At 72.4% G+C, this 57,149-nt stretch carries 49 protein-coding genes, 1 tRNA gene and 1 pseudogene (1 of these 51 running past the window's edge); 23 read left to right on the top strand and 28 right to left on the bottom strand.

Annotation, left to right across the window (positions count from 1 at the left end; genetic code table 11):
- From ADK67_RS22150 to ADK67_RS22125, 6 genes are all read left to right on the top strand, one after another.
- On the top strand, window positions 1–486 hold the final stretch of the coding sequence (locus ADK67_RS22150) for an MFS transporter (protein WP_053718388.1). 837 nt of this gene lie to the left of the window's left edge; 486 of the gene's 1,323 nt are visible here — the last part of the coding sequence; the start codon falls outside the window, past its left edge; it ends in the stop codon at window positions 484–486.
- Complete coding sequence (locus ADK67_RS22145) at window positions 483–4,901, top strand: non-ribosomal peptide synthetase family protein (RefSeq protein WP_053718387.1); 4,419 nt, start codon at window positions 483–485, stop codon at window positions 4,899–4,901. Before ADK67_RS22150 ends, ADK67_RS22145 begins: the two co-directional genes overlap by 4 nt.
- Before the next feature lie 2 nt (window positions 4,902–4,903).
- A complete protein-coding gene (locus tag ADK67_RS22140) occupies window positions 4,904–5,902 on the top strand; it encodes a class I SAM-dependent methyltransferase (protein ID WP_053718386.1) in 999 nt (332 codons plus the stop codon).
- Between the two features lie 105 nt (window positions 5,903–6,007).
- On the top strand, window positions 6,008–6,886 hold the full coding sequence (locus ADK67_RS22135; protein ID WP_053718418.1) for a bile acid:sodium symporter family protein: 879 nt from the start codon (window positions 6,008–6,010) through the stop codon (window positions 6,884–6,886).
- A 183-nt stretch (window positions 6,887–7,069) separates the two neighbouring features.
- Complete coding sequence (locus ADK67_RS22130; protein ID WP_082403687.1) at window positions 7,070–9,358, top strand: PQQ-dependent sugar dehydrogenase; 2,289 nt, start codon at window positions 7,070–7,072, stop codon at window positions 9,356–9,358.
- Between the two features lie 132 nt (window positions 9,359–9,490).
- Window positions 9,491–10,180: a response regulator transcription factor gene (locus tag ADK67_RS22125; protein ID WP_053718385.1), complete on the top strand. Its 690-nt coding sequence runs from the start codon at window positions 9,491–9,493 to the stop codon at window positions 10,178–10,180.
- 3 nt (window positions 10,181–10,183) lie between these two features.
- Here the strand turns inward: ADK67_RS22125 and ADK67_RS22120 are convergent, their stop codons facing one another.
- Both ADK67_RS22120 and ADK67_RS22115 read right to left on the bottom strand, forming a co-directional pair.
- Window positions 10,184–12,454: a catalase gene (locus ADK67_RS22120; protein ID WP_053718384.1), complete on the bottom strand. Its 2,271-nt coding sequence runs from the start codon at window positions 12,452–12,454 to the stop codon at window positions 10,184–10,186.
- Window positions 12,455–12,527: 73 nt separating this feature from the next.
- Entirely contained in the window at window positions 12,528–12,920 is a 393-nt protein-coding gene (locus ADK67_RS22115; RefSeq protein WP_053718383.1) for a GNAT family N-acetyltransferase, read from the bottom strand.
- Window positions 12,921–13,029: 109 nt separating this feature from the next.
- Here ADK67_RS22115 and ADK67_RS22110 point away from each other — a divergent pair, with 109 nt between their 5' ends.
- From ADK67_RS22110 to ADK67_RS49220, 4 genes and pseudogenes are all read left to right on the top strand, one after another.
- A complete protein-coding gene (locus ADK67_RS22110) occupies window positions 13,030–13,797 on the top strand; it encodes an ATP-grasp domain-containing protein (RefSeq protein WP_053718382.1) in 768 nt (255 codons plus the stop codon).
- 60 nt (window positions 13,798–13,857) lie between these two features.
- Window positions 13,858–14,559, top strand: a complete 702-nt coding sequence (locus ADK67_RS22105; RefSeq protein WP_053718381.1) for a hypothetical protein — start codon at window positions 13,858–13,860, stop codon at window positions 14,557–14,559.
- A gap of 418 nt (window positions 14,560–14,977) precedes the next feature.
- Window positions 14,978–15,824 (top strand): annotated as a pseudogene (locus ADK67_RS49225) (helix-turn-helix domain-containing protein).
- Between the two features lie 164 nt (window positions 15,825–15,988).
- A complete protein-coding gene (locus ADK67_RS49220; RefSeq protein ID WP_157620739.1) occupies window positions 15,989–16,234 on the top strand; it encodes a hypothetical protein in 246 nt (81 codons plus the stop codon).
- Window positions 16,235–16,443: 209 nt separating this feature from the next.
- On the opposite strand, the gene ADK67_RS22095 is transcribed toward ADK67_RS49220, so the two are convergent.
- Both ADK67_RS22095 and ADK67_RS22090 read right to left on the bottom strand, forming a co-directional pair.
- Complete coding sequence (locus tag ADK67_RS22095; protein ID WP_053718379.1) at window positions 16,444–16,848, bottom strand: STAS domain-containing protein; 405 nt, start codon at window positions 16,846–16,848, stop codon at window positions 16,444–16,446.
- Between the two features lie 209 nt (window positions 16,849–17,057).
- On the bottom strand, window positions 17,058–17,621 hold the full coding sequence (locus ADK67_RS22090) for a class I SAM-dependent methyltransferase (RefSeq protein ID WP_053718378.1): 564 nt from the start codon (window positions 17,619–17,621) through the stop codon (window positions 17,058–17,060).
- Window positions 17,622–17,688: 67 nt separating this feature from the next.
- On the opposite strand from ADK67_RS22090, the gene ADK67_RS22085 reads away from it, so the two are divergent.
- Window positions 17,689–18,060 carry a MerR family transcriptional regulator gene (locus ADK67_RS22085; RefSeq protein ID WP_053718377.1) on the top strand — a complete coding sequence of 124 codons (372 nt, stop codon included), beginning with the start codon at window positions 17,689–17,691 and terminating at the stop codon, window positions 18,058–18,060.
- A 65-nt stretch (window positions 18,061–18,125) separates the two neighbouring features.
- Here ADK67_RS22085 and ADK67_RS22080 read toward each other — a convergent pair whose 3' ends face one another.
- From ADK67_RS22080 to ADK67_RS22065, 4 genes are read right to left on the bottom strand one after another with little or no spacing between them, the layout of a single operon-like run.
- A complete protein-coding gene (locus ADK67_RS22080) occupies window positions 18,126–18,626 on the bottom strand; it encodes an SRPBCC family protein (protein WP_053718376.1) in 501 nt (166 codons plus the stop codon).
- On the bottom strand, window positions 18,623–19,243 hold the full coding sequence (locus tag ADK67_RS49215; protein WP_082403683.1) for a metalloregulator ArsR/SmtB family transcription factor: 621 nt from the start codon (window positions 19,241–19,243) through the stop codon (window positions 18,623–18,625). Before ADK67_RS49215 ends, ADK67_RS22080 begins: the two co-directional genes overlap by 4 nt.
- Window positions 19,244–19,271: 28 nt before the next feature.
- On the bottom strand, window positions 19,272–20,357 hold the full coding sequence (locus ADK67_RS22070) for a M20 family metallopeptidase (protein ID WP_053718375.1): 1,086 nt from the start codon (window positions 20,355–20,357) through the stop codon (window positions 19,272–19,274).
- A gap of 37 nt (window positions 20,358–20,394) precedes the next feature.
- Window positions 20,395–21,852, bottom strand: a complete 1,458-nt coding sequence (locus ADK67_RS22065; protein WP_053718374.1) for an MFS transporter — start codon at window positions 21,850–21,852, stop codon at window positions 20,395–20,397.
- Window positions 21,853–21,930: 78 nt separating this feature from the next.
- Between ADK67_RS22065 and ADK67_RS22060 the strand changes: the two genes are divergently transcribed.
- Both ADK67_RS22060 and ADK67_RS22055 read left to right on the top strand, forming a co-directional pair.
- Window positions 21,931–22,272, top strand: a complete 342-nt coding sequence (locus tag ADK67_RS22060; protein WP_053718373.1) for a hypothetical protein — start codon at window positions 21,931–21,933, stop codon at window positions 22,270–22,272.
- Window positions 22,269–22,505 (top strand): DUF6343 family protein, encoded by a 237-nt coding sequence (locus ADK67_RS22055; RefSeq protein ID WP_197289568.1) that lies wholly within the window; start codon window positions 22,269–22,271, stop codon window positions 22,503–22,505. Before ADK67_RS22060 ends, ADK67_RS22055 begins: the two co-directional genes overlap by 4 nt.
- A 7-nt stretch (window positions 22,506–22,512) precedes the next feature.
- Here the strand turns inward: ADK67_RS22055 and ADK67_RS22050 are convergent, their stop codons facing one another.
- The 4 genes from ADK67_RS22050 to ADK67_RS22035 form a co-directional block, all read right to left on the bottom strand.
- Window positions 22,513–23,382: an isocitrate lyase/PEP mutase family protein gene (locus ADK67_RS22050; protein WP_053718371.1), complete on the bottom strand. Its 870-nt coding sequence runs from the start codon at window positions 23,380–23,382 to the stop codon at window positions 22,513–22,515.
- Window positions 23,383–23,464: 82 nt separating this feature from the next.
- Complete coding sequence (locus tag ADK67_RS22045) at window positions 23,465–24,928, bottom strand: flavin-containing monooxygenase (protein ID WP_082403682.1); 1,464 nt, start codon at window positions 24,926–24,928, stop codon at window positions 23,465–23,467.
- Window positions 24,929–25,009: 81 nt separating this feature from the next.
- Entirely contained in the window at window positions 25,010–25,624 is a 615-nt protein-coding gene (locus ADK67_RS22040; RefSeq protein WP_053718369.1) for a cysteine hydrolase family protein, read from the bottom strand.
- 76 nt (window positions 25,625–25,700) lie between these two features.
- The gene (locus ADK67_RS22035; protein WP_157620735.1) at window positions 25,701–28,976 is read right to left on the bottom strand and encodes a HEAT repeat domain-containing protein; all 3,276 of its coding nucleotides are present in this window, start codon (window positions 28,974–28,976) and stop codon (window positions 25,701–25,703) included.
- A 312-nt stretch (window positions 28,977–29,288) separates the two neighbouring features.
- Between ADK67_RS22035 and ADK67_RS22030 the strand changes: the two genes are divergently transcribed.
- The 6 genes from ADK67_RS22030 to ADK67_RS22005 all read left to right on the top strand — a co-directional run bounded on the left by ADK67_RS22030 (window position 29,289) and on the right by ADK67_RS22005 (window position 35,382).
- Window positions 29,289–29,362, top strand: a tRNA-Arg gene (locus ADK67_RS22030).
- A 310-nt stretch (window positions 29,363–29,672) separates the two neighbouring features.
- The gene (locus tag ADK67_RS22025; RefSeq protein WP_053718367.1) at window positions 29,673–30,701 is read left to right on the top strand and encodes a pectate lyase family protein; all 1,029 of its coding nucleotides are present in this window, start codon (window positions 29,673–29,675) and stop codon (window positions 30,699–30,701) included.
- Between the two features lie 14 nt (window positions 30,702–30,715).
- Window positions 30,716–31,705, top strand: coding sequence for a pectate lyase family protein (locus ADK67_RS22020; protein WP_063797684.1), 990 nt, complete (start codon window positions 30,716–30,718; stop codon window positions 31,703–31,705).
- A 15-nt stretch (window positions 31,706–31,720) separates the two neighbouring features.
- The gene (locus tag ADK67_RS22015; protein WP_053718366.1) at window positions 31,721–32,713 is read left to right on the top strand and encodes a pectate lyase family protein; all 993 of its coding nucleotides are present in this window, start codon (window positions 31,721–31,723) and stop codon (window positions 32,711–32,713) included.
- Window positions 32,713–33,705 carry a pectate lyase family protein gene (locus ADK67_RS22010; protein ID WP_053718365.1) on the top strand — a complete coding sequence of 331 codons (993 nt, stop codon included), beginning with the start codon at window positions 32,713–32,715 and terminating at the stop codon, window positions 33,703–33,705. Before ADK67_RS22015 ends, ADK67_RS22010 begins: the two co-directional genes overlap by 1 nt.
- 105 nt (window positions 33,706–33,810) lie before the next feature.
- Window positions 33,811–35,382 (top strand): hypothetical protein, encoded by a 1,572-nt coding sequence (locus ADK67_RS22005; RefSeq protein ID WP_157620733.1) that lies wholly within the window; start codon window positions 33,811–33,813, stop codon window positions 35,380–35,382.
- 54 nt (window positions 35,383–35,436) lie between these two features.
- Here ADK67_RS22005 and ADK67_RS22000 read toward each other — a convergent pair whose 3' ends face one another.
- Together ADK67_RS22000 and ADK67_RS21995 are read right to left on the bottom strand one after the other, a co-directional pair.
- Window positions 35,437–36,030, bottom strand: a complete 594-nt coding sequence (locus tag ADK67_RS22000) for a lytic polysaccharide monooxygenase auxiliary activity family 9 protein (protein WP_053718415.1) — start codon at window positions 36,028–36,030, stop codon at window positions 35,437–35,439.
- A 283-nt stretch (window positions 36,031–36,313) separates the two neighbouring features.
- Complete coding sequence (locus ADK67_RS21995) at window positions 36,314–37,546, bottom strand: SGNH/GDSL hydrolase family protein (RefSeq protein ID WP_053718363.1); 1,233 nt, start codon at window positions 37,544–37,546, stop codon at window positions 36,314–36,316.
- A gap of 221 nt (window positions 37,547–37,767) precedes the next feature.
- Here ADK67_RS21995 and ADK67_RS21990 point away from each other — a divergent pair, with 221 nt between their 5' ends.
- The gene (locus ADK67_RS21990; protein ID WP_053718362.1) at window positions 37,768–38,934 is read left to right on the top strand and encodes an endo-1,4-beta-xylanase; all 1,167 of its coding nucleotides are present in this window, start codon (window positions 37,768–37,770) and stop codon (window positions 38,932–38,934) included.
- A 90-nt stretch (window positions 38,935–39,024) separates the two neighbouring features.
- Here the strand turns inward: ADK67_RS21990 and ADK67_RS21985 are convergent, their stop codons facing one another.
- From ADK67_RS21985 to ADK67_RS21975, 3 genes are all read right to left on the bottom strand, one after another.
- Window positions 39,025–39,441, bottom strand: a complete 417-nt coding sequence (locus tag ADK67_RS21985; protein ID WP_053718361.1) for a DUF3995 domain-containing protein — start codon at window positions 39,439–39,441, stop codon at window positions 39,025–39,027.
- Between the two features lie 232 nt (window positions 39,442–39,673).
- Window positions 39,674–40,252, bottom strand: a complete 579-nt coding sequence (locus tag ADK67_RS21980) for an NAD(P)H oxidoreductase (protein WP_053718360.1) — start codon at window positions 40,250–40,252, stop codon at window positions 39,674–39,676.
- Entirely contained in the window at window positions 40,249–41,265 is a 1,017-nt protein-coding gene (locus ADK67_RS21975; protein WP_053718359.1) for an NADP-dependent oxidoreductase, read from the bottom strand. The genes ADK67_RS21980 and ADK67_RS21975 overlap by 4 nt, the downstream gene beginning before the upstream one ends.
- Before the next feature lie 104 nt (window positions 41,266–41,369).
- Between ADK67_RS21975 and ADK67_RS21970 the strand changes: the two genes are divergently transcribed.
- A complete protein-coding gene (locus ADK67_RS21970; RefSeq protein WP_053718358.1) occupies window positions 41,370–44,462 on the top strand; it encodes a BTAD domain-containing putative transcriptional regulator in 3,093 nt (1,030 codons plus the stop codon).
- A 65-nt stretch (window positions 44,463–44,527) separates the two neighbouring features.
- Here ADK67_RS21970 and ADK67_RS21965 read toward each other — a convergent pair whose 3' ends face one another.
- From ADK67_RS21965 to ADK67_RS21945, 5 genes are all read right to left on the bottom strand, one after another.
- Entirely contained in the window at window positions 44,528–45,130 is a 603-nt protein-coding gene (locus ADK67_RS21965) for a hypothetical protein (protein WP_053718357.1), read from the bottom strand.
- Window positions 45,127–46,746: a substrate-binding domain-containing protein gene (locus tag ADK67_RS21960; protein WP_053718356.1), complete on the bottom strand. Its 1,620-nt coding sequence runs from the start codon at window positions 46,744–46,746 to the stop codon at window positions 45,127–45,129. The genes ADK67_RS21965 and ADK67_RS21960 overlap by 4 nt, the downstream gene beginning before the upstream one ends.
- Complete coding sequence (locus ADK67_RS21955) at window positions 46,743–47,894, bottom strand: toxic anion resistance protein (RefSeq protein ID WP_053718355.1); 1,152 nt, start codon at window positions 47,892–47,894, stop codon at window positions 46,743–46,745. Before ADK67_RS21955 ends, ADK67_RS21960 begins: the two co-directional genes overlap by 4 nt.
- Entirely contained in the window at window positions 47,894–48,970 is a 1,077-nt protein-coding gene (locus ADK67_RS21950; protein WP_053718354.1) for a hypothetical protein, read from the bottom strand. Before ADK67_RS21950 ends, ADK67_RS21955 begins: the two co-directional genes overlap by 1 nt.
- A 73-nt stretch (window positions 48,971–49,043) precedes the next feature.
- Complete coding sequence (locus tag ADK67_RS21945) at window positions 49,044–50,231, bottom strand: MFS transporter (protein ID WP_082403680.1); 1,188 nt, start codon at window positions 50,229–50,231, stop codon at window positions 49,044–49,046.
- A 61-nt stretch (window positions 50,232–50,292) separates the two neighbouring features.
- Here ADK67_RS21945 and ADK67_RS21940 point away from each other — a divergent pair, with 61 nt between their 5' ends.
- Window positions 50,293–50,754 (top strand): helix-turn-helix domain-containing protein, encoded by a 462-nt coding sequence (locus tag ADK67_RS21940; protein WP_053718353.1) that lies wholly within the window; start codon window positions 50,293–50,295, stop codon window positions 50,752–50,754.
- Here ADK67_RS21940 and ADK67_RS48280 read toward each other — a convergent pair.
- The 3 genes from ADK67_RS48280 to wrbA are packed head-to-tail and all read right to left on the bottom strand — an operon-like array spanning window position 50,748 to window position 52,686.
- Window positions 50,748–50,894, bottom strand: coding sequence for a DUF1059 domain-containing protein (locus ADK67_RS48280; protein WP_063797683.1), 147 nt, complete (start codon window positions 50,892–50,894; stop codon window positions 50,748–50,750). The two genes, ADK67_RS21940 and ADK67_RS48280, sit on opposite strands and share 7 nt — an antisense overlap.
- Before the next feature lie 35 nt (window positions 50,895–50,929).
- Complete coding sequence (locus tag ADK67_RS21935) at window positions 50,930–52,051, bottom strand: serine hydrolase domain-containing protein (protein WP_053718352.1); 1,122 nt, start codon at window positions 52,049–52,051, stop codon at window positions 50,930–50,932.
- Entirely contained in the window at window positions 52,051–52,686 is a 636-nt protein-coding gene (gene wrbA, locus ADK67_RS21930) for an NAD(P)H:quinone oxidoreductase (protein WP_053718351.1), read from the bottom strand. Before wrbA ends, ADK67_RS21935 begins: the two co-directional genes overlap by 1 nt.
- A gap of 74 nt (window positions 52,687–52,760) precedes the next feature.
- On the opposite strand from wrbA, the gene ADK67_RS21925 reads away from it, so the two are divergent.
- Window positions 52,761–53,219: a MarR family winged helix-turn-helix transcriptional regulator gene (locus ADK67_RS21925; protein WP_053718350.1), complete on the top strand. Its 459-nt coding sequence runs from the start codon at window positions 52,761–52,763 to the stop codon at window positions 53,217–53,219.
- 1 nt (window position 53,220) lies between these two features.
- On the opposite strand, the gene ADK67_RS21920 is transcribed toward ADK67_RS21925, so the two are convergent.
- The 3 genes from ADK67_RS21920 to ADK67_RS21910 all read right to left on the bottom strand — a co-directional run bounded on the left by ADK67_RS21920 (window position 53,221) and on the right by ADK67_RS21910 (window position 57,118).
- Entirely contained in the window at window positions 53,221–54,414 is a 1,194-nt protein-coding gene (locus tag ADK67_RS21920; RefSeq protein WP_053718349.1) for an esterase-like activity of phytase family protein, read from the bottom strand.
- Between the two features lie 142 nt (window positions 54,415–54,556).
- The gene (locus tag ADK67_RS53805) at window positions 54,557–55,900 is read right to left on the bottom strand and encodes a discoidin domain-containing protein (RefSeq protein ID WP_053718348.1); all 1,344 of its coding nucleotides are present in this window, start codon (window positions 55,898–55,900) and stop codon (window positions 54,557–54,559) included.
- 4 nt (window positions 55,901–55,904) lie between these two features.
- Window positions 55,905–57,118 (bottom strand): IS3 family transposase gene (locus ADK67_RS21910; protein ID WP_157620743.1). Its coding sequence is split into 2 segments (ribosomal slippage): window positions 55,905–56,821 and window positions 56,821–57,118, totalling 1,215 coding nucleotides; the frame shifts between segments, so codons are not numbered across the junction.
- Window positions 57,119–57,149: the final 31 nt, after the last annotated feature.

The raw sequence follows: 57,149 nt of genomic DNA, 5'->3' as shown, positions 1-57,149 counted from the left end.
CGGGTGCACGGCATCTACGCCGGGTTGGCGCTGGGCGGGGTGTTCCTGGTGCTGCACTCGCTCGCGCCGTCGCCGTGGCTGATCGGCGTGGCCGCGCCCGCGTTCCTGTTCACCCTGCCGTTGATCAACACGTGTTGCGTGACGTTGTTGCAGACCAAGGTCGACCCCGCGGTGCTGGGCCGGGTGCTGGCCGTGGTGCGGATGCTCAGCACCGCCGCGATGCCCGTCGCGTTCCTCATGATCGGCCCGCTGACGGACGGCGTGGCCGAACCCCTGATGGCGGCCGACGGTCCGCTGGCCGGTGGCGTCGGCGCGCTCATCGGCACCGGCGAGGGCCGCGGCATCGCCCTGATCTTCCTGGTCGTCGGCGTGCTGATGCTCGCGCTGGCGGCCTACGCCTGGACGCGGCCCCGGCTGCGGACCGTGGACGACCTGCCCGACGCGGTGGCCGACGAGACGCCGTCACCTGAGAGGACCCTGGGATGACCGAGCTCTCCGACCACCGCGAACGCCTGCTGGCCAAGCTGCTCGCCGAACGCGGCCTGGCCGCCGCACCGCGCCAGGCGGTGCCGCGCCGTCCCGACGGCGCGGTCGTGCCGCTGTCCGGCAACCAGCGCGGGCTGTGGCTGACCGGGCGGCTCGGCCTGGACGCGGGCGCGTACGTCATGTTCGCCGCGCACCGAGTTGCCAGCGAGATCGACGAGGACCGGTTGCGCGCCGCCGTGCGGACCGTCATGGCGCGGCACGAGGCGTTGCGCACCCGGATCGTGGACACCGACGGCGTGCCCGAGCAGCAGGTGCTGGACGACGTGCCCGCCGACGTGGCGTTCTCGTCGGTCGACGGCGAGGACGAGCTGGACGCCTTCCTGGTGTCCGAAGTGGACACACCGTTCGACCTGGCCGTCGCGCCGTTGCTGCGCGTCCGGGTGGTGCGGGTCGGTCCGGGCGACACGGCGGTCGTGTTCAGCGCGCACCACATCGTGTGCGACGACCTGTCGCTCGGCGTGGTGGCGGGCGAGGTCGGCGACGTCTACGCGGGCGTGACCCCGGAGCCGGTCGGCGCGCAGTTCCCCGACTACGTGCACTGGCAGGCCGACCGGCTCACCGACGGTGAGCGGCAGCGGCAGCTGGACCACTGGCACGACCGGCTGAACGGCGCGCCGGACGTGCTGGACCTGGCGCTGGACCGGCCGCGCACGCCGAACCGCACGACGGCCGGTGGCAGCCACCGGTTCACCGTGCCCGCCGCGTTGGCCGGGAAGCTGGCCGAGGTGACCCGCGCGCACGGCTGCACCACGTTCGCCGGTCTGCTGGCCGCGTTCGGCGTGCTGCTGTCGCGCCGGTCGGGCGCGGACGACCTGGTGATCGGCTCGCCGACCACGCACCGGCCGTTCCCCGAGTTGGAGCGCTCGGTCGGCATGTTCGTCACCACCACCGCGCTGCGGCTGGACCTGTCCGGCGACCCGACCGTGGCCGACCTGCTCGGCCGGGCCCGCGCCACCGCGATCGACGCGCTGGACCACGCCGAGGTGAGCTTCGACGAGGTCGCCGCCCGGGTGGCGCCGCGCCGCGACCTCGCGCACCACCCGCTGTTCCAGGTGATGCTGGTGCTCAACCGGGGCGGCGGCGCGAGCGAGTGGGCCGGGATGGACGCGGCGGAGCTGCCGATCGACCGCGAGACCAGCCGGTTCGACCTCACCCTGCACGTGCGGGAGAACGACGGCGACTGGCCCGCGAACCTCGACTACAGCACCGACGTGTTCGACGCGGACAGCGTGGCACGGCTGGCCGACCACCTGCTCGCGGTGCTGACCGCCCTGGTGGCCGACCCGTCCGCCCGGCTGTCCGCGGTGGACACGACGACGAAGGCCGACCGCCTGGCCGCCGGCCGGTTGAACGGCGAACCGCAGGACGCCCTGGACCCGGCGTTGTCGCTGCGCCACCCCGGCGTGCTCGCCCGGATCGCCGAGCAGGTCGCCGCCCACCCCGGCACCACCGCCGTGCTCGACCTGGCCGACGGCACGGAGGTGACGTTCGCGCAGCTCGACCGGCGGGCCAACCGGGTGGCGCACGTGCTCGCCGGGTGGGGCGTCGGCCGCGAGACGCCCGTCGGGCTGGCGGTGAAGGCCGGGCCGGACGCGCTGGTGGCGCTGCTGGCCGTGCTCAAGGCCGGTGGCGCGTACGTGCCGCTCGACCCGGCGCACCCGCCCGCCCGGCTCGCCGGGCTGCTCACCGACTGCGGCGCGCCCGTGGTGATCACCGCGCCGGCCAACCGCGACCGGTTCGGCGAGTTCCACGGCGTGCTGCTGGACACCGCCGACGACGCGTTCACCGGCGAGGCCGACGCGCCGCCTGCGGTGGACCTGCCCGACGACGGGTTGGCGTACGTCGTCTACACGTCCGGGTCGACCGGGGTGCCCAAGGGCGTGCAGGTGCAGCACGACACGCTCGCGAACCTGACCGGCGCGTTCATCGACCTGCACGGGTTCGCGCCCGGCCAGCGGATCCTGATGATCCCGCCGTTGAGCTTCGACGCGTCGGTGGGCGACGTGTTCCCGGCGTGGTGCGCGGGCGCGGCGGTCGTCGTGCACCCCGAACCGGCCGCGATCGGCGGCGCGGACCTGCTCAAGCTGTGCGCCGACCACGCCGTCACCGCCGTCGACTCCCCCGCCGCGCTGTTCAAGCGCTGGGTGTCGGACCTGGCCGGCCTCGACGTCGACCCCGGTCCGCTGACCGTGATGATGATCGGCGGCGAAGCGGTGCCGACCACTACGGTCGCCGAGTGGGCCGCGCTGACCGGCGGCAAGGTCGCGCTGGTCAACCACTACGGGCCGACCGAGACCACGGTCTGCGCCACGGCCCACCGCACGGTCGACGCGTCCGAGGTCGACCCGCGCGCGGCGACGTTGCCGATCGGGCGTCCGCTGCCCGGCGTGCGCGCCTACGTGCTGGACGCGGACCTGCGCACGGCTCCCGTCGGCGTGCCCGGCCAGTTGCACATCGGCGGTCTCGCACCCGCGCGCGGCTACCGCAACGACCCGGAGCGCACCGCCGCCGCGTACCTGCCGGACCCGACCGTCCTGGGCGGCCGGATGTACGCCACCGGCGACCTGGTGCGGCTGCTGCCCGACGGCGCGCTGGAGTTCCTCGGCCGGGTGGACGACCAGGTCAAGCTCCGCGGACACCGGATCGAGCCGGGCGAGGTGCGGTCCGCGCTGCTGGCACACCCGGCGATCGCCGAGGCCGCGGTGGCGGTGCGCGGCGACACCCTCGTCGCCTACGTCGTGCCGCGGTCGCGGACCGTCGCGCCGGAACTGGACGAGGTGCGGGCGTTCTGCGCCGGACGGCTGCCGGACGCCATGCTGCCCGGCGCGGTCGTGGTGCTGGACGAGCTGCCGCTCACCCGGCACGGCAAGGTCGACGTGGCGGCGCTGCCCGAGCCCGACCCGACGGCCAGGCTGACGCCGTACGAGCCGCCGCGCACACCGGTCGAGCGGACGTTGGCCGAGGTCTGGTCCGAGGTGCTGGACGTGCCGCTGGTCGGCCGCCGGGACAGCTTCTTCGGCCTGGGCGGCCACTCCCTGATCGCCGCCGCCGTGCTGGCCAAGGTGCGCACGCTGCTGGGCGTGACCGTGCCGCTGCGCGCGTTGTTCGCCACCGCCGACCTCGCCGAGCTGGCCGAGGTGGTGGAGCAGGCCGCCGCGTCGGACCACACGTTCGCCAAGCGCTACAAGTCCGGCCTGCCGTCCGTGCCGGAGATGCGGGTGGACGCGATACCGCCGGACGACGTCGAGGTGCGGCACCCGGTGCGCACCGGCGCCCCGGAACGGGTGCTGCTGACCGGCGCGACCGGGTTCCTCGGCGCGCACCTGCTGAGCGAGTTGCTGGCCCGCACGGACGCCGAGGTGCACTGCCTGGTCCGGGCGGAGACGCCGGCCGTCGCCCTGGCCCGCGTCCGCGCCAACCTGCGGCGCGCGCACCTCGACGTGCCCGAGGAGCGGTTCGCCCGGGTGGTGCCGGTGATCGGCGACATGTCCCGGCCGCTGCTCGGCTTGGCGGAGCGGGACTTCGACGCGCTGGCCGAGAGCATGGACGCGATCTACCACAACGGCGCGGTGATGAACTTCGTCCTGACCTACCAGTGGATGATGCCGCCGCACGTGGGCAGCACGGTGGACGTGCTGCGGCTGGCCACCCGGTACGCGACCAAGCCGTTGCACCTGATGTCGACGCTCGGCGTGTTCCTCGGCGCGAACTACGACCGGAAGCTGATCACCGAGGCGGACCGGCCCGAGGACCCGACCGGCCTGGACACCGGCTACCACACCACGAAGTGGGTGGCCGACATGATGGGCGTGCTCGCGCGGGACCGGGGCGTGCCGGTGTCGATCCACCGCATCGCCGCGATCGTGGGCGACGTGCGCACCGGCACGGCGAAGACCGAGTCGTACCTGAGCAGGCAGATCGCGACCTGCGCGCACGCGGGCGCCGTGCCGCGCACACCGGACGTGATCGACATGCTGCCGGTGGACCGGCTCGCGGGCGCGATCGCGGGCATCTCGACCCGACCGTCGCTGCACGGCCGCGACTTCCACTACTACCGGGCCGACGGGTTCAGCTACGCCGACCTGGGCGAGGTGCTCACCGCGAAGGGCTACCCGACCCGCCTGCTGGAGTACGCGGACTGGCGGTCGTTGATGCTGGAGAGCCCGGACAGCGCGTTCGGCCCGCTGGCGTTCGGCCTGACCACCACGCACCGGGCGCACCCGGTGTTCGACTGCTCGACCACGTGGGCCGCCGCGGCGTCGTGCGGGGTGGAGTTCCCGCCCGCGGACGCCGAGATGATCGCCCGGCACGTGGACTACCTCGCCGCCGCGGGCGTGCTGCCGGAAAGGGGCTGACCATGCCACTGCACCTGGGACCGGACGACGGTCCGCCGTCGTTCCACGACCTGCTCGCCACCGCGGGCTACCGGGCCGTCGCGGCGGGGCTGCGGCTCGGCGTGTTCGACGCGCTGGCCGACGGTCCGCGTCCGGTGGGCTCGCTGGCGTCCGCGCTCGGCGCCGACCCGCGCGGCACCGGGCTGCTGGCCGAGGCGCTGGTGTCGTTCGGGTACCTGACCCGCGGGCCGGACGGGTACGCCAACACCGACGAGACCGCGAAGTGGTTGGCCGGCGGCGGGTACTCCGAGGTGGACAAGTTCTGGTCGGTGGTGCTGTTCGAGTCGTGGGAGGGCTTGGAGGAGTCGGTGCGCACCGGCAAGCCCGCGATCGACTTCTACGCGTGGCTCGCCGAACGGCCGGAGGTGCTGCGCCGGTTCCAGGGCATGCTGTCCGGGCACGCCGACGCGATCGCGCCCGAGGTGGCGTCGATCGTGCCGGTCGGCTCGACGTTGCTGGACGTGGGCGGCGGGCACGCGAAGCACGCGATCCGGCTGTGCGCGACGCACCCCTCGCTCCGCGCGACGGTCGTCGACCTGCCGGACGCGCTGGCGGTGGGCGCGGGCGCCGTCACCGACGCGGGCCTGTCCCAGCGGATCACCTTGCGCGCCGGTGACTACGACACGCTCGACCTCGGCGCGGACTACGACACCGTGCTGCTGTTCAACGTCGTCCACGGACGGCCGGCGGCGGCGAACGAGGAGTTGTTGGCGCGCGTCGCGTCGGCGCTCCGACCGGGCGGCGCGGTGGTGCTGCTGGAGCACGACGAGCACTCGCCCGACCGCGCGTCGGACGCCTTCGCCCGGGTCTTCAGCCTCAACCTGTTCCACGGCCAAGGCGGTCAGGTCTACGGCACGGCCGAGATCACCGCCTGGCTCACCGCGGCGGGCTTCGGCGCCCCCGTCCGCCACCCTCTGACCACGTCACCGGGCCAGTCGCTCCTGGTCGCCCGCAAGTCCTGACCCGGGAGTCGTGAAGCAGCAAGATTCGGTCTCCCGATTTGCGCCGTCGTGGGGCAGGATTCGCCTTCCGACTCCGGGTTGGACGCAGAGAGGCAGGTGATCGCCGTGGATTCCGCCCTGACGAGCGTCGGGCTACCGGTCGCGCTGGCCGTGGTCATGTTCGGGCTCGGGCTGTCGCTGACGGTCGCCGACTTCGCCCGGGTCGCGCGGACGCCGCGCGCGGTGGCGATCGCGTTGGCCACCCAACTGGTCCTGCTGCCGGCGGCGTGCTTCGGGTTGGTGCTGGCGTTCGGCCTGGACCCACTGCTGGCGGTCGGGATGATGCTGCTCGCCGCGTCACCTGGCGGGACCACGGCGAACCTGTTCAGCCACCTCTTCCGCGGCGACGTCGCCCTGAACATCACGCTGACCGCGGTGAACTCCGTGGTCGCGGCGATCACGCTGCCGCTGGTCGTGAACTTCGCCCTCGACTACTTCGAGCCGACGGCGGACGGCGTGGTCGGGCTGGAGTTCGGCAAGGTCGTGCAGGTCTTCGCGATCGTGCTCGTGCCGGTCGTGCTCGGCATGCTGGTGCGCCGCTGGTCCGCGGCGTTCGCCGACCGCGCGGACCGGCCGGTGCGCATCGTCTCGGGCGTGGTGCTGGTGGTCGTGATCGTCGGCACGATCCTCGCCGAGATCGAGCACACCGCCGAGTACATGGCCGCCGTCGGGCTGGTGAGCGCGGTGTTCTGCGCGTTCAGCCTCGGCGTGGGCTACCTGCTGCCCCGGCTGGCGAAGGTCGACCACCGGCAGGCGATCGCGTCGGCGTTCGAGGTCGGCGTGCACAACAGCACCCTGGCGATCACGGTGGCGGTGAGCGTGCTCGGCAGCGAGCGGCTGGCCGTGCCCGCCGCCGTGTACGCGGTGGTGATGTTCCCGCTCGCCGCGGTGGCCGGGTTCCTCCTGACCCGCGGGAACAAGGAGCGCGACGCCGTACTGGACTGAACGCCGAGCGCACGCCCGCCGGACAGACCAGCGCTGAGCCGATTTATCGGGGCAACCGATAGTCCTCTCGGATGAGACCACGCGGTAGCCCGATACCGGCCCGCCAAAGCAGTGCGTAACCACAGCTTGCGTGTCACCCTTCCGTGCTCACTCACAAGTGTCACGAAGGGAACGAATCGGACCATGCTGTTACTACGCCGCGCACAACTTCCGTCGCGTTCGAGACGCGTGACCGCCGTGGCCGTCGCGGCCCTCGTGGTCGCCGCCGCCACGGTGGCACTCCCGCCGACGGCCTCCGCCGCCGTGCCGACCGGCTTCACCGACACCCTCGCCATCGGTGGCCTCGCCAGCCCCACCGCCGTCTCGTTCGCGCCCGACGGCCGCGTGTTCATCGCCGAGAAGAGCGGCCTGGTCAAGGTCTTCGACTCGCTCGCCGACACCACCGCGACCGTGTTCGCCGACCTCCGCCCGCAGACGCAGGACTTCTGGGACCGCGGCCTGCTCGGCCTCACCGTCGACCCCCAGTTCCCCACCCGCCCGTACGTCTACGTCGCCTACAGCTACGACGCCGTGCCCGGCGGCACGCACCCGCGCTGGGGCGACCAGTGCCCGACCCCGCCCGGCGCCACCGACCAGGGCTGCGTGGTCACCGGCCGGGTGTCCAAGCTGACCATGGGCGCCGGCGGCACGATGACCGCCGAGCAACCGCTGGTCACCGACTGGTGCCAGCAGTACCCGAGCCACTCCCTCGGCACGGTCGTCTTCGGCCCCGACGGCGGCCTGTACGTCGGCGGCGGTGACGGCGCGAGCTTCAACTTCACCGACTACGGCCAGGTCGGCAACCCGTGCGCCGACCCGCCGTCGCCCGCGGGCACGAACCTCACCGCGCCGACCGCACGGGGCGGCGCCCTGCGCGCCCAGTCGATCCGCCGCCCGGCGGGCGAGCCGGTGAGCCTCGACGGCACGATCGTCCGCATCGACCCCGACACGGGCGCGGGCCTGGCCGGCAACCCGTTCGCGGGCAACGCCGACGCCAACGCCAGGCGCGTCATCGCCCACGGCCTGCGCAACCAGTTCCGCTTCGCCTTCCGGCCCGGCACCGACGAGCTGTGGGCCGGCGACGTCGGCTGGAACACCTGGGAGGAGGTCAACCGGATCGCCGACGTGAACGACGCGACGGCGGAGAACTTCGGCTGGCCGTGCTACGAGGGTTCCGCCCGCCAAGGCGGGTACGACGGCGCGAACCTGACCCTGTGCGAGTCGCTGTACACGGGAGCGGGCCAGACCACGCCGTACTACGCCTACAACCACTCGGCGAAGGTCGTGGCGACCGACCCGTGCCCGACCGGCGGCTCGTCGATCTCCGGCATCGCGTTCGAGTCCACGAGCAACTACCCGCCCGCCTACGACGGCGCGCTGTTCTTCGCCGACAGCTCGCGCGGCTGCATCTGGGCCATGCAGACCACCGCGGGCCAGCCGGACCCGGCCAAGCTGGTGCCGTTCGTGACCGGGGTGAACGTCCCGGTGCAGATCACCACCGGCCCCGGCGGCGACCTGTTCTACCTCGCGTTGGGCGCGGGCCAGCTGCGCCGGGTCGGCTACCCGACCGGCAACCGGGCGCCGACCGCCGTCGCCACGGCCACCCCGCAGTCCGGGCCCGCGCCGCTGGCCGTGCAGTTCAGCGGCGCGGGCTCGACCGACCCGGATGCCGGTGACACGCTGAGCCACGCGTGGGACCTCGACGGCGACGGCCAGTACGACGACTCCACCTCCGTCACGCCGACGCGCACCTACACCGCCCAAGGCACGGTCACCGTCGGTCTCAGGGTGACCGACCAGTCCGGCGCGTCGGGCACCACCTCGATCACCGTCACGGTCGGCACCGCGAACGCGGAGGACCCCGTGCCGGTGATCGACACGCCGACCGCGCCGTTGACCTGGTCGGTGGGGCAGAACGTGCCGTTCTCCGGGCACGCCACCGACCCGCAGGACGGCGCGCTGGCCGCGTCCGCGTTGAGCTGGAAGCTGAGCATCCAGCACTGCGCGACCGGCGGCTCGTGCCACGAGCACGTGGTGCAGCGCTGGGCGGGCGTGGCGTCGGGCTCGTTCATCGCGCCCGACCACGAGTACCCGTCGTACCTCGACCTGACGCTGACCGCCACGGACTCGTCGGGGCGCGGCAAGAGCACCACGACGAGGCTCGACCCGCGGACGGTCGCGCTGACGTTCACGTCGAGCCCGAGCGGTTTGCGGTTGAGCGTCGGCGGCACGGCGTCGACCACGCCGTTCACCCGGACAGTGATCGCCGGGTCGAACAACTCGCTCAGCGCGCCGAGCCCGCAGAGCGGACCGCTCGGTCTGCGCTACCGGTACGGCAGCTGGTCCGACGGTGGCGCGCAGACGCACAACATCATCGCGCCGGCGAACGCCTCGACGTACCACGCGACGTACTCGTTGTGCCTGATCTGCTGACGCACGGCCGGTTCACGCGCTGAGCCGCGCCTGATCCGCACCGACCGGCCGCGGTGCCGTCCGCGGCCGGTCGGCGTCCTGCGGACCCCGTTCCGGACGGGGTGGCGGCTGGTTGGGAGGATCGCCGGCGCCATGGACTTCTCTGTGCTGCTGGTCGAAGACGACGAACGCGTCAGGCAGACCCTCGGCTTCGCGCTCGGCGACGAGGGTTTCGCCGTCACCGGCGCCGCGTCCGGGGAGGACGCGTTGGACCTCCTGTCGACGGGCCGGTTCGACGTGGTGCTGCTGGACCTGGTCCTGCCCGGTGTCAACGGGCTGGACGTCTGCCGCACCCTCAGAGCGCGCGGCGACCTGCCGATCATCATCGTGACCGCGCGTGCCGACGCGGCCGACGTGATCGCCGGGTTGGAGGCGGGCGCGGACGACTACGTGACCAAGCCGCTGGTCGCCGGTGTGCTCGCGGCCCGCATCCGGGCGCTGCTCAGACGTGCCGGTCGGGGCGGCGAGGCACTGCGGGGCGGCGAGGTGCTGCGCTGCGGCGACCTCGACATCCGCACCGACACCGGCACCGTCCACCGCGACGGCGTGCGCATCCACCTCACCGGCACCGAGTTCCGGCTCCTCGTCGAGCTCGCCGGCGCGGCCGGGCGGATCGTCACCCGCGAACAGCTCGTGCGCCGGGTCTGGGCCTCCGACTACTTCGGCGACACGCGCCTGCTCGACGTCCACATCCGCCGGCTGCGCCGCAAGGTCGAGCGCGATCCGGACGACCCGGCGCTGATCGTCACCGTCCGCGGCGCCGGCTACCGGATCGGGACGTGACCGTCAGGCGACCGTCGCGGGGAACCGGTCCCACACCCGGTGCGTGCCGAGCAGCTCCACGACCTGCCCGACCACGCCCGCCGGGTCGTCGCCGACGACGACGCCGAGGTCGTCGGCCTCGCACCCGGCCTCCAGCAGCGCGGTCCGGCCCGCGCCCCACGCGCCGATCGCCTTGGCGTGCCGGTAGCACTCCTGGACCAGCAGCACCACGCGCGGGTCCACGGTCGCGGCCGGCGCGCCCGCCTTGGCGTCACGGCTCGGCACCGCGTCCGGTGCGGGCGGCGGCGCGGCGGCCAGCAGCACCGCGTCGAACTCGACCGAGCGGGCGGTGAGGAACGTCCGCTGCGCCACCAGTCCGTCCGCCAACTCGCCGCCGCGTGCGGCGACGACCAGCGGGACCATGCCGCCCGCGCTGATCGTCTGGCGCAGGGCGTGCAGCCCGTCGAGGCTCGCCGGGTCGTCCGCGTCCACGACGATGCCGATCAGCCGACCGTCCGCCGGCCACACCTGTCCGACCTGCGACAACGCCGGGCTCGGCGCGACCTCGGCGGCGGGCTTCACGGCCTCCGGCGCGGGCAGCCCGAGGCCGGCGGCCACCAGGGCGCACAGCTCGGCGTCCACGTTGGCGAGCACGCGCAGCTCGCGTTCCCGGATGGCCTGCTCGTAGCACTTGCCCAGCTCGAACGTGAACGCCCGGACCAGGTGCTCCCGCTCCACCGGGCTCAGGCTCCGGTAGAACAGCCGCGGCTGGGTGAAGTGGTCGGCGAACGACGCGGGCGCGCGGCGCTCCTTGACCGCGTCCACCACCGGCTGCGGGACCTCCACGTACGCGCCGGTGTCCACGCCCGCCATGAACGGGCAGGCGCCGTCCAGCGTGTTCGGCTTGTACGGCGCCGCGCCGCTGTGCACGGCGTGCTGGTGGAACCCGTCGCGCAGCATGTCGTTGACCGGCGCGTGCGGCCGGTTGATCGGGAGCTGGTTGAAGTTGGGCCCGCCGAGCCTGCTGAGCTGCGTGTCGATGTAGGAGAACAGGCGCGCGTGCAGCAGCGGGTCGTCGGTCACGTCGATGCCCGGCGGCAGGTGGCCGACGTGGAAGGCGACCTGCTCGGTCTCGGCGAAGAAGTTGGTGGTGTTGCGGTTGAGCGTGAGCATGCCGACCCGCTGCACCGGCGCCAGCTCCTCCGGCACGATCTTCGTCGGGTCGAGCAGGTCGATGCCCTCGAAGGTCTGCTCGGGGGTGTCCGGGAAGACCTGCAGGCCCAGCTCCCACTGAGGGAACGCGCCCGACTCGATCGCGTCGAACAGGTCGCGCCGGTGGAAGTCGGGGTCGACGCCCGCGATCAGCTGCGCCTCCTCCCACAGCAGGGAGTGCACGCCCAGCTTCGGCTTCCAGTGGAACTTGGCCAGCGACGTCTTCCCCTCCGCGTTGACCAGCCGGAACGTGTGGACGCCGAAGCCCTCCATCATCCGGAAGGACCGCGGCACAGCGCGGTCGGACATCTGCCACATCACGTGGTGGGTGGCCTCGGTGTGGGTGGACACGAAGTCCCAGAACGTGTCGTGCGCGCTCTGCGCCTGCGGGATCTCGCGGTCCGGGTGCGGCTTGGCGGCGTGGATGATGTCCGGGAACTTGATGCCGTCCTGGATGAAGAACACCGGGATGTTGTTGCCCACCAGGTCGAACGTGCCCTCGTCGGTGTAGAACTTCGTGGCGAAACCACGCGTGTCACGCACCGTGTCCGCCGAGCCGCGTGAACCCACGACCGTGGAGAACCGGGTGAACACCGGGGTGGTCACGCCTTCGGCCAGGAACCCGGCTTTGCACACGTTCGTGGCATTGCCGTAGCCGACGAAGACACCGTGCACCGCGGCGCCCCGCGCGTGAACCACCCGTTCGGGAATGCGTTCGTGGTCGAAATGGGTGATCTTCTCGCGCAGGTGGTGGTCCTGCAGCAGGGTCGGGCCGCGCGCGCCGGCCTTGAGCGAGTGGTCGGTGTCGTACAGGCGCACGCCCGTCGACGTGGTCAGGTACTCGCCCTGCTGCTCCCGCGCGTCCGCCGCGGCGCCGGTCTCCGCACCGGTCGCGGTCCGCGTCTGGGGTGATGCCTGGTCCGGCTTGCGCGGCAGCGGCCCCTGCGGCTCGTTCGGCGGGTCGAGCGGGGGCGGCGCGCTGCCCGGCGTGCCCGGGATCGGCGGCGTGACCAGGTCGGCGACCTTCTCCACGGCCTTGTCGAGGGCTTCCTTCACGACCTTGGCCGGCTTGAACGCGTCCACGTGCTCCTCCTCGTCGGCAGTCTCACGCCGACTACCCGTGCAGGGGCGAGCTACACGCGGTCACCCCGGTCGTTCACAGGGCGATGAGGCCGGCTTTGGTCGGCCGGAAACCGCAGCTCTCGAGGTAGAACGGCTCCAGGTCGTCGTCGAAGTCGACGTGCAGCCATTCGCAGCCGGCGGCTCGCGCGCGGTCCGCGGCCGTGGCGACGAGTTGCCGTCCGACGCCCTGACGGCGCTCGGCGCCGGTGACGAGGGTGTCGAGGATGAACGCGTGGATCGAGCCGTCCCAGGCGACGTTGACGAACCCGACCAGGGCGCCGTCGCGGCGTGCGGTGACCCAGCCCAGGCTGTGCCGCGTGACTTGGCCCCACCAGTCGTCGTCCAGGACCCGGTGGTCGAAGCCCTCCGCGTGCAGTGCGTTGACCTCGGGGTTCTCGAACGGGCCACGCCACTCGTAGTCGATCACGAGCGAAGCGTACGGAGCCGCTCGGGCCCGCGTTGGTGGCGCACATCCGTCGCCGTGGGCAAGTAATCGTTCGACGGCCCGGCCTGGTGTTCCGCACGATGTGCGCACCATGACCGGATCCTTGTTCGTGCCTCCCCCGGTGTTGCCCACGGTCGGGCCGCTCGCGCGTGCGGCGGTCGATCGCGGGCTGGCCGTCGTGTCCGCGGTGTCGGCCGTTCCGGCGGGGCCGGTGCACTACTACGGCGGGCCGTTGTTCGCCGATCGCGTCGCCGCGGAGCTGGGCCTCGGCCTGCTCGAACCGGCCGACGACTGGCTGCCCGGGCTGCCGTGGGAGTTGGTCGGCCGGCGGATCCGTGCAACGACGCTGGCCGAGGCTCGTCTCGGGTCCGGGCGGGCGTTCGTGAAGCCGCCTGCGAGCAAGAGCTTCGCCGCTCGGGTGTACGACCACGGTGGCGAGTTGCCTGCGGACCTGCCGGGCGACACAGCGGTGCTGGTGAGCGAGGTGGTCGAGTTCGCCGCCGAGTTCCGGCTGTTCGTGCTGGACGGGGAGGTGCGCGCGGGCTCGAGGTACGCGACGTGGGGCCGGTTGGACCCGGCGCCGCTCGACTCGTGCGCGTCGGCGGCGCGGGTGCGCTCGTTCGCCGCCGCGTTGCCCGGGTTGCCCGGCGCGGTCGTGGTGGACGTCGGGCTGACCGGTCCGCCGGACGACCCGCGTGCGGCGGTGGTCGTGGTGGAGGCGAACATGGCGTGGTTCAGCCAGGTCTACATGTCCGATCCGGCGCGGGCGCTCGACGTGGTGCTGCGCGCGGCCGGGCCGATCGACGACGTGCCGACCGCCGACCGCCCGTTCGTGCGGCGGCATAGGACCGTGGTCTGACCTCAAACCCCGGACCCTGGACCGATCCGCCACCCTCCCATCCCTGCGAACGTCTACCCCATGACCTACACCTTCCCCGGCCGGTGGATCGGCGCCGGAGCGATGATCCTCGGCCCGTTGCTGCTGCTAGTGGGGACGCTGCTGCGGTGGCCGTTCCACTACTTCTTCCCGCAGCAGTTGGCCGCCGTCGCCGAGCAGCCTGCCCTGATGACCGCGGCGCACACCTCGGTGATCGCCGGCACCGTGCTGCTCGCCCCCGCGGTGATCGCGTTGGCCAACCGGATCGGCAGCACCCGCCCGGTGTTGGCGGCGTGGGCGGCGGCGCTGGTCCTGGTGGGTCTGTTCGAACGGACGTTCCACGCCGGCGTCGACCAGGCCGCGCACGGCTTGGTGAGACGGCAGGGAGCCGAGTTCGCGACCGACCTCGTCGGCCAGTCCTACCAGGACTTACACCTGTTCAGCTTCCTCTCGTTCACCATCCCGTTCGGCTGGCTGGTGCTGGCGTTCGCGGCCTACCGCAGCCGCGTGCTGGGCCCGGTCCGCGCCACCGCCCTGGCCGCGATGTGCCTGCTGCCGCTGGGCGTGCTGAAGGGCACCGAGATCACGTCGGTCATCGCGGTGGCGGGCCTCTGCGCCGCCTTCCTCCCGACCGGCCTCCGCCAAGCGCTCGACGGCCCCCGCCCCAGCCGCAAGTCCGTTCTCCTGACCCTCACCACCATCCCCGCCCTGGGCGCCCTGGCCTACGTGAGCACCCTGGGCTGACCCACCTGCACCACACGACCGAGCTACCTCCCACCGCAACCACGCGCCCCTGGAAATCACCACGACCGACCCACGACCCACCCCAGCCTCAATGGCCCGGCGATGAAACGATCCAGCACACCAGGGGGCACCTTCATGTTCAGCTCGTTGCCGCGGCCGTGGGCGCAGGGTCCGTTGCCGACCGGGATCCCCTTACCGGCGCAGCCAATCGGTGGTCCCATCCCCGGCACCGCCGCCGTCCGCCGCGTCAGACACTCGCAGAACTCCCACCGAGTCATAGATGTACTGCCCTGGGAGGTTGTGGGCGGTCCGACATGTAGCCGGATGATGCTGAAACGAGGGAGGGCCCCAGGACTGGTGTGGATTGCGACGTCTACACCGAGCCCACGGAGGCCCTCGTGTCCCACGCTTACGCACCCTGGCCAAGCTGGGGCGGCTACGCCTTGCCAGGTGTGTCGTGGACGAGGGCTGGCCGCTGCGGCGGGCCGCCGAGCGGTTCCAGGTCTCGCCGACCACCGCGGCCCGCTGGGCGGAGCGTTACCGGCGGCTGGGACAGGCGGGCATGGGCGACCGTTCCAGCCGTCCCCGTCTCCTGGGCCGTCGTGCCCGATCCCGACGGCAGCCCCACCCGCACCCGCAGGCAGGTCACAGCCCGCGTCGCCTGCCCACCCGGTGCGAGCGCAGGATCGTCAAGGTCCGCCTGGCCACCGGTGGGGTCCGGCCCGCATCGCCTACCTGCTCGACTTGAATCCCTCCACGGTGCACCGGGTGCTGCGCCGTTTCGGTCTGGCCCGGCTAGCGCATCTGGACCGGGCCACCGCCGGGCCGGTGCGCCGCTACCAACACGCCGCACCGGACGACCTGGTCCACGTCGACATCAAGAAGCTGGGCAACATCCCCGACGGCTGCGGCCACCGTGTGCACGGCCGGGAGACCTATAGACGCAACAGCTCCGCCCACCGCGACCCGGACCGGCCCGCACGGTCCACGGCCGCGTTGGACCAGGGCACAGGCGTTCTTCCTGGCGGCAGGGGTGGCGGTCGAGCGGGTATTGACCGACAACGGCTCCTGCTACCGCTCACACCTGTGGCGCGACTCCCTCGCCCAGTCGGGCACCACCCACAAACGCACCCGCCCCTACCGTTCCCAGACCAACGGCAAGGTCGAAACTGGCTACACACCTACAACCACCACCGCGGCCACACCGCACTCGACGGTCAACCAACCGCCCCCGCGTCCCCAACCCCACAGGACAGAACACCTAGACGACGGCCGTCGGCACACCCAGGTCACCCGTCGTCGCGCGGGTCCGGGGTGAAGTCGGCGTCGTCGAAGTCGCGGATCAGGAACGTGCCGTCGTCCGGGGTCGACCAGCACCGTCAGCCTGCTCCCGGGCTTGGTGCCCGGGCCGGGGCGGGTGGTGACGGTGGTGGCGAACGGTGGGACGTGGGGGCCGCTGATCCGCACGGTGAGGATCACGTTGGGCATCTCGCCGCCGTCGCTCTGGGACGTGACGACCTCGCCCGTCGCGGGCAGGCCCACGGCTTCGAGCCTCAGCAGCCGCCGCTGGGCGCGGGTGGTGGCCCGCCACGCGCCGATCCCGATCGGCACCAGGAACAGTGACAGGGCCCCACCCACGTACAGCTGGAGCGATTCGGTGCCGCCGTCGAAGTAGCCGCAGGCCGCGATCACCGGGCCGGTGGCCAGGATGACGACGCTAATCAGTCGCCACACCGGGTTCGAGCCGCGACCGACGGGAGTGACCTCGACGAAACCCCCACCGGACATGGCCAAACGGTACAGCCGGAGCACGGTCGCCCGTGGGCGGTTCCGGTCCCGGACCGCATGGTCGAGTCCGGGCGGCTCACGCCGGGTGGGGCTTGGTCAGGTGCCACGCAGGGCGAAGCGGCGTACACCCTTGGGTGTGTGCACGACCAGGGCTTCGGCCAGCGTCGGGCACGGCGTGATCTCCTGGTCCAGGCCGCTGATCTCGAACGGTCGCAGGACGTGACGGTGGCTGGCCACCACGCGCAGTTGCACGCCGGCCGCCTTGGCCGCCAGGTGACCGCGGTGGAGTTCGTTCAGGCCCGCGGCGGCGAAGAACTCCACCTCGCTGAGATCCACCACGACCGGGGCGGGCGGGGTGGCCAGGGCCAAACCGACGGCGATCTCGTGTTTCAGCTCGCGGACGGTCATCGCGTCGACCTCGCCGGCGACGCGGACCACGACGGCATAGCCGTGGACTTGGCGGTCCACCCTGAACGAGTGGCCGAAAGGTTCGGTTTTCACGGCCCGCAGCCTCCTCGGGGGTCGAAGAAGGCAGTGGCTGCTGACTCAACCCGCTGCGTCACCCGACCGTACTCGCACCCGCCCAAATCCGCAGCTCACAGGCACGTCAGTGGCAGCGGCACTTCCCGGGAGCAGTGCAGGCCGCCCACCGGAGAGGCACGGATCCGGGCCGGCCCGGGAACCCCTCGTTCGGGTGACACCAGCCGGGGTCAGCTGACGGTCGCGGTGACTCTCGCGAACAACGCCACCGGCCACCACCTCAGGCGCACCGGCACACGGCGGACGCCGACGAACCCCGAGAACGACTCGCGGTCCACCCGGGCGAAGCGGATGTCGTACACCAGCAGGACGCCGCCGGGCCGCAGCACCCGACGCAGCTCGGCCACCGCACGCCGCTGGTCCGGCCACTCGTGCATGCTCAACGTCGACACGACCACGTCCACGCTGTCGTCCGAGTACGGCAGCGACGCCACATCGGCGGCCTGGAACGTGATGCGCGACGACCAAGCGCCCGCACGGGCGTTGGCGATCTCCACCATGTCGGCGGACAGGTCGACACCGCCCAGCACCAGGTCCGCACGACGCGCCGCCACCGCGTGCAGCAGCCGTCCGGGACCGGTGCCGACGTCGAGCACCACCGCGCCGGGCGGTGCGAGCGCGGCGACGTCGGAGGCGACCCGCCGGTACAGGCCGCCCAGCAGACGGGTCGCCCGCCGCTCGTAGGACGCACTGCGCTTCCGGTCGAAGTAGCTGGTGGGCGGGTGTTCGGACACGTGGGCTCCTCGGCACGATCGACGACGGTGGTTGACAACACCGCCGACTGTGCAACTTCATGTCGACATGAAGTCAAGCGAGGAGATGTCGATCGGCACGCTGGCCGACCGGTTCGGGCTGGCCACGCACGTGCTGCGGCACTGGGAGGACGTGGGCCTGCTCGACCCGCGCCGCCAGGCGAACGGCCGGCGGCGGTACGGTCCGGCGGACGAGGCGCGGATCGCGATGATCCTGCTCGCCAAGGACGCGGGGCTCGGCCTGGACCAGATCCGCCTGCTGTTCGCCGCCACCGCCGACCGCTTGACCCGCCGCGCGCTCTACCGCGAGCACCACGACCGGCTGGCCGAGCGGATCGCCTCGCTCCAGGCATCGCTGTCCGTGCTGGAACACGCGATGGGCTGCGACGCCGAGGACATCACCACGTGCCCGGACTTCTAGGCCAAGGTCGCCGCCCGCCTCCCCGACTGACACCGCTGACCGACCGCTGACGAACCGTGGCAGCGTCAGTCGACGGTGGTCAGGCCTTCGAAGTACGCCTTCTGGGACGGGTAGTAGTCGTCGAAGGCGGGCAGCGGCGCGCCGGCGCGGGAGGCGACCAGCATGTCCAGGTAGTACTCCCACCCCGGGCCGACCTCGCCGATGCCCTCCTCGGTGGACAGGTGGTGCACGAGGCGCAGTTCCGTCTCACCGTCCACTTCGGACAGCACCAGCTCCATGCGCCACGTGCCCGCCTCGTCCACCATCGACAGCGCCAGCCGCCGGGGCGGGTCGCAGGCGTCGATGCGGACCTCCATCCACGGCCCCTGCTCCTCGAACACCATCTGCACCTTCACCATCCGCCCCGGCGCGGCCTCGCCCTCCCACGGGCCGAACCACCGGGCGGTGCGCTCCGGTTCGGTCAGGCTCGCCCACACGTCGTCGGCGAGCGCGCGGAACGTCCGGGTGAGCACCAGGTCGCTGCCCGCGTCGGTGCGGAACAGGCGGCCGGTGGGAGTGGGGGTCATGCGGTGTTCTCCTTCGATTCGTCGGCAGGGGATTCGTCGGCGGCCAACCGGCCGGTACGCGACCGGCCAACCGGTGGCCCGGCGGCGTGAAGTTCGGCGATCTCCGGATCGACGCCGCCCGGTCGGCCGGCTTCCGGTTGACCGGCTTCCGGTTGACCGGTGCGCGGCCCGGCGGCATGTGACTGGCCAGTGCGCGGTTGACCGGCGGTGCGCGATTGGCCGGAGTCCAGTTCGCCGGTATGCGATTGACTGGCGCGCGATTGGCCGGAGTCCGGTTGGCCGGCGCGCCGTTCCCGCCGCGTGCGGTAGACCTCGGTTTCCAGCGCGTCGAGGTGGTGGGCCAGCGCCGAGGGGCGGTCGAGCACGGCGAACTCGGCCAGCCACCGCGCGAGCGGTGTCAGCCGGGAGGCGTCCAGCACGTAGAACCGCTGCCGACCCACCAGTTCGTCCCGCACCAGCCCGCTCTCCCGCAGCACCCGCAGGTGCCTGCTCACCGCCGGACGGCTGATCGCGAACCGCTCGGCGATCTGCCCCGCCGACAGCCGCGCGTCGGCACGCAGCATCTCCAGGATCTCCCGCCGCACGGGGTCGGCGATCGCGCCCGCCACCTCGTCCACCCCGAAAGCGTAACCGTCAGGTTACACGTTACGCAATGCCCTCCAGGAACGCGATCAGCGCCCGCCGGTACGGCTCGACCGTGGTCAGGTCGGCGTGCTCGTCCGGCCCGTGCTGCCCGTCACCGCCGACGCCGAAGATCACCGCGTCGATCCCCCGCTGGAAGTAGAACCGCGAGTCGGCCGCCCCGTGCTTGCGCAACAGGTCCCCCGAATACCCCTGGGCACGGGCGGCACGCTGCAACGCCAGCAGGTCAGGCCCTGACGGGTCGGCGCGGTGCGGCGGTTCGACGTGGTCGACGGCGGCCGTGACGCCGGGCGGGCACAGCGCGGTGAAGTGCGCGGCGATCTCCTCCCGCGACCGGCCGGTGAAGTCGGCGTCCTCCGGCGGGAACCGGACGTCCAGCCACGCGGTCGCGTCCGCGGGCACCTGGTTGAGCGCCTGGTTCGCGGACGAGATCCGGGCGACGTTCACCGTGGTCCGCCACTCCTCCTCCCCCGCCACCGGATACGCGGTGAGCACGCCGTCCACCGCGCGCATCACCTTCAGCAACGCGTTGTCGCCGAGCCACTGGTACGCGCTGTGCGCCGCACGTCCCACCGCGTGCAGCCGCACGGTGACGAGACCTTTCGACTCGGCCACGACGCGCAGCGCGCTGTGCTCCCCGATCACCACGAACGACGCCGTCACGCCCTGCTCCAACTGGTGCCGCGTGCCGTCCCGCCCGCCGACCTCCTCGTCGGTCACGAGCTGGAGCCCGATCGGGTAGGGCAGCCGCCCGGCCACGTCCCGGAACACCGTCGCCAGCACCAGCGCGGACAGCTTCATGTCCTGCGCGCCGCGGCCGATGAGCCGGTCGCCGTCCCGACGTGGCCGGAACTGCTCGTCCGCGCCCGGCACCACGTCCAAGTGGGCGTTGAAGATCACCCGGAAGTGCGGGCGGCGTTCGCCGACGTAGAGGAGCGCGCTCGGCTTGCCGCCCGCCTCGAACCGCTCGACGGTGAAACCGGGCCCGACCACGTCCAGCACGAAGTCCAACGCCCGGCGCAGGTCGTCGGGACGGTCGGCGGTCGAGCGGATGCCGAGCAGCTGCTCGGTCAGCGCTAACAGGTCCATCCCGCCATCGTGCCCCGACCGACCGGGTCGGCACAGCTCACGGCGGGTCCGGGATCGCCTGCTCCGCACCGTCCACAGCGGACGGACAACGCGGTCGGGCGCGCAGCTCCACGACCGCCACCACGAGCGCCAGCGCCACGGCCACCGTCGCGCCGCCCACCGCGACCGACACCGCGACCGGGAAGTCCCGCTCGGACGAGACCAGCACCAGGTAGAACACACCGGTCAACGCCGCCGTCCCGATCGCCGCGCCGATGCGCTGCCCCGTCTGCAACGCCCCACCGGCCGCACCCGCCATCGACACCGGCACGTGCCGCAGCGTCAGCGTGGTGTTCGGCGAGATCACCCAGCCGCCGCCGATGCCCGCCACCAGCAACGCGGGCGCGACCGCCCACCCGGCCACGTGCGGCGGCGCGAACCGCAGCACCACCGCCGTCACCGCGAGGCCGGCCACCACCAGGGTCAACCCGGTGACGGTCAACTTGCGCCCCCACTTCTCCACCAGCCGCCCGCCGACCACCGCGGACGCCGCCGACCCGACCGCGAACGGCGTCACGGCCAGCCCGGACTGCAACGGCGTGTAACCGAGACCGGTCTGGAAGTACAGCGCGAACACCAGCCAGATGCCGGCGAACCCGACGAAGTAGACCATCCCGAGCAGCGCGCCCGTGCCGTAACCGGGCGTGCCGGTGAACAGGGCGATGTCCAGCATCGGGCTGCGGCCACGCGCGGCGACCTGCCGTTCCCACCGCACGAACAGCACCAGCAACGCCGCGCCGAGGCCGAACAGCCACCACAGCCGCGCCAGCCCGCCCGCCTCGGCCAGCACCAGCGGCAGCATCACGGCCAGCACACCGGTGCCGAGCAGGGTCGCGCCGACCAGGTCGAGGTGGCCGCGCGGCCCACCGCGGGCCCGGGGCAGCAGGCGTGCCGCCAGCACCAGCGCGACCACGCCGATCGGCACGTTGACGTAGAAGATCCACCGCCAGCCGTCGTCCTCGCCGGCCACGGCCAGGATGACGCCGCCCACCACCGGCCCGACCGCCGTCGAGATGCCGACCGTGGAGCCGAAGAACCCGAACGCCCGGCCGCGTTCGGCGCCCCGGAACAGCTGCTGGATCAACGCCGAGTTCTGCGGCGCCAGCGCGCCCGCCGAGATGCCCTGGGCGAGCCGCGCCACGACCAGCACCTCCGTGGTCGGCGCGAGCCCGGCCAACGCGCTGAACAGGACGAACCCGGCCAGCGCGCCCAGGAACATGGTCCGTCGCCCGATCGCGTCACCGAGGCGCCCGGCGGGCACCAGAGCCAGGCCGAACGCGAGCGCGTAGCCCGAGACGACCCACTGCACGCCCGCCGGCGTGGTGCCGAGGCCGTGCTGGATGGACGGCAGGGCGACGGACACGATGCTGACGTCGAGCAGGCTCATGAACCCGGCGACGAGCGTGACCGTGAAGGCCTTCCACCGCCTCGGGTCCGGCTCGTACGCGCTGGTCATCACCCATTCCTACCGGCCGCCACGATCACCCGCACGTCCACGACGTGTGGCCGGGGTCGGAGTGGTTACCCCCTGGGCATGGACGTGGAGCCGAACCGACTGTCGGACGCGGACCTGCGCCGGTTCGTGCTGGACCGGCTGGCCGAGGACGCCGACCGGCTGGCGCGCGAGGAGCTGCCGTTGCTGGACGAGGCCGAGCGGCGGGGTCGGCTGGCGGTCCTGCGGTCCGACGACGGTCGTGAGCTGCTGCTGGTGCCCGGCGAGGCGCGGACCACCGACGAGCGCGTGCCGGTGCCGTTCCAGGAGAAGGCGCGGTGGCTACGCGAGGAGGTCGAGGCCGAGCCCGACCGGTCGCTGCTGTTGCTGCTCGCCTCCGCCTACGAGGAGCACCACGGGTGGCAGGAGGAGTGGCGGACGTGACCGGGCCCGGTCACCCGGACGACGACCTGCCGCCACCGGCGCCGCCGCGCAGCGCGTTGACCCTGCGGTTGTGGCTGGCCGCGTTCGGCGTCGTGTTCAACGGCGTGGCCGCCGTGCTGTGCGTGCGCGCGGGCCTGACGTGGCTGGCGGTGCTGCTCGGCGTGATCGTGGTCGGGCTGATCGTCGACTTCGGCTGGGTGGTGCACCGCAAGCGGCGCGGCGACCCGGGCTGACCGGGCCTCAGCGGGTCATGGCGGGTCGGGACGCGCGCGGCGCGGGCACGTCGTGGTGGCGGCTGATGTTGTGCTCCAGCAGTGCCTGCGACTCGGCGACGCTGATCGAGTCGTCCGGCAGCACGCCGTCACGCTCCTTGAGCCGCACCATCGCGTCCTCGATGGCCGCGTGCGCGGCGAACAGGCACGGCGTGCTGTAGATGGCCACGTCGACGCCCAGCTCCGTCAGCTCGCCGAGCGACAGCTTCGGCGACCGGCCGCCCGCGATCTGGTTGAACAGCAGCGCCTTGTCGCCCACCGCGCGCCGGACCCGGCGGATCACGTCGGTCGACGGCATGCCCTCGACCAGGACCACGTCGGCGTCCGTCTCGGCGAACGCGGCGGCCCGGCGCAGCATCTCGTCCTCGTCGGTGGCGTCGGTCCGGGCCACCACGACGAGGTCGGCCCTGGTCCGCAGCACGAGGTCCAGCTTCTCCAGGTACTGCTCCAGCGGCAGCACCCGCTTGCCCTCGACGTGCCCGCACCGGCGTGGCCGCTGCTGGTCCTCCAGCATCACGCCGGACGCGCCGACCTGCTCCAGGGCGCGGACCACCTGGCAGGCCACCTCCGGGTCGGTGTACCCGTCGTCGATGTCGACCAGCAGGTGCTTGCCCGGCAACGCCAGGCGCAGCCGCTGCACGAACCCGACGACGTCCGGCCAGGCGATGAAGCCGACGTCGGGCAGGCCGTAGTGCGAGGCGGAGAGGCCGAAGCCGGAGACGAACAGCCCGTCGTAGTGCCGGGCCGCGATCGAGGCCGACAGCATGTCGAACACCCCGATCAGCGGTGTCGTCCCGGGTGCCGCGACGGCCTCGCGCAGTGCCTTGCCGTAAGCCATGCGACGAACCGTAGGCGGCACCCCGAACGTGGTCGAGATATCGGAAGGATGAGTTCGGTCGGCCCGGCGGACCGGCCGCGCGCTACGGGCGGCGGTGGGTGGTCGAGGCCGTCAGGCCGCGGTAGCGGTGGGCGACCCCGCCGGGGAGCAGGTACTCGGCCAGGACGTTGCGCGCGCGGTGGGACGGCAGGCCCATGTCGTGCATGAGCTCGTCCGCGCAGTGGATGTCGTAGGGGCCGAAGTCGTAGCCGCCGGTGCCCGGCAGCACCCGTTCCTGCCACGCCAGGCGCGCGTCGACCGCCGCCTCCATCCCCTGCTCGTCCGGGGTGGCGCGCAGGGTTCCCAGGAAGTGGCGGACCAGCCAGTGCGCGGTGAGCTCCACGCCCATGATGTTGTTGAAGACCTGGCGGAACCCGACGAACCCCAGCCGGTCGACGCCCGGCGGCACGATGCCGCGGTAGAGCCGCAGCCGACCGGTGTCGTCGTGCGGCTCCAGGTCGAGGAACGGGAAGACCCGGCGGTGGCCGGTGGCGAACACGATGACGTCCGCCGGCACCTCCCGGCCGGTCGCCAGGCGCAGGCCCTCGTCGGTGTACGCCTCGACCGCGCCGACCTCGGCGGTGAGCAGGCCGCGGCGGACGGCGCGCACGTAACCGCGCGGCATCACGCCGGCGTGCGCCAGGTGGAAGGGCAGCGGTCGATCCGGGCGCAGCCGCTTCGGCAGCCGGGTGTACCCGGCGGAGATCAGCATGTCGCGGGTGACGAGCCGCCACAGGACCCGCTTGACCCGGTCGTCGAGGCGGTCGACCGGGCGGACGCACGCCGGGTCGTGGTAGCGGGGCAGGAGCGCCTCGCCGAGCCGGGTGAACAGGATCCACCGGTAGCCGACCGTGCCGAGCAGCAGCCGTTCGGGGATCATCCAGTTGATCTTGCGCTGCACGAGCGTGGCCGACGTCGCCTCGCGTGCCGCGCGGGTGGCCAGGTCCAACGCGGACTTGCCGCCGCCCACGACGACCACGCGCTTGCCGGTGAACGTCCCGGACCGCACGTCGTTGGCGTGCAGCACGGTGCCGCGGAACGACTCGCGGCCGGGCAGGTCGGGCACGTGGACGTGGTGGTGCGCCCCGCTGGCGACGACCACGTGGTCGAACGCCTCGCGGCGGACCGGCGCGTCCTCGTCCCCGGCGGGGCGCGAGTCGACCAGCCACCCGGAGGCGCCGACCCGCCCCGGCCCGTCCACCGGCCTGATGGACGTCACCTCGGTGCCCGGTCGGACGCGGTCGAGCACGCCGAACGTCCTGGCGTAGTCCTCCAGGTAGCGCTGGCAGTCCACCGAACTGGCGAAGCGCAGGCGGTTGGGCAGGTCCGCGAACTCGAAGAGGCGGAGCGCGGACTGGTTGGACAACCCGTCGTAGCAGCCGCCCGGCGACCAGATCCCGCCGACGCGCTCGTACTTGTCGAAGACGGTGACGTCGAAGCCGTTCTCCAGCAACACCTTGGCCGTGACGATCCCCGCCGGCCCGGCCCCCACGACACACGCTCTCATAGCCGCCACTCCCCCGGTTGATCGGCGCGCCCGGCCCACCGCACCTGTGCCGAGTGCCCGCGATGGGCGAACCGGACGGAGTCAGGACAGGGCGGCGATCACGTCGTCGGCCGTGACCGGCACCGAGAACATCGGGAAGTCGAAGCGCAACGCGTTGTCGTGCTCCTCCTGGGACGTGGCGGCGACGCAGTCGGTCAGCGTGATGACCTTGTACCCGTTCTCGTAGCCGGTGCGCATGGTCGACTCGACGCAGCAGTTCGTCAGGAACCCGCCGAGCACGATGGTCGTGATGCCCTTGCTGCGCAGGATGAAGTCGAGGTTCGTGCTGGCGAACGTGTCGAGCCCGCGCTTGCCCTCGATCACGATGTCGCCGTCGCGGGGAGCGAGGTCGTCCACGATCGCCGCACCCCAGCTGCCCTTGACGAACGCCTTGCCGTCCACGACACCCTTGAGGATGCCGTACGGGTGAGACGAGATCTCGTGGTAACCCTCGGCGAACGTGATGGGCGCGTGCATGACCGTCACCCCGGCCGCCCGTGCCGCCTCCACCAGGGTCACGGTCTTGGGCAGCATGCCGGTGCTGCCCATCACCTCGCTGACCGCGCCGTTCAGCACACCGCCCTCGCTGGTGAAGTCGTTCTGGTACTCGATCAGCACCAGCGCGGTCGTCTTCGGGTCGAGCACCAACTCGGTCATCGCGGGCTCCAGTCTTCGGCGGTCGCGGCCCTGATTCAACGGGGCCGCGGCGCTGCCGGCAATGCGACGTCCGGGTTCACTCCTCGCTGGTGAACACGTCCGAGGCGGCCTCACGCACGTCCGGGTCGTCGTGCCGGCGCAGGCCGCGCAGCAGCTCACGCCACTCCGCCGGCCACCCGGCGTCACGCCCGGCCGCGGTCGTGATCGCCAGCGCGAGCGCCGGCGCGCCCTCGACGACCAGTGCCCCGGCCACGTCGAGCAGCCGTGGCCGCGACACCCGCCGCAGCACGTCCGGGAGCACGGTCGCCAACTCCTCGGCGGCCCGCCACGCGGTCGTCGGCCGCACGGCCAGGCGTGCCACCTCGCGCAACGCGTCGAGTTCGGCGCCCGGTTCCTCCCACGGGACGGCGACCACCGCGAGCTTGACCGCCCACGACCGGTAGCCGGTCGTGACGAGGTCACCGACCAGGGCCCGGGCCGCCGCACGCGACCGGTCCGAGTCGCGGGTGTCGGCCAGCTCACGCACGAGCGCCGCGATCCGCTGCCGTGCGGGCAGGTCGCGGTCCTCCTCCGCGTCGAACCCGCCGTCCTGCGCCAGCAGCGCCGACACCACGGCACGCAGGGGCGTCACGTCCGCGGTCGCGGCGGACAGCCGCACCAACGCGGCCAGCGCGTGCCGCCAGGTCGCCGTGTCCGCGAGGTCGGTCACGCGGCCGACCAGCAGCTCGACGCCGCCCGCCGACCAGCGCGTCCAGTGCGACGAGGCGGTCAACCCGAGCCGGGCGGTGTCCGGGTCGGGCGAGTCCGCGAGCACCCGCACCAGTTCCGCGTACCGGGTCCGGTGCCGGCGCGGCACCGTGTCGGGCCACTGGACGACCGCGCCCGCCACCGCGTGCTCGTCGGCGACGGCACGGGCCAGCAGCTCCCACGCGGCCTCGTCGTCGAGGAACCACCGCGTCGCGGACACCAACGCGCGCCGCACGTCGCGGTGGCCGTTCTCCCACGCCCGCGCCAACGCCGGCGCGGCGCCCGGCGTTCGGTGCTGCGCGATCAGCCGCACGGCCTCCTTGCGCGCGGTCACCTTCGGCCCTTCGAGCACGGGCGCGAGCAGTTCGCCGAGCCGTTCCGGCGCGGTGAAGCGGGCGCACCGGCTCACCGCGTACACGGCGACCCGGGCGCGGTCGGTGTCGACGTGCGCGAGCAGGTCCGGCAGCACGTCGGCCGGTTCGTCGGTCCACGCCAACGCGGACAGCGCCGCCTCCACCACCTGCACCTCGCCGTCGGCGAGGAAGCCGCGCACCAGGTCGGCGGTGCCCGGCACCCGGCCGAGCGTCCGCACGGCGCCGGCGCGTTCGTACGGGTTGGCGTGACGGGACGTCCCGAGCGCGGTCAGCTCCGTGGCGAACGCGGTGACCTGACGCGGCAGCCACCGGTCGAAGCACTGCTGGAACGGCGGCACGTACCGCACCTTCCGCCGCAGGAACCGGCCGTGCGCGGACCGGCCGATCACCCGGTCCAGCAGGTCGGTGCGGCGCAACGAGACCGCGGCCTGCACCGACCACAACGTGATGGTGGACGGGTCGTCGGCGAGCACGCGCCCCACCCGCTCGTCCCGTCGGTCGCGCGGCGCCAGCCACAGGTCCACCGCGCGCCGCACCACACCGTCGTCCTTGGCCGACCGCGCCTGGTCCAGCAGGTCCTGCACGCCCGGCACGTGCCACGCCCGCCGGCCGAGGCCCATCGCGAGCCCGAGCAGCAAGTCGAACCGGCCGCGCCGGGCGTCCGCGACGAGCCGGGGCCGCAGCGCCTCGAACACCTGGTGCTCGGCGCCGCGCGGCAGCGACCGGTCCAGCCCGTCCAGGTCGATCCACGACACGTGGTCACCCAAGTGCGCCATCCCGGCGAGCCCGGCCTCGACCAGTTCGGGACGGCGGGACACCGCGCCCTCGCGGATCAGCGCCTTCGCCAGGTCGCGCACCCCGCTCCGGGTCTGCCAGGAGCAGTCCCGGGCCTGTGCCGCGTCGACCATCAGCTTGGTGAGCGCGTCGGCCTCGGCCGGGCGGAACAGCCAGGCCGGCACGGCGCCGAGCGCGGTGATCGCGGCCGACCGCACCGGGTCCTGCTCGTTGGCGAGCCTGGTCAGGCCCGTGACCACGCCGCCGAGCACGTCGGGGTCACGGGTGGCGGCGGCCGCGGTCAGGTACAGCGGGTACGCCTCGGCGCGCTCGTCGGCGGTGGCGCGGCGGGTCGCGGTGAGCAGCGTGTCGCGGGCGTCCGGCCAGGCCAGCCGGGCGGTGACGGCGAGTCGGCGTGCCGGGTCGTCGGCGACCTGGCGCAGGGCCAGCAGCCGCCGTGCGACGGCGTGCCGTGCCGCGGCGGGCAGTTCGTCCACGGCGTCCAGCGGCACGTCCGGGCGGTCGCCGAACGCGCCGGTGAACACCGCCGACCGCCGGGACGGCGGGATCGCGCGCAGGAACCGGGTCAGGCTCCGGCCGTCGAGCAGGCGGGCAAGGGCGCTCAGCTCCTCGTCGCCGGCCACCGTCAGGGCACGCCACAGGGACCGCCGGTCGGGCAGGTGCCCGGTGCGGCTCGGGTCGGCCAGCAGGCGCGCCACGCGGGCGGGCGCGTGCCGGGCCAGGCCGGCGATCGTGCCGTTGAACTGCCACGACAGCGGCGCGTGCGGCAGCACCCGTGCCAGCACGTCGAGCACGTGGTCCGGCTCGGCGGGCGCCGCCGCGGCCACGGCCGCGCCGAAGCGGTGCCACACGGTCGGCCACTCCACCGGCGCGGTGGCGTCCAGTTCCGCGGTGACGAAGTCGAGCAGCACGGCCGGGTGGCGGCGGCCGAGCGAAGTCCAGTTGGTCACCGCGTGCTCCAGTTCGGGCAACGCCTCCGCGACCACGGCCGGCGAGCACACCGGGAGCAGGCCTGCGGCCTCGTGGTCGCCGAACGTCTCGCGCACCACCGGCAGCAGCCGCTCGGCCAACGCGCGGCGCCGGTGGCGGCGCACGGCGGTGTAGAGGTTCTGCCGCAGCGCGGTCGACAGGTGCGGCAGCCGGGCCAGGAACGCCTCGGCGGGCAGGTCCAGCCGGATCGCCGCGCCGATCGCGTGGCGGACCACCGATGTCTGCCCGGCCGAGAGGCACCGCTCGACGTGCTCGCGGTCGCCGGCCACGTAGGCCAGGTGCAACGCCAGCCGCCGTTCGAACTCGCCGCGTTCGTCCAGCTCGCGCAACAGCCCCGCCAACCCGGATGAGCCGGTCAGCTCGCGGGCGGTGCGGGCGAGGAGGCGCTGACGCGCTCCGTACGGCAGCGGGTCGAGGTCCTTGAGCAAGCGGCGCGCGGTGGTCACGGCCGGATTCTGGTCACCGCGCGGACGGTACGCCACCGGATTCGAAGAATGTCCCGGAAATGGTTTGACGGTGCCGCGGTCCGGTCGGCACGATGTGCGCACACCGAGCCGAGGAGCGGACATGACGAACACGCGTCGACGCCGTTCCGGCAGCCCGTGCTCCCCGCCGTGACCTGTTGAAAGGTCCGGTCCAGGGAGCCGCCCGTCGGGGAACCGACCAGGGCGGCTTTCTCTTTTCGCGGCACCTGAAAAGAGCAGCGGAGAACCGGGGCGCCGTTCGCGGCGACCTCGGTGGAATGACCGCACGACCAGGCCCCCATAGCTCAGCAGGACAGAGCGCGCCGCTACGAACGGCGAGGTCCCAGGTTCAAGTCCTGGTGGGGGCACCGCTGGAACCCTGTGCCACCGCGTCTCGCCGGGACGAGCCCGGCGGGGCGCGGTCGGCGGTTCCAGACCAGCACCGCCTTCGCGCGCGGCGGGCGAGAATAGCCGCGCGGAGCATTCCCGGTTAGCCGGAATGGGCCTTCGGCGACACATATGTGAACCCGTCCGTCGAATAGCGCGGCCACATATGTGAACCTCGTACCTCGGCCGCCACCGGCCGTTGACACGCCGGAAACATGCGCTACGGTGCGATCAGAGAGCGCTTTCCCGATAAGCCCTGCACTCACCCCTCATACGGGAGAGGAAATAGCCATGCCCACATCTTTCGGGAACCGGCGCGCCCTGCTGAAGGTCGTCGTGGCCGCCGCGCTGGCCACGACCGCGGTCTCCGTGCCCGGCGCTGCGCCGGCATCGGCCGCGACCACCGCGGACGGGTTCGCCTCGGTGAACGCATTGGGACAGAACGGCACGACCGGAGGCGCGGGCGGCGCCGTCGTCACCGCCGGCACCACCGCGCAGTTCCTGGACTACATCGCCCGGCCGGAACCGCTGGTCGTGCAGGTCAAGGGCACGATCACGCTGCCGACCGGCACCACGGACGGCATGCACGACGTCGCCTCCGACAAGACGATCATCGGTCTGGGCGCCGACGCCAGGCTCGTCGGCGGCGGGCTCAACATCGGCCTCCCGGTGGACGACGACGTCACCTCTCCCCCGGCCGACGCCGTGCACAACGTCATCATCCGCAACCTCGCCCTCACCGGCGCCACGGACGACCTGATCAACGTGCAGATGTTCAGCCACCACATCTGGATCGACCACAACGACTTCTCCAACGGCGACGACGGCGCGGTCGACATCAAACGGGGCAGCGATTTCGTCACCGTCTCGTGGAACAGGTTCCACGACCACGACAAGACGCTGCTGCTCGGCCACGACGACGACAACGGCGCGCAGGACATCGGCCGCCTGCGGGTCACCTACCACCACAACTACTTCGACGGGTCCGACCAGCGCAACCCGCGCGTCCGGTTCGGCGAGTCCGTGCACGTCTACAACAACTACTACCGCGACAACAGCTACGGCGTGGCCTCGGCGATGAACGCGGGCGTGGTGCTGGAGGGCAACTACTTCTTCAGCGTGAACAACCCCGGCCGGGTCGACTTCAGCGGCGACCTCGGCCGGATCGTCGCCCGCGACAACATCCTCGTCGAGTGCAACCACAAGATCGAACTCCGCGGCTCGGTGGTCGAACCGCGCACGTACTACGGCTACACCCTCAACCGCGCCGCCGACGTCCCCACGATCGTGCCCGCCGGTGCGGGCACCGGTCGCAGCTGACAGGAGCACCGACGATGAGCGACATCAGCAGGCGCAGCCTCCTCGCGGGCGCCGCCGCCACGGCCCTCACCGCCGTCACCGCCCGTGCCGCGACGGCCCGCCCGGTCACCACCAACCCGGTGTGGGCGGCGCCGTTCCAGACCGCCGACGGGTTCGCCGGCACGAACACCCTCGGCCAGAACGGCACCACCGGCGGCGTGGGCGGGCCCGTGGTCACCGTGCGGGACACCGACACGTTCCTGGACTACTGCGACCGCAACGAGCCGTACGTGATCCAGGTCGACGGGATCATGACGTTCAGCAGCAAGCAGGGCCTGCGGTCCAACAAGACCGTCATCGGCCTGCCCGGCGCGGAGATCCGCGGCGGCGGCCTGGACATGTACCGCAGGCAGAACGTGATCATCCGCAACCTGAGGTTCACCGGCGCGGACGACGACGCGATCAGCATCCAGCAGTCCTCGCACCACATCTGGATCGACCACTGCGAGCTCAGCGGCGGCGCGGACGGCCTGATCGACATCGTCCGGGGCGCGGACTTCATCACGGTGTCGTGGAACAACTTCCACGGCCACAGCAAGACCGCGCTGCTCGGCCACTCCGACTCCAACGCGGGCCCGGACACCGGCAAGCTCCGCACCACGTTCCACCACAACTACTTCAACGCCACCGAGCAGCGGCACCCCCGCGTCCGCTTCGGCGAGCCGATCCACGTCTACAACAACTACTTCCGCGACAACCGCCTCTACGGCGTCGCCTCCACGGAGAACGCCGGCGTGCTGGTGGAGGCCAACTACTTCCAGAACGTGCCGCACCCGATCTACTCCGGCTACGACGAGAGCGGACCCGGCCGCGTGGTGCAGCGCGACAACATCTTCGTCAACTCCGGCACGCCGCAGACCCTCGGCACGGTCGTCGAGCCGCGCACCTACTACGCCTACACCCCCGACCACCCGTCGACCCTGCCCACCACCGTCCCCGCCGGCGCCGGCGTCGGCCGGATCTGACCCAGGAGGCCACGCATGAGCCCACTCAACCGCCGTCGGCTGCTCACCGGCACGGCGCTCGCCGCGGTCGCCGCCACCGCGCCACGCCCGGCCTGGGCCGGTGTCGGCGCGCTGAACGTCGCCGACGGGTTCGCCGGAGTCACCGCGCTGGGCCAGAACGGCACCACCGGCGGCGCGGGCGGCCAGGCGGTCACCGTGGCCACCGCCGCCGCGCTCGCCGACTACGTGGGCCGCAAGGAGCCGTACGTCATCTCGGTGTCCGGCCGGATCCAGACCGGCGACGAGATGCTGACCGTCGTCGCGAACAAGACCATCGTCGGCGTCGGCTCCACCGCCGAGATCACCGGCGGCGGGCTCCAGCTCGGCTCCACCACCCGACCCGGCAACAACGTGATCATCCGCAACCTGCGGTTCACCAACGCCTCGGACGACTCGATCAGCGTCACCAACTCCGCGCACCACGTGTGGATCGACCACTGCGACCTGTCCGACGGCTACGACGGCCTGCTGGACGTCAAGCGCAACTCCGACTACGTCACCGTGTCGTGGAACCACTTCCACCACCACAGCAAGGCCGCCCTGCTCGGCCACTCCGACACCTACACCAGCGACAAGGGCAAGCTGCGCGTCACCTACCACCACAACTTCTTCGACGGCACGGACCAGCGCCACCCGCGCGTCCGCTTCGGCGAGCCCGTGCACGTCTACAACAACTACTACCGGGGCAACTCGCTCTACGGCGTCGCGTCCACCATGGACGCGGGCGTGGTGGTCGAGGGCAACTACTTCGAGAACGTCGCCCACCCGGTCCTGTCCGGCTACGACAAGAGCGGGCCGGGACGCGTGGTGGAGCGCAACAACATCTACGCCGGCTCCGGCGCGCCGGAAACGCTCGGCGCCGTCGTGGAACCGCGCACCTACTACAGCTACTCGGTGGACGACCCCGCGTCCGTGCCACGCCTCGTCACGGCCGGCGCCGGCGTCGGCCGCGTGCAGGGGGTGGCGTGATGAAGAGGACGACCGCGGTCGCGGTCGCGGTGACGCTGCTCGGCGGCCTGGCCGTCGCGACACCCGTGACGGCCGCTGCCGCCGACAGCGCGCCGATCGGCTTCGCCGCCGTCAACGCCCTGGGGCAGAACGGCACGACGGGCGGCGAGGGCGGCCCCGAGGTCACGGTGTCCACCGCCGCCGACCTCATCGCCGCGATCAAGGCCACCGGACCGCGCGTGGTGCGGGTGCAGGGCATGATCACGGTGCCGGCCGGCATGCACGACGTCACCTCGGACAAGACGATCGTCGGCGTCGGCGCGGCGTCGGGCATCACCGGCGGCGGGCTGAACGTCGGCCTGCCGGTCAGCGAGACGACCACCCCGCCGGCGGACGCCGTGCACAACGTGATCATCCGCAACCTGGTGTTCCGCAACGCCACCGACGACTCGATCAACGTGCAGATGTTCAGCCACCACGTCTGGATCGACCACAACGACCTCTCCCGCGGCTACGACGGGCTGATCGACATCAAGCGCGGCTCCAGCTACGTCACGGTGTCGTGGAACCACGTCCACGACCACGCCAAGAACATGCTGCTCGGGCACTCCGACAGCAACGGCGCCCAGGACACCGGCCACCTGAAGGTCAGCTACCACCACAACTTCTTCAACAAGACGTCGCAACGCAACCCGCGCACCCGGTTCGGCAACCCGGTGCACATCTTCAACAACTACTTCCTCAACAACAGCGACACCGGACCGGCGTGCCAGGCCCAGTCGGGCTGCTGGATCGAGGGCAACTACTTCGACAACGTCGAAGAGCCCATGACCAACAGCTACTCCGGGCCCAAGGGCAACATCGTGGAGCGGAACAACGTCTTCGTGAACAGCGGGAAGCCGGTCGTCGGCGGCACCGTCACCGACCCGCGCACCTACTACCAGTACGCCCTCGACAGCCCGGCCGACGTGAAGGCGCTCGTGACCCAGGGCGCCGGCACCGGCAAGATCTGACGAACGGCGAAATTCGCGCGCACACCGCATTCCCTAGGGTGCGGATCGGGACGGCCGACTCTATAGTTCGGCCGCCCCGATCCGCGTTCGAAGGGAACATCGACGATGTCGAGACGATTAAGACGAGCGTTGCTCTCGTTGTCCGGCTGCGTGGCGCTGCTCGTCGCCGCGAACGGCACGGCTGCCGCGAGTGGTTCGGCCTGGCAGGCGATCGCCGCCGTCGACCCCGTCGTCGGCGCCCGGCTCCAGCCCCACCAGGGCCTGTTGAGCACGCCGACCACCATCACGACCCCGCTGCCCGCCGACCCGGTCGGCGCGCTGGGCACCGCCGTCTCCGCGCTCTCCACCGGGGTCGGCCTGCCGCAGGACGCCACCGCGGCCATCGGCTCCTCGGGCCTGTCCGCCGAAATCGCCGGTCGGGTCGCGAACCTGCTCACCGCGATGACCACCTGCCGGCAGGTCACCGGGACGCGCTTCGAAGCCATCCCGACCGGCCTGCTGCCGCTCGTGCTCAAGACCGGCGGCTCCCTGGACCCCCTGGCGCACGCCGGCATCAAGGCGTGCGCCGAGCCCGTGTGGCGGCGGACGGTCGAGCTGCAGCTCACGCTGGACGACCTGGCGACCGGCCCGGCGACCGCTTCGTGCGCGGTACCCGGCACCGCCGACCTCGACCTCTGGCCCGTGCTGCGGCTGGACGGCAGCACCTGTGGCGACAACACCTACGCGCACGACTACATGCTGCTCATCGACGTCGGCGGCGACGACACGTACCGCAACAACGCCGGTGGCAACATGGTCGACCTCAACTTCTCCCCCGCCGGCTCCGCCGTCACCGGCCTGCGCGGCACCGGCCCGGCGCAGGGCTGCCAGCGCGCCATCCCCGGTCTGACCGCGCTCGACTGCGTGCCCGCGGTCGGCGTCCTGCTCGACCTCGCGGGCCAGGACACCTACGGCGTCAAGGAAACCCCCGACCACGACACCGGCTGCACCACCGACCCGGTCGTGCGCCGGATGATGACCGCCGGCGCGGGGTTCCTCGGCGTGAGCGTCCTGCGTGACTCGGGCGGCACGGCCGACGCCTACACCGGCAAGACCGGCTCACTCGGCGCGGGCCACATCTTCGGCGTCGGCCTGCTGTCGGACGACGGCGGGGACGACACGTACTCGGCGGTGCGCAACAGCCAGGGCTTCGCGCTGGTCGGCGGCTTCGGCCTGCTCAACGACCAGGCGGGCGACGACACCTACGACTACTACATGCCCGCACCGATCGACCCGTCCGCGCCCAACCAGACCGAGGGTGCGGGCGGTGTGCGGGACGACGAGGGCGAAGGACTGTGCGACCGGATCCCCCGGTTCGTCCAGGGCACGGCCAACGTGCTGCCCGGCACCACCGGCGTCCTGATCGACGACTCCGGCGCGGACAGCTACCACGGGGCGTTCGCGGGTGAGTTCGTCGGCCCGATCCAGAACCCGAGCACCAGGGCGGGCAGCCTCGGCTTCGGCAACAACCAGGGCCTCGGCGTCTTCCTCGACCGCGCGACCACCGGCGACACCTACCTGGTGGACGGCGAGCCGACCGTGGTGGGCGTCCCGGCGCGCGGTGACAACACGACCGTCCTGCCGGGCAACGACTCCTCCGGCTCCGGCCTCGGCCAGGGCCTGTTCATCGACCAGTGACGGCAACGGGTTCCGTGCCCACCGCTGCTCGGGCGGGCACGGAACCCGGCCCGCCTACTGGAAGATCACGTCGCTGCAGAAGTAGTACGACTGGTCCGAGTGGCTGGCCTGCCAGATCGCGTAGACCACGTGCCTGCCGGTGCGGCTGCCCGCGTTCACCGCGACCCGGTAGTGGTCGGACGGCGCGTAGCGGCCGGTCGTCGCGACCAGGTCCAGGTGGTTCCAGCCCAACGGCGTGGTCGTGGCGTCGTAGCCCTGCTTGGTCACGTACACCCGCAGGTAGTCCGCGCCGTGCCGGGCCTGGTCCCAGATGTCGAGGGTGAACTGCCGCGGCTTGGTCGCGGCCTTCCACTGACCCGGGTTGTCCAGGGCCGCGTACCGCATGCCGCCGGTCCGCCCGCCGCTGCACAGCTGGCCGTTGGGGATGGCGCCCTGGTGGTTGCCCGCGACACCTTCGCGGTACAGGCCGTTCCAGTTCCACATGGCAGTGGTGTCGGCCTGCCACGCCTGCCAGCACATCGGGTCCTGCTGGGCCATCGTCGGGTTCTGGAAATCGCTGCCCCACCGCTGCCAGCAGCCGTAGTTGCGCGTCGGCGGGTCGACGGTCGACCCGTGCGCCTGGGCGACGCCGGTCATCATGCTCGCCATGAGCCCGGCGACGACCGCGACCGTCGCGAAGGCCTTGGCGAACAGGCTCTTCTTGTTCACAGGGACGGATATGAGCGCCACTCTCTCCTCCTCGTTGAGGACAACCATGTTGGCAATGACCATGGGTGGGCTGGGAGCGCTCCCAAATCGCACTGTAACCAAGCGTGCGCGGAAATGGGAAGTGTTGCGGGACAGCGGCTTCGCATTCGACGCGCATTCGACCGCAATTCGACGAAACGCCCTCCCGACGGCTGCCGGGAGGGCGTTTCGGGTCGGTCGCGAGCTACAGCACCGACAGGTCGACGGCCTCGGCCATCGCCCGGTAACCCACGTCGTTCGGGTGCAGGCGGTCGCCGCTGTCGTAAGCGGGCCGCAACGCGTCCGGATCCGCCGGGTCGGCCATCGCGCGGTCGAAGTCGACCACCGCGTCGAACTCGCCGGACGTGCGGATCCACGCGTTCACCTCGTCCCGCACCGCCTCGCCCGCGTCGGTGTAGTACGCGGCGCCCTTGAACGGCAGCAACGTGCCGCCCACGACCCGCACGCCCTTCGCGTGCGCCTGGCCGATCAGGTCGCGGTACCCGGCGATCAGCTCGGCCGCGGTGACCACCGGGTTCGGCGTGGTGCAGTCGATCGGGAACTGGTTGAACCCGATGTCGTTGATGCCCTCCAACAGGATCACCGTGCGCACGTCGGGCTGCGCCAGCGCGTCGCGCTCGAACCGCGCCGTCGCCTTCTCGCCGAAGCACGACGAGTCGTTGAGCACCCGGCTGCCGCCGATGCCCGCGTTCACCACGCCGCGCCGTCCGCGCAGCCGCTCGGCCAGCTCGTCCGGGTAGCGGTTGTCGGCGTCCACAGTGGACGCCGTGCCGTCGGTGATCGAGTCGCCGAAGGCCACCACGACCTCGCGCCGCGGCGTGGCGTCGACGACCTCGACCGCGTCGAGGTAGTACCACGACGTCGACGTCTCGGTGAACGCGTCCGCCGCCGCGTCGGCCCGGTGGTCGCCGGACGCCCGCCAGCTCGTCGCGCTCGCGAACGCGTGCCCGGTGGCCGGCCCCGTCTTCCCGGCCAGGTACAGCGTCACGGTCACCTGGCTCAGCGGCGCGACGGCCAGCGGCGCGAGGTCGCCGACCACCTCACCGCCGACCGGCACCGTCACCGAGCGACCGCCGCCGAACGTCAGGTGCCGCACCGTGTTCGGGCGCACCGCCGCGCCCTGCTCCGTCCGCGCCACCGTCGCGCCGGTCACGACCAGCGGCGACGTGCCGTAGGCGTTGGACAGCCTGATCCGCACCGCCGCGCCGCCATCGCTGATCCGCACCACCTGGCGGACGGTGTGGTCGTCGAAGCCGACCGTCCCCCAACCCGGTCCGAACACGTCGGTCGGCGCGTGCGGCGAGGCGGCCCACGTCGCGTTCCACCCGAGGCCCGCGGCCCCGGCCGAACCCACCGCCGTGCCCGGGACCAGCGCCAGCCCCAGCACGGCGACCAGCCCTACCGCCAGTTTCCTCATCCCGTGACCCCCAGTCACTCACTTGCCCGTTCGGTGATCACGGTAGCGGTCCGCCCCGACAAAACTCTCCGACCAGCACCGACGGGCGGTGGTGAGTACTTGACGAAGGCTTGACGATCGCCCGGCGGCCGTCTTAGGGTCCGGCATCTCGAAAATTGCCGGATCAAAGACGAAACTTTCGAACGCCGCCGTCGTAGTCGTCCGAGAAAGCGAAGACCTCCATGAAGTCGATCCGCCTCGTCACCGCCGCGCTCGCCGCGATGGCGTTGACATCGCCGCTGGCCCTCGTGGCCGCAGCCTCGCCCGACACGGGTGACCTGTCCGCGGGCCACGCGAAGAAGGACAGCCTCCGCTGGGTGGCGCCCAAGGGGTTCTACATCGGCACCGCCGCAGCCGGTGGCGGCCACCACGAGGACCAGCCCTACCCCGACCCGTTCACCAAGGACCTCGAGTACCGCTCCGTGCTGGCCAAGGAGTTCAGCTCGGTGTCCGCCGAGAACCAGATGAAGTGGGAGTACATCCACCCGGAGCGCGACCGCTACAACTTCGGGATGGCCGACGCCATCGTGAAGTTCGCGCAGCGCAACCGCCAGGTCGTCCGCGGGCACACGCTCCTGTGGCACAGCCAGAACCCGGCGTGGCTGGAGCAGGGCGACTTCACCGCCGACGAGCTCCGCGAGATCCTGCGCGAGCACATCACCACCGTCGTGGGCCGCTACAAGGGCAAGATCCAGCAGTGGGACGTGGCCAACGAGATCTTCACCGAGACCGGGGCGCTGCGCACCACCGACAACATCTGGATCCGTGAGCTCGGTCCCGGCATCATCGCCGACGCGTTCCGCTGGGCGCACGAGGCCGACCCCCAGGCCGACCTGTACTTCAACGACTACGGCGTGGAGAGCGTCAACGCCAAGAGCAACGCCTACCTCGCGTTGATCAAGGACCTGAAGGCGCAGGGCGTGCCGGTGCACGGCTTCTCCGCCCAGTCGCACCTCAGCACCCGGTACGGCTTCCCCGGCGACCTGGAGACGAACCTGAAGCGGTTCGCCGACCTGGGTCTCGGCACGGCCATCACCGAGCTGGACGTGCGGATGGACCTGCCGGCGAACGGCGTGCCGACCGCGGAGATGCTGGCCAAGCAGGCCGACTACTACAACCGGACGCTGGTCGCGTGCCTCAACGTGGAGGGCTGTGACTCCTTCACGATCTGGGGCTTCACCGACAAGTACTCCTGGGTGCCGGTGTTCTTCGCCGGCGAGGGCGCGGCGACGGTGATGTGGGAGGACTTCTCCCGCAAACCCGCCTACGACGTCATGCAGTGCACGCTGGCCAAGGAGTCGGTCGAGCGCGGCGAGCGCCACCCGCACCTCCCGGGCTGCGCCAAGTAGCACCCCGACGCACGCTCGATCGCGTCAGCGCAAGCCGTCGGCCCCCGTTCGGACCTCGAGTCCGGGCGGGGGCCGATTCCACGTCACGGGTCAGCCGCCGACCGCGATCACCGCGCAGGACGCGGCCAGCGCCAGGCACAGCGGCGAGTAGACGCGCAGGTCGAGCCGGGCGAACTCGGTCGACTTCCGGGACGACGAGACGAGCCCGCCCGCGCCGCGCAGCAGGAACACCGCCGCCACGCCCGCCGTGCCCGCCACCGACAACCACGCCGGGCCGGGCACGCCGACGAGGTCCGCGCGACCCACCACGAGGTAGGCCGCCACGCCGAGCAGCACGGCCACCGCCAGCGTCAGACCGGCCGACGGCAGCTTCTCCGGCGGCACGTCCACCACCCGCCGGGCGAACTCCTCCCGTGACCGCAACGGCCACGGCGAGAAGATCCACAGCACGTGCAACGCACCCACGAGCACCAGCACACCCGCCGTGAGCAGGGCCAACACCGCCATCCGACACCCCCGTACGCTTGCGTATGGTCACTGCGCCGTACGGTAGCGTACGGAAGCTGAGAGCACGTGACGCACGCCACGCCGAGGCGGGAACACCGAGCGCCCACCGACCGTTGGAACACTCGGTCGGTGCGGTCCGTGTCCCCGGGCCTCACCAAGCGCCTTCGCGGAATACCGTTCGGCTGGAGCCGCGTCGAGCCACTCGCCGAGAGGCGACCGCCGCGCCGACCCCTTAACTCCTCTGAGCGACGTCCACCAGGCCGGTGACGTCCCGGAGCAGTCCCCGGACGTGGTCGTCACCGGCGAGCGTGCCGTACAGCAGGGCCAGCGAGGCGTCCGCGATCCCGCAGTAGTGGGACACGCCCACCCGGAGCTGCCGGTCGAGCACGTCGTCCATGCCGCGCTCGGCGAACGTCTCCCGCGTCTCGCCCGCCAACCCGATCCACCGCATCCGCTTGCCGGCCAGGCGTGGTCGGCCGCGGCCGTAGGCGAAGCCGTAATTCCACACCCGGTCGATCCACCCCTTGAGGATCGCCGGCGGCCCGAACCACCAGACCGGGAACACCACCAGCAGCAGGTCCGCCGCCTCGATCCGGGCCATGTGCTCCCGCACCGGCGCCGAGTACACCTTGTCGCGGTCGGCCCAGTCCGGTTCGTCCTCGACCGTCATGCGCGGGTCGAAACCCTCGGCGTGCAGGTCGAGCAGGTCCACGGCGACGTCCTGCGCGGTCAGGTGGTCCACCAGCTTGGCCGCCACGCGCGACGTGAGCGAGTCGGTGCGCGGGTGGGCCACCACCACGAGCGCTTTCACCTCGCGTCCAGGCGGACGAGCATCTTGCCGGTGTTGGCGCCGCTCAGCACGCCGAAGAACGCCTCCGGCGCGCTCTCCAACCCGTCGAACACGGTCTCCTCGGTGCGCAGGTGGCCGTCCGCCAGCCACCCGGCGGCGCGCTCGACGTACTCGGGGAACCGGTCCAGGTAGGAGCTGACCACCATGCCGCGCAGGCTGAGCTGCTTGACCGCGGCCGGGTAGAGGTTCGGCCCCGGCACGGGTTCGGTCGCGTTGTACTGGCTGATCGCGCCCACCAGCGCGATCCGGCCGCCGACGCGCATCGCCCCGATGGCCGCCGCCAGGTGGTCGCCGCCGACGTGGTCGACGTAGACGTCGATGCCCTCGGGCGCGGCCGACGCCAGCTGTTCGGCGACGGCGCCCGCCTTGTAGTCCAGCGCGGCGTCGAACCCGAAGTCGTCCAGCAGCTTCTTCCCCTTCACCGGCCCGCCCGCCGAGCCGATCACCCGGGACGCGCCGAGCCGCTTGGCGATCTGCCCGGCGACGCTGCCGACCGCGCCCGCGGCGGCGGACACGAAGACCACGTCACCCGGCCGCACCGGCGCGATCTCGGTCAGGCTCACGTACGCGGTGAGTCCCGGTGTGCCCAGCACGCCCAGGTAGGCGGACGCGGGCGCGATCGTGGTGTCCACGACCGTCACGGCCGACGCGTCGACCACGGCGTGCTCACGCCAGCCGAGGAAGTGGGCCACGGTCGCGCCGACCGGCACGGCGTCCGACTTCGACGCGACGACCTCGCCGACCGCACCGCCGTCCAGCGCCGCGCCGAGCCGGAACGGCGGGATGTACGACTCGACGTCGTCCATCCGGCCGCGCATGTACGGGTCGACCGAGATCCACGTGTTGCGGACGAGCACCTGCCCGTCGGCCAACGCGGGCAGCTCGACGGTGGCGAGCGTGAAGTCGTCGGGTGCCGGCTCGCCGACCGGACGTGACGCGAGCCGGATCTCCCGGGTGGTGGTGATGATCGTCATGGTGTGCCTCCGAGCAGGTGTTCGATCTCTGGTGACCACCTTGCCGACGCCTTGTTCGGGTTCTGCTCGGGTCCTGTTCGGACCGCCTCGACTACGGTTGCGCCATGCGTTTCGGGGTGCTGGGTCCGCTGGACGTCCGGACCGAGGACGGCACGCCGGTCAAGGTGCCCGAGCGCAAGGTGCGACTGCTGCTCGCCGACCTGCTGGCCGACCGCGGCCGTCCCGTGTCGGCCCACCGGCTGGTCGCCGACCTGTGGGGCGACGACGGCCCCGGCAACCCGCTCCGGGCGCTGCACGCGAAGGTGTCGCAGCTGCGCCGGGCGCTGGAGGAGGCCGAGCCGGGCGGCCGTGACCTGGTCGAATCACGATCGCCCGGCTACCTGGTCCGCGCCGGCTCGGTGGACGCCGACGTGTTCGCGGAGTTGGTCGCGCGGGCACGTGCGGCCACCGACCCGGCGGCGCGGGTCGCGCTGCTGACCGACGCGCTGAACCTGTGGCGCGGTCCGGCGTTCGCGGACTTCGCCGACCTCGACTTCGCCCGGTCGGCGACCACCCGGCTCGAGGAGCAGCGGCTGGTCGCGCTGGAGGACCTGGCCCTGGCGCGGCTCGACCTCGGCGAGCACGCGGTCGTGGTGTCCGAGCTCGCGGACGTCGTCGCGCGGCACCCGTTGCGGGAACGCCTGCGCGAGATCCACCTGCGCGCGCTCTACCGGGCGGGACGGCAGCACGAGGCGCTGGCGGGCTACGACGACCTGCGCCACCGGTTGGCCGACGAGCTCGGCGTCGACCCGAGCCCCGAGCTGGCCGCGCTGCACCGCGCGATGCTGAACCAGGACCCCCGCCTCGCGCCCCCGGTCCGGCCGGGCACCAACCTGCCGAACCCGCTCACCGCGCTGGTCGGCCGGGAGCGGGACGTGGCCGAGGTGCGCCGGCTGCTGGCCGGGCACCGCCTGGTGACGTTGACCGGACCGGGCGGTGTCGGCAAGACGAGGCTCGCGGTGGAGACCGCCCGGCAGCTGGTGGACGGCTTCCCGGACGGCGTGTGGGTGGTCGAGGTGTCGGCGCCGTGCTCGCTGCCCGACGTGCTCACGGCGGCGCTGGGCATTCGCGACGACGGCACCTGGGGCGGTGAGCACGTCGACGCGGCCGACCGGCTGACGACGGCGTTGCGGGACAAGCGGCTGCTGCTCGTGCTCGACAACTGCGAGCAGCTGATCACGCAGGTGGCGGAGCTGACCGCGGCGGTGCTGCGGACCGCGCCGCACGTGCGCGTGCTGGCGACCAGCCAGGAGCCGCTGGCCGTGGCGGGCGAAGTGCGCCACGCCGTCGCGCCGCTCGCCGGATCCGCCGCGGTCGAGCTGTTCGTCGCCCGTGCCGGCGCGGCGGGCGGGTCCACCGCGGACCTCGCCGCGGTGGCCGCGATCTGCCGGCGGTTGGACGGCATCCCGTTGGCGTTGGAACTGGCCGCGACGAAGGTGCGCGCGTTGGGCGTGACCGGGGTGCTGGCCCGGCTGGACGACCGGTTCCGCGTGCTGGCGGGCGGGTACCGGGACGCACCGCCCCGGCAGCGGACACTGCGCGCGATGATCGACTGGAGCTGGGAGCTGCTGGACGACGCGTCGCGGGTCGTGCTGCGGAGGCTGGCCGTGCACCACGAGGGCTGCGCGTTGGAGGCGGCCGAGGCGGTGTGCGGCGGTGACGACGTCCTGGACGTGGTGGCCGGTCTGGTCGACCGGTCGCTGGTGGTCGTGGTGGAAGGCGTGGGCGGCAACCGGTACCGGCTGCTCGAGTCCCTGGCCGCGTACTGCGTGGAGCGGCTGGCCGAGGCGGGCGAGCTGGACGAGGTCCGCGCACGGCACGTCGAGTACTACACCGGCCTGGCCGAACAGGCCCGGCTGCGCGGGCCGGACCAGCACGAGTGGTTGCGGCGACTGGACGCGGAGTCGGCCAACCTGCGCGGCGCCCTGGACCACGCCGTGCGCCGAGGGCTGGTCTCGCCCGCGTTGCGGCTGGTGGACGCGCTGGCGTGGTACTGGGTGCTGCGCGGCAGGCTCGGCGAGGCGCGCCGTGCGTTCGAAGCCGCGCACGCGCTGGGCCGGACCGGCGCCACCACGGCCTGGCACACCGCGATCCGCATCCTGACCGGTGACGGCGCCGACCGCGCCGAGCGGATCGAGGCCGCGCTGCGGTCGTGCCCCGAACCCCACGCGGCCTGGTTCCTCGGCCACGCCCTGTGCGAGATCGGCGACATCGCCTCGGCGGAGGACCTGACCGACCGGGCGTTGACGGGCTTCGCCGCGACCGGCGACCGCTGGGGCACCGCGGCGGCGCTCGGCGACCGCGCGCTCCAGCGCTTCCTGCGCGGCGACCTGGCCGCGGCGGCACGGGAGGGCGAGCGCAGCGTCGTCCTCTTCCGCGACCTCGGCGACACGTGGGGCCAACTGCGCGGCACCAGGGTGCTCGCGGTGGTGGCCGAGGCGTTCGGCGACCACGACGAGGCGGCCGACCGGTTGCGCACGGGCCTCCGGCTCGCCGATCGGCTCGGGCTGTGGCCGGAGGTGTCCGACCTGACCTCGGGCCTCGGCCGCATCGCGCTGCTCGCCGGTGACCACGCGCGGGCGCGGGAGCACCACGAGCGGGCGATGCACCTGGCCGCGCAGCACGGTTTCCGGGCCGGTGAGGTCAACGCGCGGCTGGGCCTGGCGCTCGGCGCACGCCGTGAAGGCGAGCTCGACACCGCCGAGGAGCTGCTGAACGCCGTGCTCGACTGGCACGACGAGGTCGGGCTGACGAGCGCGAACGCGCTGGTGCTCGCCGAACTCGGCTTCGTCGCCGAACTGCGCGGAGACCCCGCAACGGCCGCCGCGCGGCACCGGGAGAGCTACGCGGTGGCCGCGGACACGGGTGACCCCCGTGCGCTGGCGTTGGCGCTGGAAGGTCTGGCCGGCGCCGCGGCACCGGCGGACGCCGCGGTCCTGCTCGGCGCGGCGGACGCGGCCAGGCGGTCACGCGGCGCTCCCCTGCCACCCGCCGAACGCGGCGACGTCGACCGCGTCACCGCGCGTGCCACCGGAGTGCTGGGGCCGGAGGCGTTCGCCGAGCGCTTCGCCCACGGCACGACCCTCACCCCGGCTCAGGCATGGACTTCGGTGGGCGCGAACGGAGAACTCGCGGTACCTGAGCGTTCGACACGCTAGGCCTGAGCGTTCGACACGCGGGACCTGAAGGTTCGACACGGCGGGTCTGAAGGTTCGACACGCGGTCAGGGTTGCTCGCCCGCGTCACGCTCGCGCAGGTACCGGGTGTGGTCGGCCTGCTGGTTCACGTCCACCGCGTACACGCGCTCGGCCACCCGGTGCGCCTCGGCCTCCAGCAGCTCGAGCTGCGTCACCAGCTCGTCGCCCGGGCTCGGCTCGCCGCCCGCCCGCTGCTTCACCGCGAACCACCACGGCAGGTTCAGGTACGTCTGCACGGACAGCGGCAGGTCGGTGCGCGCCAGCCGCACCACGGTGTGCCGCAGGTCCGGGTTGGCGGCCAACGCGTCGTGCCGTTCGAGGAGGTCGCCGAGCACCGCGCCGATCCGGCCGACGGCGGCGACGGCCGGCTCGGGCATCCGGGACGACTGCGCGCCCACCTCGCGCACCAGGCCGTCCAGCTCCGCGCGCAGCAGACCGGCCTCGGTGACCGCGTCCACCGGCACGAGCCGGACCTTCTCCGGCGGCGCGAGCAGCGCGCCGACGGCGTACAGCCCGGCCACCACGAGCGGCCACACCCCGCCGACCACGCCGCTCAGGTGCAGCAGCACGCCGATGAGACCGCCGACGCAGCCGACGAGGTTCTTGGTCGAGCCGAGGTAGCGGATCATTGGTAGCCGCGGATCTCCTGGAACACGTCGCCGAGGTCGGTGGCGCGCGCGTCGAACACCTCGCCGCCGGTCAGCTCGGCCACCTTGCCCAGCTCGTCGCTGCTGCCCTCGCCGAACAGCACGGTGAACACGGGCACGTGCCGCACCGCCGCGTGCGAGGAGTCGAACGACGCCATGAACTCGGCCAGGCCCGAGCCGTTCGCGTTCTCGCCGTCGGTCATCAGCACGATCGACGTGAACCGGTCGGGGTCCGCCGCGACCAGCGGTTCCATCAGGTCGTACGCGCGGTTCAAGCTGTCGTAGATGGCCGTGCCGCCGCCTTCGCGCAACCCTTCCGCGTAAGCCTTGATCTCCGCCAACTCGGCCTGCGGGTCCCCCTCGGGCAGGGTGAACGTCCGCGGTGTGCCCGGCGTGGTGTTGAACGGCAGCATGGTCACCTCCTCCCGGCTGCGGAACCGGCGGAAGCGGCCGGTGAGCGAACCGTCCGCGCCGGTCAGGCCGACCAGCGCGGACCGCAGCGCCTCGATCCGGTCACCGGCCATCGAGCCGGACGTGTCGAGCACGTACAGCGTGCGCGACGGACGCCGGATCTCGTTGAAGTAGGCCGAGAGCAGGGCGTCGACGGAGTCGCGCGCGGCCGGGAACGGCAGCTCGACCAGGTCGCGCACGGCGAACCGGGAGTCCAGCTCGACACCCGGCACGACCGGTCGCCGGTGCGTGGTCTCCATGACCTCGCGCTGCACGTCCGGCGTGCGCAGGTGGTCGGTGAGGCGTTGGTGCGCGTCACGCGCGGCGTCACCGGAGTCCGCCAGCAGGGTCAGCGGGTAGTCCGCGGTGACCACGCCGTCGGACGGGTAGACCAGCGTGAGCGGTTCGGGCAGGTTCCCGGCGGCGTTCATGGACAGCAGCACGGACTCGTAGTTGATCAGCCCGTCGACCCGCGTGCCGGGGTCCTGGCCCGCGGCCCGGCGCTGGTAGGCCTCCGACAGCCAGCCCGACGACCCGGCGGACAGCGACTGCGCGGCGAAGAAGCTCTTGAGCTGCGGCGTCACGGCCGCGATCTGGCCCGCGTCCACGGCGTTGCCCGCGCCCGCCAACGCGGACGCCACGCCCACCAGGGCGGAGAAGCCCGAGTTCGACGCGGACGGGTCGGTCATGCCGTAGCTGAACGCCTTCCGCCCGGCCTGCTCGGCGATCTCACCCCAGCCGACCCGCCGGTCGGCCCACCCCAGCCGCTGCGCCGACGACGTGGACAGGCCGAGCACCACCGGCGAACTCATGATCTTGACCTGGTTGCCGAGCCGTTTCGCGGCTTCCGGGATGCCCGCCGGGTAGCGGTTGGAGGAGAACCAGACGGCGTCGTACTTGCCGTCGACCTCGCCCTTCGCCAACGCCTCGGCGCCTTCCAGCGTGCCGGTGAAGGTGAACTTCACCTCGACGCCGGTGGCCTTGGCCGCCGCGTCCAGCACGGGCTGCATGTCGGTCAGCTCGCTGCCCGCGAGCACCCGCAACACCCCCGGTTCCGCCGGGCCCGCGGGCCGCGCCGGGTCGGGCTCGGCGTCGCCGGTGCACCCCGCGACCACCAGCACGGCGGCGAGCACGAACGCTGTTCTCATCGGTCCCCCTCGACCGCCGCCGCGTCGTGCGAACGGCGCAAGTGCTCTTCCGCGCGGCGGATCTCCCCCGACAGCGACTCGACCGTGGCGGCCATCGTGCGGACCGCGTCCGCCCGGTAGCCGTCGACCGCGTCGATCGCCGCGTAGATCCGGTCGAACGACGCGCGGATCGTCTCCACCGCCACGGCCGGGTCGCTGCTCGCACGGCGGATCTCCGCGCCCTGCAGGTCCAGCAGCTCGGTGTTGGCGCGGATCAGGCCGTCCGTGGTGGCCTGCAACGCGGCGACCTCGTCCAGCACGTCCCGCTGGCTGGCCAGGGCGCCGCTCACCAGCAGGGCGATCCGCAACGCGGCCACGGTCGTGGTGACCGCGCGTTCCACGCCCCGGATCAGCTCGTCGTTGTTGCGCCGCACCAGGTCCAGGGCCAGGTAGCCCTGCGCGCTCACGGCGAGCTGCGTCAGCAGGTCCTGGTGCCGTTGCCGGATCGGGTGCAGCACGTCCGCGCGCAGCGCCCGCGCCCGTCCGGGGTCGGCCAGGTCGAACACCTCGGCCTGCCGGTCGATCGCCGCGTCCACCGCCTCGGCGAACGCGGCGGCCTCGGCCAACTTGCCCATGGCCCGCCACAGCCGCTCGCGCTCGCCCTTGATGGCGGCGTTGTCCCGGCGCAGCACGTCCTGCCGGTTGCGCAGGTCCACGACCAGCGCGTTCACCGGCTCGCCCGCGGCGCGGTAGCGGTCGAGCGCCTTCTTGGCGGCGTTCGCGACGGGGAAGACCTTGAGCAGCTTGCGGCCGGTGATCGGCAGCTTCGCCGGGTCGAGCTCGGCGACGGTGCGGCGCAGGCCCGACAACGACGTGGTGACCTGGACCTGCGGCGAGTTGTCGCGCAGGGCGCGGGCCGAGCGGTCGAGCATCGCGCCCGCCACGCCCGCCGCGGCACGCATGTCCGCCTCGCCGACGGCGAGCACGTCGTCCAGCACGGCGGTGAACTCCGGGGACCGGACGTCCAGCTCCTGGAGGCGTTCGGCGAACCGCTCGGCCCGGCGGTCGACGTCCGCGCGCACGTCGTCGCCGAGCGCGATCAGGCCGGCCGCGCGTTCGACCGGGACCGGCGTCACGGGTTCCGGCGGCGTGAGGGTGAACTCGTCCATCACGCGGCGACCGCGTCGAGCAGGCGTTCCAGCGTCTCGAACGACGGCGGCTCGACCGCGTCCACCAGGTCCGCGGGCGCCTTGTCGCCCACCACGTCGGCGAACACCCGCGGGTCGGACGTGCGGAAGCCGAACGTGGCGGCGAGCCTGGCCAGCTCGGGATCGGTGCTCAGCAGCCGGCCGACCTGGTCGCCCTGGTCGGACAACGGGACCAGCGTGTGCTTGGAGTAGACCGTCGGCGCGAGGTAGAGCAGGCGCATGTCGGGGCGGATCGAGCCGTCGGCGCGCTGCACCCGGTCGAGGTACTGGGACTCGTAGATCAGCGCCAGCGGCGTCTTGCCCATGCCGGCCGCGAGGTAGTCCTCGAACGGGCCCTCGGTGCTGTTCTGCGTGTAGCCCTGGTCGCGGAAGAGCCGGGCGACGTCGGGCAGCACGGCCGCCTCCTGCTCCGGCGTGCCGACCACGGTGTTGCCGTTGGCCACGAACGACACGATGGACAGGTACATCGCGGCGGAGTTCGACTCGCCCGGGTTGGTCGTGGTGATGAGGACGTTCTTGCGGGCCGGGTAGGCGGTGTTGCCGGGCAGCTGGTCCCAGCGCGTGCCCGCCTTGGTCAGCTCCAGGTACTTGGCCACGTCGAGGACCTGGTAGTCGCCCGCACCCTTGGTCACGACGCCGGCCGCCTCGAGCAGCTTCACGATCGGCTCGAACGTCGCCACCGCCATGGGCGACTGGAACGGCGTGTGGGCGGCGGTCGTCTTGCGGTCGCGCTGGATCCGCTGCGCGGCGGGCGAGGACGACGGGAACGCGAACGCGTACTTGCCGAGGTCGACGGAGGTGGCGATCTGCCGTGAGCCCGCCGTGTCCACCTCGATCTTCAGACCGTGCTTCGCGAACGCGTCGACCACCCGCTGGTCGCTGAAGAAGGCCAGCTTCTCCGACCCGATGACCCCGCGCACGGTGGTCAACTCACCTCGGGCCCCGCCCTCCGCGTCATCCGAACGACCCCACACGACCACCGCGACTACCGCGGCCAACAACACCACGGCCAAGCCGATGGACAACCGGCGCTTCACTGGACCCGCTCACCCCCGTGTTCCCACGGCGATCATCTCTGCCGCTCGACTCGTTTGACGCGCGAAGCGGAGATCACGAGGCGAACGGTTGATGAACGGAGGGTGTCGATGTCGCGTACACCGCGGCGAACACGGTGACCGCGCACGCGGCGTACGCGGTCGTGCGCGCAGAGGTGAGCTCGGCCAGCGCCGGCCCGGCCAGCGCGCCCACGAACGTCGCCACCGCCTCACCCGTGAACATGACGGCGCCGACCCGGCCCAGCACTTCGGTCGGCGTCACCCGTTGCAGGGCGGTCTGCGTGACGACCAGCGCGGCCGAACCCGCCAGCCCGATCAGCACGGCGGCGGGCAGCGCGGAGATCAGCGACGCCGAGCTGAACAGCAGCACGAACCCCACTGAAGTGACCACCAAAGCACCGGCCAGCAACGGACCCGACCGCAGGCGGTCGACCAGGACTCGGCTCAGCGGCGCGCCGAGCAGGAACCCGACGCCCAGCCCGGACATCACCAACCCGACCGGTCCGTCGCCGCCCAACGCGGTGATCCCGAACGGGACCAGCAGCGCGCTGAGCGAGGCGTTGGCGGCCAGGAACACGGTGCTGACGACGAGGAGCGTCCTGGCCGTTCGCTGCGACCGCAGGAACGCGAGCCCTGCGCGGAGTTCATCGCCGACCCCGGAACCCTTGTCGCCGCCCGCGCGCCGGGACATCGACGCGATCAACCCGGCGGAGACCAGGTAACTCGCCACGTCCGCGAGCACCAGCGCGGGGAAGCCGATCACGCCCACGAGCGCGCCACCCAGCGGCGCCCCGACGAGCCGGGCCACGCCGTCGGTGACGGAGTTCAGGGCGTTGGCGCCGCTCAACACCGTGCCGGTGCCGACCACGACGGGCAGGTGCGCCTGCGCCGCCGGCCGGAACACCACCGTGCCCGTGCTCTCGACGACCAGCGCGACGTAGACGAGCCAGAGGTCGCCGGGATCGCGGGCGAACAGCAGCAGGGTGACGGCGGCGGCGCGCAGCACCTCGGCCGCGACCATCGCCCGCCGCCGGTCCCACCGGTCGACCAGCACCCCCGCGAACGGCCCCAGCAGCACGGGCGGCAGGAACTCCGCCGCCAGCGCCGCGCCGGCGGCCAACACCGAGCCGGTCAGGTGGAAGACGTGCGCGGGCACCGCGACCACGAGCAGCCAGGTGCCGAACACGCTCACCGTCCGCGCCGCCCAGAGCAGCCGGAAGTCCCGCACGCGCAGCGCAGCCATCACCCGCTGACTATCTCCAGAAGATAGTCATTGGGGGTAGTGTTCTGACAAGATTGGCCCGGTGGGACACGAACTGGGTCAACGGCTGCGAGCGCTGCGTGCCGCGGGCGGGCGCACGGTGGCCGCCGTCGCCGCCGACGCCGGCCTCTCGGTGCCGTACGTGGCGAACCTGGAGAACGGCCGGGGCAACCCGACCACCGACGCGCTCACCCGCCTGGCACGGGCGCTGGGCACGCGGCTGGCCATCGGGTTCGCCGACGACGACGAACCCGGGCCGCCGCCCGCCGAACTACCCGCCGCGCTGGTCCGCCTCGGCCGCACCACCAGGTTCCGCCGCGACGTCCGCGTCCTGGCCGAGGCGACCGGCCAGGACGCCGCCGAGCTCGCCGGGCGGCTGCTGGACGCGCTGGCCCGCCTGTCCGCCCTCACCGGCCGCGACCTCGCCGAGCGGGACTGGCTGCGGCTGCTCGACGCGCTGCTGCTCGTCGCCGTGCACCCCGACCCGGGCGAGGAGGCTCAGTAGGCCATGAACAGGATCTCGTCGCGCGAGTAGTCGTGGCCCGGGTGGTTCTCCTTGAGGTGCTGCTGGGTCTTCGTCACCAGGTCGTCCTCGTCCTGACCCGTGATGTGCTCGCCGCAGGGGCAGGTGATGTTCCGCTTCATCGCAATCCTCCGCTGGTGATCTCTCCCCATCGACTCTACTGAACGTGACGACGTTGTCGACCGTTCGAGTTCGGGGCCGCCACCGCACGGAGCACGGCCGCCACGAGCCGGTGGTTCTCCACCGCGCCACCGCCGCCACCGACGGCGAACCGGCGCCGGGTGTAGCTGTAGGCGATGCCGCTGGACGGGTCGGCGAACGCCTGCGCGCCCACCGCGCCGCTGTGCCCGAACGCGTCCGCGCCGAGCCCCGCGTACCGCACGCCCTGCGCCTCGAAACCGAGCAGGAAGTGGTCCCGCTCCCCCGTCACCAGGTCGACGCCGGTCGAGTGCGGCCGGGTGAACTCGGCCAGCACGGCCGGCCCGAGCAACGGCGGCCGGCCGTCCACCGGACCGATCGCCGCCGCGTACAGCCGGGCCAGGCCGCGCGCGTTGCCGACGCTGCCCGCCGACGCCTGCCCCAGCTCGCGCACGCGCCGCGTGTTGGCGAACGCGACCAGGTCCAACGGCGTGTTGAACGCGAGCGCGGTGAGCCCTTCGGGCGTCGGCGGCGGCGAGACCGCCGGCTGCACGGGCGCGTACCGGGGTTCGAGGTCCGCGGGCAGCCCGAGGTGGAAGTCCAGCCCGTACGGCGCCCGCACGCGCTCCTCGTACCACTCGCGCAACGTCCGCCCGGTCGCCCGGCGCACCACCTCGCCGGTCAGCGCGCCGATCGTCAGGGCGTGGTAGCCGTACCCGTCGGTGAAGGCCGGGCGCTCGCCGGCCAGCCGTGCGGCGAGCAGCCGGTCGTCGGCCAACTCCTCCGCGGCGAACCCGCCCGCCACGCCGACGAGCCCGGCCCGGTGCGCGAGCAGGTCCCGCAGCGTCAGCCGTTCCTTGCCGCCGGCGGCGAACTCGGGCCAGTACGACGCGACCGCGCGATCCAGGTCGAGCACGCCGTCCTGCACCAGCAGCGCCACCACGAGGTGCGCCGCGCCCTTGCCCGACGAGTACAGCGCGAGCAACGCGTCCTCCGCCAACCCGGACCAGAGGTCGACCACCTGCCGTCCGTGCCGGTAGACGGCCAACTGGGCGCCGAGACCGAGCTCGGCGGCCACGACCGCCGCGAACTCCTCGCGCACCTCCTCGAATCCGGGCGCGACGACACCCTCGACGGTCATCACGCCGTGGCGATCGCGCGGGCGAAGCGGACCACGCGCTCGGCCTGCACCCGTGCCGCCGCGCGCACGGTGTCGTCCACGGCCGCCGTGCCGCCCGCGTCGTGGTGGGACGTGCCGTACGGGTTGCCGTCGGCGAACTTGTCCGGGTGCGTGTAGCCGGGCGCGACCACGATGCCGCCGAAGTGGTGGAACGTGTTGGCCAGCGCCAGCAGCGTCGACTCGTGGCCGCCGTGCAGCGTGCCGGTCGACGTGAACCCGCTGTAGACCTTGTCCGCCAGCAGCCCCTGCTGCCAGACGCCGCCGAGCGTGTCGAGGAACTGCTTGAGCTGCGAGGCGACGTTGCCGAACCGGGTCGGCGTGCCCATGATCACCGCGTCGGCCCAGACCAGGTCGTCGGCGACGGCGACCGGGATGTCGGCGGTCGCGGAGTCGTTCGCGACCCACGCCGGGTTGGCGTCGATCGCGGCCCGCGGCGCGAGTTCGGCGACCTTGCGCAACCGGACCTCGGCGCCCGCCTTCTCCGCGGTCTCGGCCATCTCCTGCGCGATCTGGGCGATGTTGCCGGTGGCCGAGTAGTACACGATCGCGACCTTGACGCGGCTGTCCACGGTGGCACCCTCCTGCTGCTTGATCATGACTACGACGATATAGTCATACTTGGTGATCGTCAATAATGGTGACTATCACCATAGGTGACCAAAGGAGGGTCATGCGGCGAGGCGAACGCAAGCACACCGATCCCGACCTGGGCGTGCTCACCAGCCGGCTGCTGTTCGCCGTGCAGGAGGAGCTGTTCGACACCCTCGCCGAGGACGGCTACCCGGACCTGCGCCCGCAGCACGGCGCCGTGCTCGCCCACCTGGACGAGGAGGGCACCCGGGCCACCGACCTGTCCCGCCGGTCCGGCCAGCACAAGCAGGTCGTCGGCAAGGTGCTGGACGAGCTGGAGGCGCTGGGGTACGTCACCCGGCAGCCGGACCCGGACGACCGGCGCGCGAAGCTGGTCGTGCCCACCGAGCGGGGGCTGGCCCAGATGAGCCGGTCGGACGCGATCGTCGCCGCCATCGAGCGCCGCCACGCCGAACGCGTCGGCGAGGACGCGTTCGGCGAGTTCAAGCGGCTGTTCCGGCAGGTCGTGGAGGACCAGCGGTCCTGGCGCGACGGGTGAACTAGCGCCGGCGCAGCACGCGCGGGTCGGCGTCGAGGTCGTCGCCCAGGCGCAGGGTGATGAACTCGTTGTCGTCGGGCTTGCCGGGCGTGCGGCCCGACGACGACGGGAAGTTGTTGTCGTTGAGCACGCCGATCGTGCGGTCGTCCAGGATCACCACGTCCTCGATCGTGGTGAACGGGAAGGTGAACGTCGCGCCGAAACCGCCGAGCCCGCGCGGGTTGGCGATGTCGAGCAGGTCGGCCACCAGGGTCTTGTCCAGCGCGCCGTCCCGGTCGCGGTCGCGCTTGTCGACCAGGTAGACGCGCTTGACGCGGGCGTCGGCGCCCTGCGCCCCGTCCCGTTCGATCACCAGCAGGCGGTGGCGGTCGACCGTGACGGCGTCCCCGATCGCGTGCTCGGGCCGGTCCAGCCGGTAGGTCCAGCGGACGCCCGTGTACCGGCCGCGTTCGACGTCGAACTCGTTGAGCCGCAACGTGCCGGGCTCGTCGCCGGCGACCGCGCCCTCCAGCAGGGCGTCGAGCGTGCGGCCGTCGGCGGACAGCGCCAGGCCCTCGTAGCCCTTGCTGCCGCCCAGGTTCGGCGTGCCCGCCGGGTTCTCCGGCGCGAACACGCCCGGCAGCGGCACGGGTGGCGCGAGCAGCCGGCCCGCGCGGTCGAAGTGCAGCAGGTAGGGGCCGAACTCGTCGCCCATCCAGTACGTGCCGTCGCCCGCGCGGGTGATCGACTCGACGTCGAAGTCCGCGCCGGTCAGTACCCGGTCGGGCCGGGTGAGCGGGAACGGCACGTGGCCGTTCGGGTCGGTCAGCGTGATGCCGCCGAGCACGTCCACCGCGCCCGTGCCGAAGTCCGGCCCGATCCGGTGCACGCGGAGGTTGAAGTCCGCGCTGTTCGCCTTCGTGCCGTACCCGTTGTCCGACAGCACGTCGAAGGTGCCGTCGGCGTTGCGCAGCACACCGCTGAAGCCCTGCACCGGCTGGTCGGCGAACGGCGGCACGACCCCGTTGACGGGCGTGGTGCCCAGTGCCGCGCCGGACGGCTCGCTGCCCGGCACGAACGTCACGGCGGGCAGCGCGGCGAACCCGGTCAGCGTGGCGCGGCCGAAGTCGTGGCGGCCGGTCGGCGCGGCCGAGCCGGGCGCCGCCGCCGACGCCAGCACGAGCGCGGACAGGCCGATGACCAGCGGTCTCCTCATGAAGTGTTCCGTTCTGCCGTGGCACGCCCACCGGAGGCGCGCGGTGCGCGGCACGGTAGGCGGGCCAGGTGAACGGCTGGGGCGGTGACCCGGAGGTGGTCCCGCCGGCGTCGTTGCCGTGGGACCACCCCGGGCCGAGGCGTCAGCCCGCGTACGCCTCGAACTCGCCGAGCTGGGCGGCGGGCCAGCCCGTGTTGCCGGTGAACGTGAGCCGCAGGTAGCGGTGGTTCGCCGAGACCGGGATGCCCACTTGGTTGCCGGCCGCGGGGTCGAACCGGAACCCGGCCGACGCCACCAGTTGGCTGTAGTTCGTGCCATCCGTGCTGCCGGACACGCTCAGCGTCTGCGTGCGTGCGGCCCAGGCGGTGGCGGGCGGGAGCTTCAGCACGACCCGGTTCACCGCGATCCGGCTGCCCAGGTCGACGGTGAACGCCTGCGGGAACGCGTTGTTCGGGCTCTCCCAGTAGGTGTTCGCGTCACCGTCCACGGCGTTGCCGCCGGGGAAGCCGCCGTTGGCCGAGGCCTGGACCGGCTTGCCGCGCGCCACGTTGCCCTGAGGCGGCGGGGTGGTCGTCGTGGTGGCGGTCGACGCGTACGCCTCCAGTTCGGCCAGCTGCGCGGCGGGCCAGGCGGTGTTGCCGGTGAACGTCAGCCGCAGGTGGCGGTGGGTGCCGGAGACCGGGATGGTGACCTGGTTGCCGGACGCGGGGTCGAACCGGAACCCGGCGGAGGCGACGAGTGGGCTGTAGTTGGTGCCGTCCGTGCTGCCCGACACGGACAACGTCTGCGTGCGTGCCTCCCACGCGGTGGGCGGTGGGAGCTTCAGCACCAGGCGGCCGACGTTCTCCGACCGTCCCAGGTCGACGGTCAGCGACTGCGGGAACTGGTTGTTCGCGCTCTCCCAGTAGGTGTTCGCGTCACCGTCCACGGCGTTGCCGCCGGGGAAGCCGCCGGTCGCGGTGGAGGCGCTGACCGCCTTGCCCCTGGCCAGGTTACCGCCCGGCGGAACGGTCGTGGTGGTCGTCGTCGTGGTGGTAGTGGTGGTGCTGGTCGGCGGGTTGGTCGGATCGGTGTAGATCGGGTCCGGCCACGGGCCGCAGTACGACGGGCCGTCCCAGCCGGAGTTGCCCGCGCCCTTGGTGAGCTGGAACCCGTTCTCGCCGAGGCAGCTGTAGACGCCCGCCCGGCCGAGGCCGGTGGCGGTGACGTTGGTGAACGACGCCGAGCCGGGCGACTGGAGCTGGATGCCGAACGTGCCCGCGCCGTTGATGCGCACGCCGTCGAAGTGGACGTTCGTGATCGTGCCGCTGATGAACTGGATGGCCTCGTAGTTGCTGTCGACCAGGTCGGTGTCGGTGACGTCGATCCGGCCGTTCATCGCGCCGTCGCGGGCGTCGAACCACAGCGCGCCCACGCCGAACTGCCAGTTCGAGTCGAGCACGCCCGCGCGCAGCGTGGTGGGGACTTCACCCCGGACGTTGGACACGGGGTTATGCGGCGTGGGTCAGCGTAGCCGGTGTTGGTAGCAGGCTGTTCTCGTAGTCGATCGGGGACTGCTGTCTGAGGTGGGAGTGGCGTCGTCGGGTGTTGTAGCGGTGTGCCCAGCCGAACACTGCCAGGCGTGCTTCCCTTGCGTTGCCCCAACTCTGGGCACCTTGGAGGGTCTCGCGTTTGAAGGAGGCGTTGAGGCTTTCGGCGGCGGCGTTGTCCGCGGAGCTGCCGACCGCGCCCATGGACCGGGTCACTCCGGCGGCGCGACAGGCCTCGGCGAAGGCCTTGGCGCCGTATTGGGCTCCGTGGTCGCTGTGGAAGATCGCCCCGGCCAGGCTGCCGCGTGTGTGTTGGGCGGCGTGCAGGGCGTCGAGGACGAGGTCGGTGCGCATGTGGTCGGCGACGGACCAGCCGACCAGGCGGCGCGAGCACAGGTCCATCACCGTGGCCAGGTAGAGGAAGGTGCCGTCGGCGATGGGCAGGTAGGTGATGTCGCCGACGTAGCGGGTGTTGGGGGTGTCGGCGGTGAAGTCACGTTCGAGCAGGTCGAGAGCCTTCACCATGGCGGGGTCGGCGAGGGTGGTGCGGTGCCGACGACGCAGCCGCAGCCCTTCCAGGCCGACCTCGCGCATGACCCGGGCGACGCGCTTGTGATTGACGCGGTGTCCGGTGTCGTGCAGTTCGGCGGTGATCCGCGGGACGCCGTAGGTGCCGGCCGACCCGCGGTGGATTACCCGGATGCGGGCGGCCAGGCGGGCGTCGTCGGCAGCGCGAGCGGCTCGATCGGACGCGGTGGCCTTCCAGTGGTAGTAGCTGGACCGGGCGACGCCGATGACCTGGCACAACCGCTTCACGCCATGGTGGCGCTGATGATCATCAACGAACTGGAAGCGGTTCACCAGCGCGTCTCGCCCGCGAAATACCTGGCCGCCTTGCGCAGAATGTCGCGTTCTTCCTCCAGTTCGCGGACCCGCCTGCGCAGCGCGGCGTTCTCGTCCTCGTGCGAGCCCTGTGCCGCCGCGACGACCGGTGCCCTCCCGGTCGTCGCGGACGATTCGGAGCGCTGTACGTCGTCGAGCCGGATCCAGTTGCGCAGCGTCTCGTGGTTGACCCCAAGGTCCTGGGCCACCGATTTGATCGTCGCGCCGGGGCGGGACCGGTAGAGCGCGACCGCCTCGGCCCGGAACTCCGGCGGGTAATGCTTCATCACCATCTGAACGGGACTCCTGTCCACCCGAATCGTC

The sequence above is a fragment of the Saccharothrix sp. NRRL B-16348 genome, from assembly GCF_001280085.1.
Lineage (GTDB): Bacteria > Actinomycetota > Actinomycetes > Mycobacteriales > Pseudonocardiaceae > Actinosynnema.
Note: the sequence above shows the minus strand (reverse complement) of the source record. Positions and strands in the feature narration are given on the sequence as shown.

Bases quoted from the DNA above. Each gene is read 5' to 3' on its own strand.
- ADK67_RS22145 (WP_053718387.1), top strand. From the start codon at position 483: ATGACCGAGCTCTCCGACCACCGCGAACGCCTGCTGGCCAAGCTGCTC.
- ADK67_RS22140 (WP_053718386.1), top strand. From the start codon at position 4,904: ATGCCACTGCACCTGGGACCGGACGACGGTCCGCCGTCGTTCCACGAC.
- ADK67_RS22130 (WP_082403687.1), top strand. From the start codon at position 7,070: ATGCTGTTACTACGCCGCGCACAACTTCCGTCGCGTTCGAGACGCGTG.
- ADK67_RS22125 (WP_053718385.1), top strand. From the start codon at position 9,491: ATGGACTTCTCTGTGCTGCTGGTCGAAGACGACGAACGCGTCAGGCAG.
- ADK67_RS22110 (WP_053718382.1), top strand. From the start codon at position 13,030: ATGACCGGATCCTTGTTCGTGCCTCCCCCGGTGTTGCCCACGGTCGGG.
- ADK67_RS22105 (WP_053718381.1), top strand. From the start codon at position 13,858: ATGACCTACACCTTCCCCGGCCGGTGGATCGGCGCCGGAGCGATGATC.
- ADK67_RS22085 (WP_053718377.1), top strand. From the start codon at position 17,689: ATGAAGTCAAGCGAGGAGATGTCGATCGGCACGCTGGCCGACCGGTTC.
- ADK67_RS22080 (WP_053718376.1), bottom strand. From the start codon at position 18,626: ATGACCCCCACTCCCACCGGCCGCCTGTTCCGCACCGACGCGGGCAGC.
- ADK67_RS22070 (WP_053718375.1), bottom strand. From the start codon at position 20,357: ATGGACCTGTTAGCGCTGACCGAGCAGCTGCTCGGCATCCGCTCGACC.
- ADK67_RS22065 (WP_053718374.1), bottom strand. From the start codon at position 21,852: ATGACCAGCGCGTACGAGCCGGACCCGAGGCGGTGGAAGGCCTTCACG.
- ADK67_RS22060 (WP_053718373.1), top strand. From the start codon at position 21,931: ATGGACGTGGAGCCGAACCGACTGTCGGACGCGGACCTGCGCCGGTTC.
- ADK67_RS22050 (WP_053718371.1), bottom strand. From the start codon at position 23,382: ATGGCTTACGGCAAGGCACTGCGCGAGGCCGTCGCGGCACCCGGGACG.
- ADK67_RS22045 (WP_082403682.1), bottom strand. From the start codon at position 24,928: ATGAGAGCGTGTGTCGTGGGGGCCGGGCCGGCGGGGATCGTCACGGCC.
- ADK67_RS22040 (WP_053718369.1), bottom strand. From the start codon at position 25,624: ATGACCGAGTTGGTGCTCGACCCGAAGACGACCGCGCTGGTGCTGATC.
- ADK67_RS22025 (WP_053718367.1), top strand. From the start codon at position 29,673: ATGCCCACATCTTTCGGGAACCGGCGCGCCCTGCTGAAGGTCGTCGTG.
- ADK67_RS22020 (WP_063797684.1), top strand. From the start codon at position 30,716: ATGAGCGACATCAGCAGGCGCAGCCTCCTCGCGGGCGCCGCCGCCACG.
- ADK67_RS22015 (WP_053718366.1), top strand. From the start codon at position 31,721: ATGAGCCCACTCAACCGCCGTCGGCTGCTCACCGGCACGGCGCTCGCC.
- ADK67_RS22010 (WP_053718365.1), top strand. From the start codon at position 32,713: ATGAAGAGGACGACCGCGGTCGCGGTCGCGGTGACGCTGCTCGGCGGC.
- ADK67_RS22005 (WP_157620733.1), top strand. From the start codon at position 33,811: ATGTCGAGACGATTAAGACGAGCGTTGCTCTCGTTGTCCGGCTGCGTG.
- ADK67_RS22000 (WP_053718415.1), bottom strand. From the start codon at position 36,030: ATGGCGAGCATGATGACCGGCGTCGCCCAGGCGCACGGGTCGACCGTC.
- ADK67_RS21995 (WP_053718363.1), bottom strand. From the start codon at position 37,546: ATGAGGAAACTGGCGGTAGGGCTGGTCGCCGTGCTGGGGCTGGCGCTG.
- ADK67_RS21990 (WP_053718362.1), top strand. From the start codon at position 37,768: ATGAAGTCGATCCGCCTCGTCACCGCCGCGCTCGCCGCGATGGCGTTG.
- ADK67_RS21985 (WP_053718361.1), bottom strand. From the start codon at position 39,441: ATGGCGGTGTTGGCCCTGCTCACGGCGGGTGTGCTGGTGCTCGTGGGT.
- ADK67_RS21975 (WP_053718359.1), bottom strand. From the start codon at position 41,265: ATGACGATCATCACCACCACCCGGGAGATCCGGCTCGCGTCACGTCCG.
- ADK67_RS21970 (WP_053718358.1), top strand. From the start codon at position 41,370: ATGCGTTTCGGGGTGCTGGGTCCGCTGGACGTCCGGACCGAGGACGGC.
- ADK67_RS21965 (WP_053718357.1), bottom strand. From the start codon at position 45,130: ATGATCCGCTACCTCGGCTCGACCAAGAACCTCGTCGGCTGCGTCGGC.
- ADK67_RS21960 (WP_053718356.1), bottom strand. From the start codon at position 46,746: ATGAGAACAGCGTTCGTGCTCGCCGCCGTGCTGGTGGTCGCGGGGTGC.
- ADK67_RS21955 (WP_053718355.1), bottom strand. From the start codon at position 47,894: ATGGACGAGTTCACCCTCACGCCGCCGGAACCCGTGACGCCGGTCCCG.
- ADK67_RS21945 (WP_082403680.1), bottom strand. From the start codon at position 50,231: ATGGCTGCGCTGCGCGTGCGGGACTTCCGGCTGCTCTGGGCGGCGCGG.
- ADK67_RS48280 (WP_063797683.1), bottom strand. From the start codon at position 50,894: ATGAAGCGGAACATCACCTGCCCCTGCGGCGAGCACATCACGGGTCAG.
- ADK67_RS21935 (WP_053718352.1), bottom strand. From the start codon at position 52,051: ATGACCGTCGAGGGTGTCGTCGCGCCCGGATTCGAGGAGGTGCGCGAG.
- wrbA (WP_053718351.1), bottom strand. From the start codon at position 52,686: ATGATCAAGCAGCAGGAGGGTGCCACCGTGGACAGCCGCGTCAAGGTC.
- ADK67_RS21925 (WP_053718350.1), top strand. From the start codon at position 52,761: ATGCGGCGAGGCGAACGCAAGCACACCGATCCCGACCTGGGCGTGCTC.
- ADK67_RS21920 (WP_053718349.1), bottom strand. From the start codon at position 54,414: ATGAGGAGACCGCTGGTCATCGGCCTGTCCGCGCTCGTGCTGGCGTCG.